43 protein-coding genes, 1 tRNA gene and 2 pseudogenes are annotated in these 42488 nt (G+C 67.4%); 24 read left to right on the plus strand and 22 right to left on the minus strand.

Annotation, left to right across the window (positions count from 1 at the left end; all coding sequences use genetic code 11):
• The coding region (locus A7D27_RS22285; protein ID WP_139134162.1) for a transposase at window positions 1–266 on the plus strand (266 nt) is incomplete at its 5' end.
• Window positions 267–1043: 777 nt separating this feature from the next.
• Here A7D27_RS22285 and A7D27_RS22295 read toward each other — a convergent pair.
• Both A7D27_RS22295 and A7D27_RS22300 read right to left on the minus strand, forming a co-directional pair.
• Window positions 1044–1604, minus strand: a complete 561-nt coding sequence (locus A7D27_RS22295; RefSeq protein WP_165666215.1) for a helix-turn-helix domain-containing protein — start codon at window positions 1602–1604, stop codon at window positions 1044–1046.
• A gap of 41 nt (window positions 1605–1645) precedes the next feature.
• Window positions 1646–1948 (minus strand): hypothetical protein, encoded by a 303-nt coding sequence (locus A7D27_RS22300; RefSeq protein ID WP_069566122.1) that lies wholly within the window; start codon window positions 1946–1948, stop codon window positions 1646–1648.
• A 109-nt stretch (window positions 1949–2057) separates the two neighbouring features.
• Here A7D27_RS22300 and A7D27_RS22305 point away from each other — a divergent pair, with 109 nt between their 5' ends.
• On the plus strand, window positions 2058–2630 hold the full coding sequence (locus A7D27_RS22305) for a hypothetical protein (protein WP_069566123.1): 573 nt from the start codon (window positions 2058–2060) through the stop codon (window positions 2628–2630).
• A gap of 3 nt (window positions 2631–2633) precedes the next feature.
• Here A7D27_RS22305 and A7D27_RS22310 read toward each other — a convergent pair whose 3' ends face one another.
• Window positions 2634–3707: a site-specific integrase gene (locus tag A7D27_RS22310; protein ID WP_069566124.1), complete on the minus strand. Its 1074-nt coding sequence runs from the start codon at window positions 3705–3707 to the stop codon at window positions 2634–2636.
• 111 nt (window positions 3708–3818) lie between these two features.
• Window positions 3819–3895: transfer RNA gene (locus A7D27_RS22315), tRNA-Arg, on the minus strand.
• 317 nt (window positions 3896–4212) lie between these two features.
• Here A7D27_RS22315 and gabD point away from each other — a divergent pair.
• The 3 genes from gabD (at window position 4213) to A7D27_RS22330 (ending at window position 8523) form a co-directional block, all read left to right on the plus strand.
• Window positions 4213–5664: an NADP-dependent succinate-semialdehyde dehydrogenase gene (gene gabD, locus A7D27_RS22320; protein ID WP_069563322.1), complete on the plus strand. Its 1452-nt coding sequence runs from the start codon at window positions 4213–4215 to the stop codon at window positions 5662–5664.
• Window positions 5665–5839: 175 nt separating this feature from the next.
• Window positions 5840–7120 carry a 4-aminobutyrate--2-oxoglutarate transaminase gene (gabT, locus tag A7D27_RS22325; RefSeq protein ID WP_069563343.1) on the plus strand — a complete coding sequence of 427 codons (1281 nt, stop codon included), beginning with the start codon at window positions 5840–5842 and terminating at the stop codon, window positions 7118–7120.
• A gap of 200 nt (window positions 7121–7320) precedes the next feature.
• A complete protein-coding gene (locus A7D27_RS22330) occupies window positions 7321–8523 on the plus strand; it encodes an HDOD domain-containing protein (protein ID WP_069563323.1) in 1203 nt (400 codons plus the stop codon).
• A 258-nt stretch (window positions 8524–8781) separates the two neighbouring features.
• Here A7D27_RS22330 and A7D27_RS22335 read toward each other — a convergent pair whose 3' ends face one another.
• From A7D27_RS22335 to A7D27_RS22350, 5 genes and pseudogenes are all read right to left on the minus strand, one after another.
• Window positions 8782–8946, minus strand: a complete 165-nt coding sequence (locus A7D27_RS22335) for a rubredoxin (RefSeq protein ID WP_044401971.1) — start codon at window positions 8944–8946, stop codon at window positions 8782–8784.
• A 117-nt stretch (window positions 8947–9063) separates the two neighbouring features.
• Window positions 9064–9463: pseudogene (locus A7D27_RS22340) on the minus strand (fatty acid desaturase); the annotation flags it as partial.
• A gap of 48 nt (window positions 9464–9511) precedes the next feature.
• Window positions 9512–9904 carry a CZB domain-containing protein gene (locus A7D27_RS28820; protein ID WP_371850586.1) on the minus strand — a complete coding sequence of 131 codons (393 nt, stop codon included), beginning with the start codon at window positions 9902–9904 and terminating at the stop codon, window positions 9512–9514.
• Window positions 9905–10198: pseudogene (locus A7D27_RS28825) on the minus strand (methyl-accepting chemotaxis protein); the annotation flags it as partial.
• 469 nt (window positions 10199–10667) lie between these two features.
• Window positions 10668–11363: a Crp/Fnr family transcriptional regulator gene (locus A7D27_RS22350; RefSeq protein ID WP_069566125.1), complete on the minus strand. Its 696-nt coding sequence runs from the start codon at window positions 11361–11363 to the stop codon at window positions 10668–10670.
• Window positions 11364–11452: 89 nt separating this feature from the next.
• On the opposite strand from A7D27_RS22350, the gene A7D27_RS22355 reads away from it, so the two are divergent.
• Window positions 11453–11977 (plus strand): DUF962 domain-containing protein, encoded by a 525-nt coding sequence (locus A7D27_RS22355; RefSeq protein ID WP_069566126.1) that lies wholly within the window; start codon window positions 11453–11455, stop codon window positions 11975–11977.
• Between the two features lie 367 nt (window positions 11978–12344).
• Here the strand turns inward: A7D27_RS22355 and A7D27_RS22360 are convergent, their stop codons facing one another.
• From A7D27_RS22360 to dibA, 7 genes are all read right to left on the minus strand, one after another.
• On the minus strand, window positions 12345–13085 hold the full coding sequence (locus A7D27_RS22360) for a hypothetical protein (protein ID WP_069566127.1): 741 nt from the start codon (window positions 13083–13085) through the stop codon (window positions 12345–12347).
• 431 nt (window positions 13086–13516) lie between these two features.
• Window positions 13517–14506 (minus strand): sulfate/molybdate ABC transporter ATP-binding protein, encoded by a 990-nt coding sequence (locus A7D27_RS22370; RefSeq protein ID WP_069566129.1) that lies wholly within the window; start codon window positions 14504–14506, stop codon window positions 13517–13519.
• 3 nt (window positions 14507–14509) lie between these two features.
• Window positions 14510–15379, minus strand: a complete 870-nt coding sequence (gene cysW, locus A7D27_RS22375; protein WP_069566130.1) for a sulfate ABC transporter permease subunit CysW — start codon at window positions 15377–15379, stop codon at window positions 14510–14512.
• 10 nt (window positions 15380–15389) lie between these two features.
• The gene (gene cysT / locus A7D27_RS22380) at window positions 15390–16208 is read right to left on the minus strand and encodes a sulfate ABC transporter permease subunit CysT (protein WP_069566131.1); all 819 of its coding nucleotides are present in this window, start codon (window positions 16206–16208) and stop codon (window positions 15390–15392) included.
• A gap of 137 nt (window positions 16209–16345) precedes the next feature.
• Window positions 16346–17356, minus strand: a complete 1011-nt coding sequence (locus A7D27_RS22385; RefSeq protein ID WP_069566132.1) for a sulfate ABC transporter substrate-binding protein — start codon at window positions 17354–17356, stop codon at window positions 16346–16348.
• 129 nt (window positions 17357–17485) lie between these two features.
• On the minus strand, window positions 17486–17665 hold the full coding sequence (oscA, locus tag A7D27_RS22390; protein WP_069563332.1) for a sulfur starvation response protein OscA: 180 nt from the start codon (window positions 17663–17665) through the stop codon (window positions 17486–17488).
• Window positions 17666–17800: 135 nt separating this feature from the next.
• Window positions 17801–19741, minus strand: coding sequence for a phosphodiesterase DibA (gene dibA / locus A7D27_RS22395; protein WP_069566133.1), 1941 nt, complete (start codon window positions 19739–19741; stop codon window positions 17801–17803).
• 183 nt (window positions 19742–19924) lie between these two features.
• Between dibA and desA the strand changes: the two genes are divergently transcribed.
• Complete coding sequence (desA, locus tag A7D27_RS22400; protein WP_069563334.1) at window positions 19925–21109, plus strand: delta-9 fatty acid desaturase DesA; 1185 nt, start codon at window positions 19925–19927, stop codon at window positions 21107–21109.
• A gap of 191 nt (window positions 21110–21300) precedes the next feature.
• On the opposite strand, the gene A7D27_RS22405 is transcribed toward desA, so the two are convergent.
• Together A7D27_RS22405 and A7D27_RS22410 are read right to left on the minus strand one after the other, a co-directional pair.
• Window positions 21301–21498 carry a hypothetical protein gene (locus A7D27_RS22405; RefSeq protein ID WP_069563335.1) on the minus strand — a complete coding sequence of 66 codons (198 nt, stop codon included), beginning with the start codon at window positions 21496–21498 and terminating at the stop codon, window positions 21301–21303.
• Window positions 21499–21594: 96 nt separating this feature from the next.
• Window positions 21595–22551 carry a LysR family transcriptional regulator gene (locus A7D27_RS22410; RefSeq protein WP_069566134.1) on the minus strand — a complete coding sequence of 319 codons (957 nt, stop codon included), beginning with the start codon at window positions 22549–22551 and terminating at the stop codon, window positions 21595–21597.
• A gap of 164 nt (window positions 22552–22715) precedes the next feature.
• Between A7D27_RS22410 and A7D27_RS22415 the strand changes: the two genes are divergently transcribed.
• From A7D27_RS22415 to A7D27_RS22425, 3 genes are all read left to right on the plus strand, one after another.
• Window positions 22716–23777 carry an HlyD family secretion protein gene (locus A7D27_RS22415; RefSeq protein WP_069566135.1) on the plus strand — a complete coding sequence of 354 codons (1062 nt, stop codon included), beginning with the start codon at window positions 22716–22718 and terminating at the stop codon, window positions 23775–23777.
• A gap of 8 nt (window positions 23778–23785) precedes the next feature.
• A complete protein-coding gene (locus A7D27_RS22420) occupies window positions 23786–24808 on the plus strand; it encodes a DUF2955 domain-containing protein (protein ID WP_069566136.1) in 1023 nt (340 codons plus the stop codon).
• Between the two features lie 74 nt (window positions 24809–24882).
• Window positions 24883–25851 carry a sensor domain-containing diguanylate cyclase gene (locus A7D27_RS22425; protein ID WP_069566137.1) on the plus strand — a complete coding sequence of 323 codons (969 nt, stop codon included), beginning with the start codon at window positions 24883–24885 and terminating at the stop codon, window positions 25849–25851.
• 241 nt (window positions 25852–26092) lie between these two features.
• On the opposite strand, the gene A7D27_RS22430 is transcribed toward A7D27_RS22425, so the two are convergent.
• A complete protein-coding gene (locus A7D27_RS22430) occupies window positions 26093–26641 on the minus strand; it encodes an RNA 2'-phosphotransferase (protein WP_069566138.1) in 549 nt (182 codons plus the stop codon).
• Between the two features lie 137 nt (window positions 26642–26778).
• Between A7D27_RS22430 and A7D27_RS22435 the strand changes: the two genes are divergently transcribed.
• From A7D27_RS22435 to A7D27_RS22445, 3 genes are all read left to right on the plus strand, one after another.
• Window positions 26779–27357: an RNA polymerase sigma factor gene (locus A7D27_RS22435; RefSeq protein ID WP_083265739.1), complete on the plus strand. Its 579-nt coding sequence runs from the start codon at window positions 26779–26781 to the stop codon at window positions 27355–27357.
• A complete protein-coding gene (locus A7D27_RS22440; RefSeq protein WP_069563341.1) occupies window positions 27357–28355 on the plus strand; it encodes a FecR family protein in 999 nt (332 codons plus the stop codon). The genes A7D27_RS22435 and A7D27_RS22440 overlap by 1 nt, the downstream gene beginning before the upstream one ends.
• A gap of 224 nt (window positions 28356–28579) precedes the next feature.
• Window positions 28580–30994, plus strand: a complete 2415-nt coding sequence (locus tag A7D27_RS22445; RefSeq protein WP_083265740.1) for a TonB-dependent receptor — start codon at window positions 28580–28582, stop codon at window positions 30992–30994.
• A 340-nt stretch (window positions 30995–31334) separates the two neighbouring features.
• On the opposite strand, the gene A7D27_RS22450 is transcribed toward A7D27_RS22445, so the two are convergent.
• Window positions 31335–31715, minus strand: a complete 381-nt coding sequence (locus A7D27_RS22450) for a hypothetical protein (RefSeq protein WP_069563508.1) — start codon at window positions 31713–31715, stop codon at window positions 31335–31337.
• Between the two features lie 314 nt (window positions 31716–32029).
• Here A7D27_RS22450 and mdcA point away from each other — a divergent pair, with 314 nt between their 5' ends.
• The 9 genes from mdcA to madM all read left to right on the plus strand — a co-directional run bounded on the left by mdcA (window position 32030) and on the right by madM (window position 39257).
• Window positions 32030–33694: a malonate decarboxylase subunit alpha gene (gene mdcA / locus A7D27_RS22455; protein ID WP_069566139.1), complete on the plus strand. Its 1665-nt coding sequence runs from the start codon at window positions 32030–32032 to the stop codon at window positions 33692–33694.
• Window positions 33694–34545, plus strand: coding sequence for a triphosphoribosyl-dephospho-CoA synthase (locus A7D27_RS22460; RefSeq protein WP_069566140.1), 852 nt, complete (start codon window positions 33694–33696; stop codon window positions 34543–34545). The genes mdcA and A7D27_RS22460 overlap by 1 nt, the downstream gene beginning before the upstream one ends.
• A 1-nt stretch (window position 34546) precedes the next feature.
• On the plus strand, window positions 34547–34846 hold the full coding sequence (locus tag A7D27_RS22465; protein WP_044407138.1) for a malonate decarboxylase subunit delta: 300 nt from the start codon (window positions 34547–34549) through the stop codon (window positions 34844–34846).
• Window positions 34839–35693 carry a biotin-independent malonate decarboxylase subunit beta gene (locus A7D27_RS22470; RefSeq protein WP_069566141.1) on the plus strand — a complete coding sequence of 285 codons (855 nt, stop codon included), beginning with the start codon at window positions 34839–34841 and terminating at the stop codon, window positions 35691–35693. Before A7D27_RS22465 ends, A7D27_RS22470 begins: the two co-directional genes overlap by 8 nt.
• Complete coding sequence (mdcE, locus tag A7D27_RS22475; protein WP_069566142.1) at window positions 35690–36475, plus strand: biotin-independent malonate decarboxylase subunit gamma; 786 nt, start codon at window positions 35690–35692, stop codon at window positions 36473–36475. Before A7D27_RS22470 ends, mdcE begins: the two co-directional genes overlap by 4 nt.
• Window positions 36476–36495: 20 nt before the next feature.
• A complete protein-coding gene (locus A7D27_RS22480; protein ID WP_069566143.1) occupies window positions 36496–37110 on the plus strand; it encodes a malonate decarboxylase holo-ACP synthase in 615 nt (204 codons plus the stop codon).
• On the plus strand, window positions 37107–38033 hold the full coding sequence (gene mdcH / locus A7D27_RS22485; protein WP_069566144.1) for a malonate decarboxylase subunit epsilon: 927 nt from the start codon (window positions 37107–37109) through the stop codon (window positions 38031–38033). Before A7D27_RS22480 ends, mdcH begins: the two co-directional genes overlap by 4 nt.
• Before the next feature lie 61 nt (window positions 38034–38094).
• The gene (gene madL / locus A7D27_RS22490) at window positions 38095–38487 is read left to right on the plus strand and encodes a malonate transporter subunit MadL (RefSeq protein WP_069566145.1); all 393 of its coding nucleotides are present in this window, start codon (window positions 38095–38097) and stop codon (window positions 38485–38487) included.
• Window positions 38488–38492: 5 nt separating this feature from the next.
• Complete coding sequence (madM, locus tag A7D27_RS22495) at window positions 38493–39257, plus strand: malonate transporter subunit MadM (RefSeq protein ID WP_069566146.1); 765 nt, start codon at window positions 38493–38495, stop codon at window positions 39255–39257.
• Window position 39258: 1 nt separating this feature from the next.
• Here the strand turns inward: madM and A7D27_RS22500 are convergent, their stop codons facing one another.
• A complete protein-coding gene (locus tag A7D27_RS22500; RefSeq protein WP_069563517.1) occupies window positions 39259–40170 on the minus strand; it encodes a LysR substrate-binding domain-containing protein in 912 nt (303 codons plus the stop codon).
• A gap of 180 nt (window positions 40171–40350) precedes the next feature.
• On the opposite strand from A7D27_RS22500, the gene A7D27_RS22505 reads away from it, so the two are divergent.
• Both A7D27_RS22505 and A7D27_RS22510 read left to right on the plus strand, forming a co-directional pair.
• Window positions 40351–40932 carry an alpha/beta hydrolase gene (locus A7D27_RS22505; RefSeq protein ID WP_069566147.1) on the plus strand — a complete coding sequence of 194 codons (582 nt, stop codon included), beginning with the start codon at window positions 40351–40353 and terminating at the stop codon, window positions 40930–40932.
• 74 nt (window positions 40933–41006) lie between these two features.
• Window positions 41007–41921, plus strand: coding sequence for a sigma 54-interacting transcriptional regulator (locus A7D27_RS22510; protein ID WP_069563519.1), 915 nt, complete (start codon window positions 41007–41009; stop codon window positions 41919–41921).
• Between the two features lie 55 nt (window positions 41922–41976).
• Here A7D27_RS22510 and A7D27_RS22515 read toward each other — a convergent pair whose 3' ends face one another.
• Window positions 41977–42342 (minus strand): nuclear transport factor 2 family protein, encoded by a 366-nt coding sequence (locus A7D27_RS22515; protein WP_069566148.1) that lies wholly within the window; start codon window positions 42340–42342, stop codon window positions 41977–41979.
• Window positions 42343–42488: the final 146 nt, after the last annotated feature.

Here is a 42488-nt window from a genome sequence, read left to right on the forward strand (position 1 = left end):
CTGCGGTGCGCCGGAGCACGTATAAGAAGCTGGGCAAGAACAATCCGCTCTACAAAGCCAGACGCAAGATTGAGAAAGCCAAAGCCCAGGTGCGTGCCAAGGTTGAACACCCGTTCCGGGTGATCAAGCGGCAGTTTGGTCATGTGAAAACGCGCTTCCGAGGCCTGGCGAAGAATACGGCTCAGTTGATGACTTTGTTTGCCCTGTCGAACCTATGGATGGCGCGCCGACATTTGCTGACTACCACAGGAGAGGTAAATCTGTAATGTTGGGAATAGCCGCTGCGAGGTGCTCGTGACGGCCCCAAACGGAGAGCTGAGCGGACAAACTGACCGGTTTTGATTAGTGGGTGCGTTCAAAATCGGCAGAGGTCGAAGTCGGCCGGAAATGTAGGACTACTTCAGACCATCCTTCGTGGAGCTACCTGCACCAGAATTGCGAACATGGATCGCACGAAAAACTGAACCAATCCCTGCATGCGTGAGCATGCCCGCAGACATACCAGCAGGAGCACTTTGCGGAACGCATTTAGGAATGAATCGAGGAACGCTTTGAGGACTTTCCGCTGCGTATTTTGGGGATGGATGTTAGTGTTCATCGTGCACCTCCCGAGGGATGTTCAGATGTGTCAGTACCGTGGAACCGATAGCAGCTTCGAAGAGATCTTGGAAAACAAGCGGCTGAGTCGTGAGCGCCTGCTCCAAATCCTCAGAGATGCACCACCCGAGGTCATCGAGGCGGATGCGGAGAGGCTCCGTGAGGCGATGCGAAAACCGGAAGGCACGCCTAAGCGGCGCCGATTGGGCCCTCCCGCATTCCATAAGCCCAGCAAGTAGATCTGCGTTCTGACGGCAAGGCTCTGCATTGGCGGCAGAAGGCAGAAATGCGCTCCGGCCGACCCTGGTTGGGCTCGTATGCATCTTTAAACTTCTCTTCTTGTTTGGGTGACTCTCAGGCACCTGTACAGGCGAGTTACCTGCCAGGTAGTCACCTGAATTGTCATCGGACATGACTCACTGGCATGTGACAGTCAGTCACATGAGCTACTCGCATTCAGGCCGATTCATGGCCTTCCCGATCGACAGGAGTGCGCGATGTAAAGTCGGGCTGCTTTGGGACAACTGCTGTAGCGCTTCCCGCCCCCCGACTTGGATGTCGATGTTGTTCTCGCACTGGATAACCTGCACCTTCCCGATGTGGATGGTGGCCCCCGCAAACTGCTGTGTGCGCAGCATCTCTTTGAGCCCTTTCACCAACTCTTGAATCTTGGCAGGCTGATACTCCAGCTTAACCACCGCCGTTTTCTCGCCTTGCGGATCAAAAACGGAAAGACGCTCCTGTAGGTGATAACCGTTGTGCTTCCGCACTCGAATCTTTTGAACGTAGCCATGTTCTTGTAGCGTTTTCAGCTCGCGCATTACCTGTCGAGCACTGATTCCCGCCTTCTTGGCGATTGTCTCGATGCCAGGTTCAGCCAAGCCAGTTTCGAGCCTGCAATGCGACTTGATCACGCAATACACGGCGAAGGCGTACGGGCCGAGCGTTCTCAAATCGTTGTCCACCATGGACTTAAAAACGTGGAACCAATGGGGGTCAAGCTTCATGTCTCCTGCCCCGGACGCTTCATCAGCATGTGCATCCCTAGTCATTTCCGCCCCTCCACCTGGGATTTCTTGGTCGGCCTTCCCATCGGCCGAGACGACTCTTTCGTGCTGCTTGCAATATCTGCGGCAGCGTTACTTTGAGGGCCGCGGCGCATCCACTGTCGCAAGTCCCCTAGCCGCCAGCGGAGGCGCGACAAGCCCGGCACAGGGTCAAGGCCTGGCAGCTTGCGTTGTCGAACGGTGAGGATGCTGAAGCCGGTCAGTGCAGCTACCTCGGTAACTCCGATCAGCACATCGTCGCCGAGCTTCTGGATTTTCTGGATGGTTTCGTAATCGACGCCCATGGTTTCTTTCGCCTGATTGCATTTCGATGCATTCAGTTTTCGCCAGAGAAAGCAGAGCCACCTAGGACAGCTTTTTGACATGAGCAGGTGTTAGCTAAAGAATCGGTGCATGAACGCCGAATCTGACCTCACCGATGACGAAGCAGCCGATCTCGTGATTCGGGAGATGCGCATGCATCTCGAAGAGGGGCGGAAAAACTTTGCTCTGCGTGCCCCACAGGACATGACGGTTTACTTGCTCAGCGGGGTGCTGAGGTTTTCGGGTCTGTCGATGGTGGCTCTAGAGCGCCTGATGTCCGAGCAGGAAATTTCTGGAATCCGCAGCTCCCATGACGGGAGAGTTCTTCGGCGCTATATGAGCGGTGAAACCCGCATGACCTGGCCGACATACCGGCGCCTGATTTTCTGGGCATTAGCCAATGGCAGAATCTGCGCGCAGGCTGCACAGGGCCTGCTATTTCGCACTTTCCAGCGAGAGGCCGCGCAGGTCACAGCACGTGAGATGCTTCGGAAGGTGAAGAGGGGTCAGTCTTTCGACTCGTGGTCCCGAGAGATGATGGTTGCGAAATTCTTCCAGACGTTCGAGCAGCAGCATCGCGAGCGTGTACTGGCCGCACAACGAAATATGGAGCGAAATAGCGAAGTCAGGGAATGCGCGCATTCCCTGGGGCTCGGGCTCTAGCAATCAAGCCAGCTTGGCGGCCAACTCTTCGGCCGTGATGTTGTAGTAGCGCTTCAGCATGTTGACCTCACGGTGCCCGGTCACGCTGGCAAGCTCGATGAGGTTCGGCAGCTTGGTCGCCAGACGGCAGGTGGCCTCATGTCGAAGGTCATGGAAGCGCAGATCAAGCAGGAAGTCTTCTTGAGGCGTTGTACACGTCTTTTCGCAGTCATCCAGATAACGCGCTCGCGCCCGCGCTAATCCGCGTACGAAAGCCTTCTTGAGGGCATCTGGGGTGGTTGGAAACACCCGGCCGCAAAGCGACCTTGGTAGATTGCGAAGGAGCTCGACTGCCTTCGGGGTAAGTGGCAGCGATCGCGGAAAGCCATTCTTTGTTGCAGGTAGGTGGGCCGTCCGCCGCTCCAGGCTTACGTGCTTCCAGCGCAACTCGAATAGCTCTCCTCGGCGCATGGCGGTCTCGAGAGCAAGCTGCACTATGGGGCGGATCCACGGGTTGTGCGAGCCGTCCGCATAGGTGCCATCATCACGACGCTCATGGTATTCGAGCGCACTCAGTAGATAGGCCTCTTCCTCGGGAGCCAGGCGGCGGGAACGTTCGTCGTTGTAGCTGGGTCGGCTGACCATCCGCACGGGGTTGTCAGCTAGATGGATGCCCCACTCACGCCGCGCAACCTCAAGCACGCATTGAAACAGCGCGAGCTCGCGTTTGACCGTGTTGCCCTTGCGAATCTTCAGGCGCTCGTCGCGGTAGCGAGCGAAGTCGGAAGAGGTGAGGGTGGCGACAATGCGGCCGGCCAACGAGTGCCGTTTGAGGGCCTCGAGGCGCTTGATTTCTGAGTAGGCGCCCTTGTGCTTGGGAGCAACCTCGGCGATGTAGCGATCGATGAGCTCGCTAAATAGCGTGCGCTCTGCTTCGACTCGGGAGACGAAGAGGCCACGGTCCATTTCGCTTTCGATCATGCGCGCCCAGGCTTGGGCATCGGCTTTGGTTTCGAAGGTCTTGCGCTGGGCTGGATAGCCCTTGCGGCGGATCTGTACTTCCCACTGATACTCGCCACGATTCCTGATTGTTGCCATTCCTACCATCCACGCCACATCAACTGTGGCAAATTTGTGGCAAAAACGACTTTCAGGCCTAGGACAGGTTTTCGTTAGGAGCACATCCCTTTGATCTCAAAGGGAAAAATATGGCGCATCCGGCGGGATTCGAACCCACGACCCCTGCCTTCGGAGGGCAGTACTCTATCCAGCTGAGCTACGGATGCTTGAGAGCGCGCAATCATACCTGCACGTGGCGCAGGAGTCCATTTTGCGTGAAATGTTCTGAATATTGAACGCAAGCCCTGCTCGTAATGGATTTTGCACAGCAAAACCTTGTGGGTACTCATTTTTTTGTCTGTTTTATCGAACGTAGTATTGCCCTTTGAACCCTCTGGCCCTAGCATTCGTTTGAGATTTCAAACGCCCCTTGCACTGCCAAGCCCGGCTGTTGCAATCGACTTCCTTTCCTGGCCAATCCTGGGGTTGGCCGAACAAAAACAACGGACCCCGGCTCCTTGTAACCGGTGCGAAGGAGACAGAGATGCAATTGAAAGATGCCACGCTGTTCCGCCAGAAAGCCTACATCGACGGGGCCTGGCTGGACGCTGACAGCGGCCAGACCATCAAGGTCAACAACCCGGCCACGGGTGAGATCCTGGGTACCGTTCCGAAGATGGGCGCTGCCGAAACCCGCCGTGCCATCGAAGCTGCCGAACGTGCTCTGCCGGCCTGGCGTGCCCTTACCGCCAAGGAGCGTGCGGCCAAGCTGCGTCGCTGGTTCGAACTGATCATGGCCAACCAGGACGACCTGGGCCGTCTGATGACCCTGGAGCAGGGCAAGCCGCTGGCCGAAGCCAAGGGCGAGATCGCCTACGCCGCCTCCTTCATCGAATGGTTCGCCGAAGAAGCCAAGCGCATCTACGGCGACGTCATCCCCGGCCACCAGCCGGACAAGCGCCTGATCGTCATCAAGCAGCCCATCGGCGTGACCGCGGCCATCACCCCGTGGAACTTCCCCGCTGCGATGATCACCCGCAAGGCCGGCCCGGCCCTGGCTGCCGGTTGCACCATGGTGCTCAAGCCCGCCTCCCAGACCCCGTACTCCGCTCTCGCCCTGGCCGAACTGGCCGAGCGCGCCGGCATTCCCAAAGGCGTGTTCAGCGTCGTCACCGGCAGCGCCGGTGAAGTGGGCAGCGAGCTGACCAGCAACCCCACCGTGCGCAAGCTGTCCTTCACCGGCTCCACCGAGATCGGTCGCCAGCTGATGGCTGAATGCGCCCAGGACATCAAGAAGGTGTCCCTGGAGCTGGGTGGCAACGCCCCCTTCATCGTCTTCGACGATGCCGACCTGGATGCCGCCGTCGAAGGTGCACTGATTTCCAAGTACCGCAACAACGGCCAGACCTGCGTCTGTGCCAACCGCCTGTACGTGCAGGACGGCGTGTATGACGCCTTCGTCGAGAAGCTCAAGGCTGCCGTGGCCAAGCTCAACATCGGCAACGGCCTGGAAGAGGGCATCACCACCGGCCCGCTGATCGACGAGAAGGCCGTGGCCAAGGTCCAGGAGCACATCCAGGACGCCGTCAGCAAAGGCGCCAAGGTCGTTTCCGGTGGCAAGCCCCATGCCCTGGGTGGCACCTTCTTCGAGCCGACCATCCTGGTCGACGTACCGAAGAATGCCGCCGTCGCCAAGGAAGAGACCTTCGGCCCGCTGGCCCCGCTGTTCCGCTTCAAGGACGAGGCCGAAGTCATCGCCATGTCCAACGACACCGAGTTCGGCCTGGCCTCCTACTTCTACGCCCGTGACCTGGGCCGCGTGTTCCGCGTGGCCGAGGCGCTGGAATACGGCATGGTGGGCATCAACACCGGCCTGATCTCCAACGAAGTGGCGCCGTTCGGCGGCATCAAGGCTTCCGGCCTGGGTCGCGAAGGCTCCAAGTACGGCATCGAAGACTACCTGGAAATCAAGTACCTCTGCCTCGGCGGGATCTGAACCTGATGCAAAGACGGGGCAAGGCGCGAAAGAGCGCGCGGCGCCCCAGCTCCACAACCTGAACCGACGAACCTCCGGCGGGCCTGCGCAGTCGATCATCGAATGCTGCGCAAGCGCCCACCGGAGGTATTCATCCTTGAGACTGCGCCGCCCGATGAGCGGCCGTGAGGAACCCATGAGCAAGACCAACGAATCCCTGCTGCAACGCCGTGCCGCCGCCGTTCCCCGTGGCGTGGGCCAGATCCACCCGGTCGTCGCCGAGCGCGCCGAGAACGCCACCGTCTGGGACGTGGAAGGCCGCGAGTACATCGACTTCGCCGGCGGCATCGCCGTACTGAACACCGGCCACCTGCACCCGAAGGTGATCGCCGCTGTCCAGGAGCAACTGACCAAGCTGTCCCACACCTGCTTCCAGGTGCTGGCCTACGAACCCTACATCGAGCTCTGCGAAGAGATCGCCAAGCGCGTACCGGGTGATTTCGCCAAGAAGACCCTGCTGGTCACCTCCGGCTCCGAAGCCGTCGAGAACGCCGTCAAGATCGCCCGCGCCGCCACCGGCCGTGCCGGCGTCATCGCCTTCACTGGCGCCTACCACGGCCGCACCATGATGACCCTGTCCCTGACCGGCAAGGTGGTCCCGTACTCCGCCGGCATGGGCCTGATGCCCGGTGGCGTGTTCCGTGCCCTGGCTCCGTGCGAACTGCACGGCGTGAGCGAAGACGACTCCATCGCCAGCATCGAGCGCATCTTCAAGAACGACGCCCAGCCCCAGGACATCGCCGCAATCATCATCGAGCCGGTCCAGGGCGAAGGTGGCTTCTACGTCAACTCCAAGGCCTTCATGCAGCGCCTGCGCGCCCTGTGCGACCAGCACGGCATCCTGCTGATCGCTGACGAAGTGCAGACCGGCGCCGGCCGTACCGGCACCTTTTTCGCCACCGAGCAACTGGGCATCACCCCGGACCTGACCACCTTCGCCAAATCCGTCGGCGGCGGCTTCCCCATCTCCGGCGTGTGCGGCAAGGCCGAGATCATGGACGCCATCGCTCCCGGCGGCCTGGGCGGCACCTACGCCGGCAGCCCGATCGCCTGCGCCGCGGCCCTGGCCGTGCTCAAGGTGTTCGACGAAGAGAAACTGCTGGAGCGCAGCCAGGCCGTGGGCGAACGCCTCAAGGCTGGCCTGCGTGAAATCCAGGCCAAGCACAAGGTCATCGGCGACGTCCGCGGCCTCGGCTCCATGGTCGCCATCGAGCTGTTCGAAGGCGGCGACGAGAGCAAGCCGGCTGCCGAGCTGGTCGGCAAGATCGTCGCCAAGGCGCGCGACAAGGGCCTGATCCTGCTGTCCTGTGGCACCTACTACAACGTGATCCGCTTCCTGATGCCGGTGACCATCCCCGATGCCCAGCTCGACAAGGGCCTGGCCATCGTCGCCGAGTGCTTCGACGAACTCGCCTGAGGCTCACCAGCCAGGCGCACTTGAGACCCGCTTCGGCGGGTCTTTTTTTGTCCCGGGTCAAGCAGATTTCAACCAGTCGGTCAATATGTCATCGGGCCACTACTCAGCCCTTCATCGGCGCTTTAGACTTGTCGCCTTCTTTTTTGCCAACTCCGTCGCACTCCCCCTACGGCTTGCCCGCTGCAGTCCCGAGGTAACCCATGACCGCCCACGCCAAGGTTCCGGAAGTTCTGATTGCCGAGGCAGACCCGTGGACGGCCGACCTGCTCGCCCAACTGGTGCTGGATGTCCGCGCCGACGCCAACCTCGTCCACGTCGCCGACGCGCCCACCGCCCTCGCACGTTGCAAGCGCCGCCTGCCCGATCTGGTGATCGCCGACGGTGAACTGCAGGGCGGCGGCGGCCTGGAGCTGCTGCGCCAGCTGCGTCGCCACCCGCGCACCCCCATGCTGCCGTTCGTGCTCATCAGCGCCCGGGTGGATGCCGGCAGCGTGCGTGCCGTGCTGCCCCTGGCGCCGTCCGCCTACCTGGGCAAGCCCTTCAATGCCGAGAGCCTGCGCCAGCGCCTGTCCAGCCTGCTGCCCGCCGGCGAAGGCCGCGAACCGGCCGCGCCGCTGCTGGTCGCCACCCTGGGGGAGTACCTCGACAGCGTGCGCGAGGAAGGGCAGGGCGCCCCCCTGCTCAGCGACGTGCGCGACGCCGTCAGCCGCTGCCTGCAGGCCAGCGACCTCGACCTGCGTGACCTCGACGAAGTCTTCTCCCGCGACCCGCAGATCACCGCCCGGCTGATCGCCGCCGCCAACAGCGCCGCCCAGCACCTGGGCACGCCCTGCCAGACCCTCACCCAAGCCCTGCAGCGCCTGGGCGTGACCCGTGTGCTCAACCTCGTGCTCGGCATGGCCCTGGAGCGCAACGCCCGGCTGCGCGACCCGCGCCTGGCCGAGCTGGCCGACATCGCCTGGCGCGAGGCCCAGCGCAGCGCCGAACTGGGCTACTGGATGGCCAGCGAACTCGACCTGGATGCCGAGCTCTGCTACACCGCCGGCCTGCTGCACAACATGGGCGAGCTGGCCCTGCTGCGCAGCCTGCAGGACTGGCAGGACGCCGGCGGCACCCTGGAGGACGACGCTCTGGAAACGGTGGTGCGCAAGCGTGCCGCCAGCTTCGGCTCCGCGCTGCGCATCCGCTGGCGCCTGCCCTTCGGCCTGCGCGAGCTGGTGGCGGCCTTCTACGGCCTGGGAAGCGGCGTGTTCTCCCGCGAGGCGCTGACCATGAACCTCTGCGCCGGCCTCCTGCGCCTGCCCGCCAACGCCGCCCCACGTGACCTTCTGGACGAGCGCTCCGCCCGCCTGCTGCGCCTCGACCCCTCGCTGCTGGATCGCCTGCCCGCCCGCCTCATGTAGGCTGAGGGCCTCCTTGGCTGCCGGGGTGAAGCTGGCCCCTTCCAGCACGGCCGCCGGCACCTGGGGTCATCAAGTCCTGCCAGATCGCGCGGAAGGCCGCATCCAGGTACGCCTCGAAGCGTTCCGGCTCGTGCAGTTGCGGCCGGTGGCGATGTGCATCAGGGGCAGCCGGGGCGTGCGGCTTGAACACCCCGGCACGCCGTAGCGCCGGGGGCGCTGACGACCTCGCCCGGTTCTTTTAGAAGCACCCTGGACGGGTCAGATTTCCTGCATGTCGAAGTCGGCCTTGCCCACGCCGCAATCCGGGCAGACCCAGTCCTCCGGCACATCACCCCAGGCCGTGCCGGCCGGGATGCCTTCCTCGGGCCAGCCCTTGGCTTCGTCGTAGATCAGGCCGCAGACCACGCAGATCCAGGTTTTCATGCCGTTACCTCTTGTCGTTCACGGGGGCAGGAAGCAGGTCGAGGGGCTCGGCCAGCGGGCAGCGATAGTACGTGCGGACGGGTCGCACGGCGGCCCATCCAAGGTTGGGGCGGACGTTCAGGCCGTGTGGGTCTGGAGCGGGCGTTCCTGTTCGCGGGCGCGCCAGCGGTTGGCGCGGGCGAAGGTGCCGAAGTCGTTGAAGCGCACCCCCATCCGGCGCATCACCCGGTGGGCCACCGACGCGGTCATCTGGCGGATGTAGAGGGCTCCTTCACCACGAAATGGTGGAGCGCATGGGGGCTGCCGAAGTTGAAGCACAACGCCTGCTGCGGCCGCAGCCATCAGGGATTGAGCACCTGGGTCTGCTGGATCACGTTTCCCGGCTCCACGTCGCCGTTGCAGTGCATGTTGGAGCTGACGAAGTGCAGGCAGTGGGGCCCACCAACACCACCACCGCGATATCCACAGCCTGCATCACCGCCAGGGTGGTGTCCGACCAGGCCACCGGCATGCCCAGCGAAAGTACACGCTGTGGACAAGGCATCGCCCAGACGCTGCACCTCAGTCAGCGCACCTGGTGGGCCAGTTCGCCCAGCAGGCGGTTCACCTCCTGGCTGCTGCCCTCCATGTCGTTCACCGCCTGCAGCAGGGCCCGGTGGTTGTTCTCAGGCAGTTCGTCCAGCGCGCTTCGCGCCGCCTGATGGACCCGTGCATGGGGCGCGGCGAGCGCCTGGAAGGCACGCAGCGAGCCGTACCGTGCCTGGATCGCCGAAGACTGGTACCACTGGCCCAGCCGGCAATGCTGGTGGTCGCTGAGGTTGGCGTGGTGTTCGCCCTTGAACAAGTGCTGGTAGACCCCCAGCTTGAACAGCAGGTGGTCCAGCTTCATCGCCTCGGTGAAGGCGCTGAGGGCGATGCCCTCGATGAAGCGGTTCATGTGTTCGCCCAACTGCACCATTTCATCCAGCGTCTGTGCCGAGTTGGACACGTTCTCCGACAGGCGCGTCGACTCGCTGGACAGGCTGCCGATGGCCTGGCTGGCGCGGCCGGTTTCCTGGTTGATGCTGTCCACCAACTGGCTGATTTCCTGGGTCGCCTGGCTGGTGCGCCCGGCGAGGGCGCGTACCTCGTCGGCCACCACGGCGAAGCCGCGACCCTGCTCACCGGCCCGTGCGGCCTCGATGGCGGCGTTAAGGGCCAGCAGGTTGGTCTGGTCGGAAATCGCCTTGATCAGGTCGACGATGCGGCTGATCTCCTCCACCCGCTGGCGTAGCAGGTTGACGCTCTCCACACTGCTCACGCCCTGTTCGGCCATGGAGGCCAGGGCGCCAGAGAAACCACCCAGCAGGCTGGAGGTTTCCTGGAACACCCCCTGGTGGCGCTGCAGCTTTTCCACCTCCACCTGCAGTTGTTCGGCCTGGGCAACCACACTGTCGCGGGTGTCCGACAGGGAGTCGGCGAACAGCCCCAGCTTGCCGTGCAGCTCGCCGTGGAGCTGGTGCTGTGCCAGCACGCTCTCCGCCTCCGTATGGCGGGCCTGGCCCTGGCGACGAAGGGCCTCCAGTTCCTCGCGTAGTTGCTGGTTCTCGCGGGTCAGCTGGTTGACCTGGCTTTCGAGTTCTTCACTGCGTTGACGCCATTTCCCACTGAACATAAGGACTCCGGGAACAGAGAGGACAGGTTCTCAGCTTATCGCCTCGCCGCAGTGACTCTTGAGCCGTTCAGCGCCCGCCGGCCGCGCGCTGGCGCAAGCCGTCCAGATCCAGCAGCTCGATACCGCCGTAGGTGAGGCGCACCAGGCCCAGGGCCTCCAGCTCCTTGAGGATCTGGTTGGTGGTCTGCCGGGAAATGGCCAGCATCTGCGCCAGTTGCTCCTGGGCCAGGTGGATCACCCGGCGCTGGCCGTCCGCCTCGCCGTAGCCCTCGGCGATCAGCAACAGGCGCCGGGTCAGGCGCTGGGGTGCAGGCAACAGGCTCATCTCTTCCAGGGCGATGAACGCCAGGCGCAGCTTCTGACTCATCAGCAAGGCCATGTCGCGCCAGCGGGCCGGATGCTGTTCCAACAGGCGCAGCAGCGCCGCCTGGGGCACGTTGAGCAGGTGGCTGGGGCCTTCTGCAAAGGCGTCGTGGGTACGCGGCTGGCCGTCGAACAGGCAGATCTCGCCGAACCAATGGGGCGGCTCCACCAGTGCCAGAAGCGCCTCCTTGCCGTTCTCCGTGCTGCCCCCCACGCGGATCGCTCCGCCCAGCACCGCGTACAGGCCGCAGGGGGGATCGCCGCGGCGGAACAGCCGCTGCCCCGCCGCCAGTTCCAGCGGGCGCGCGGCACCCAGCAGGGCCTCGCGGAAGGCCTCCGGCAGGCTGGCGAACCAGTGGCCGGCGAGCAGGCGTTGGTGACAGTCGGAACGTTCGGGCATGGCGGGCTGGGGTTTGTCGGCTAGTTGACAGAGGATAGGCCAGTGCAGGCGCCATTATCGACGCACTGCCCGAACCCGAGGAGACAACAATGAAAACCCTCATCGACCACCTGAGCCAGTACGCCGACTACCACCGTGACCGGCGCAACATCTTCAGCCACTTCATCGGCATTCCCATGATCGTGGTCGCCGTGGCCGTGCTGCTGTCCCGCCCGGGCCTGCCCGTCGCCGGCCTGTGGCTGTCGCCCGCCAGCGTCGTGGCCCTGACCGCCGTGCTGTTCTACTTCCGCCTCGATGCGCGTTTCGGCGTGGTGATGGCCGCGCTGCTCGGCCTCAGCCTCTGGGCCGGTCAGCACCTGGCGGTGCAGTCCACCGCCGTGTGGCTGGGCGCCGGGCTGGGGCTGTTCTTCATCGGTTGGGTCATCCAGTTCATCGGCCACTACTACGAGGGCCGCAAGCCCGCCTTCGTCGACGACCTGATGGGGCTGGTGGTGGGCCCGCTGTTCGTGGTGGCGGAACTGGGCTTCATGCTCGGCCTGCGCAAGGAGGTGGAGCGCGCCATCGAGGAACGCTCCGGCCCCACCTGCATCCGCGAGAAAAAGGCCACCGCCTGAGCCGCTCTGTGGATAACCCGCCAGGGTGGACCACGCTTCATCGGTCCACCAACGGCGCCATCCGCCAGGCCAGTGGTGGACGTAAAAAGCGACGTCCACCCTACGGCCGGCCCACCCCCGTGCCCTTGCGGAAGCGGACTCATCCGCGATTGGGCACAGGCCCGACTGTGGATAACCCGCGCCGTGGCTTTCGTAGGGTGGACCACGCTTCACCGGTCCACCAACGGCGCCACCCGCCAGGCCAGTGGTGGACGTAAAAAGCGACGTCCACCCTACGCCCGGCCCACCCCTATGCCCCTGCGGAAGCGGACTCATCCGCGATTGGGCACAGGCCCAACTGTGGATAACCCGCGCTGCCCCCCGATCCTCATCCGCCTGTCGCCAGCAACTGGGTGCTCATGGAGCGCGCATGGCGGTCCACCATCATCGGTGCGTAGGGGCGACCGGAGGCGCTGACCAGGGTGTTGCTCTGGCTGTTCATGTCAGCCAGCGCGGCCTTGAGGAAGCCCCACCGGGTCTTCAGCTTGCCCACCACCGGGTCCGCCTTGTCCAGGGGCTGGAGCTGGGCGTCGATGGCCGGCAGCAGGGTGCGCTCGTCCTGGCCGATGTAGGTATCGCCGTTCTCCCGGGCGATCTCGAAGGTGCCGATGTAGGCGCGGCTGAGGTACTGCACCGCGAGGTACTCGACCTTGGCCGGCAACTCGCCCTGGGGGGTGTTGCCGGGGGTGGCGCGAGCGGCGATCAGCAGGTCGCGCAGGGACTTGGCCAGCTCCTGAGGGAAGCGCCAGGGCACGTCCTCCTCGCTGTGGCCGTAGGAAACACCCTGCTGCAGCTGGGTAACAAGGGCGCGGTACTTCTGCCCAAGCCCGTCGCTGGGCTGCGGCACCGCCTGGAAGGCGGCATCCAGAGCCTTGAGGTCAGCCTCGAAGCGGGCCTTGTGGGTCTCCTGGAAACCTTCGCCCCGGTACAGCAGCAGGCTGCTGGTGGCGCGGCAGGCGTGGACCTGGATCTGATCGATGGGGGCCAGCTCGGCGGCCAGGGCCATCCCTGCACCGGCAAGGCCCAGCAGCAGTCCGATGAAAGCGCGTGATAGAGCGTGTGAAAGCATCCCGGCGTGCTCCTTTTCTTGTTGTTGTGAGCAGACGAAGGACGGGCCCATGGAGCCCGCCCGGTGCGCGCACAGCCTACTGCGACGCGGGATGGACGGAATTACCCGAAAGAGTGATTTGGAGCCGGCGGGGCATTCATTCCGACGGTCGAACCAGTTGGCGCAGGCGCAGGCGCTCGGCGCTCTCCGGGTCGGCGGGGAAGTGGCAGGTCTTCGTCATCGCCCAGGCACTGGCGTCGGTGCCGTTCGCCGAGTTGCAATACCTGGGGCTGAAGCGCTCGGCCGAGGCGGTCTGTGGATAACCCCCTCGGCAGCCCGTTGCGCGCGGTTTATCGCGAATGAATTTGCTTCCACGAAAGGGCGGGGGCCTGCACCCACGGTCTCGCGCCCATGAGCACGCCCCTCCGCGGAGGGGCGTGTTCGACACCGGCTCAGAGCGAGGACGCGGCCTGCCAGGCCTTGGGCTTGAAGAACAGCGTCTCGCCGCGGGCCAGGCCCGCCAGGCTGTCGTGGTCCTTGACCACTTCGGCCTCGATCAGTTCGTCCTGGCCGTCCACCTTCAGGGTGACGCGGGTGATGGCGCCCAGCGGGCGGATGTCGCGTACTTCGGCCGCGCGGTGTTCGTCCACCGCCTGGCGCGACAGGGACACCTCGTGGGGGCGGAACAGCACGTGCTCGTCACTGCCGAGATGGAGGCGGTTGGAGTCGCCGAGGAAGTGGTAGACGAAATCGCTCGCCGGGTTCTCATAGACCTCGCCCGGCGCGCCGATCTGCTCGATCACACCCTTGTTCATCACCACGATGCGGTCGGCCACTTCCATGGCTTCTTCCTGGTCGTGGGTGACGAACACGGAGGTCAGGTTGATCTCCTCGTGCAGGCGCGCCAGCCAGCGGCGCAGCTCCTTGCGCACCTTGGCGTCGAGGGCACCGAAGGGTTCATCCAGCAGCAGGATCTTCGGCTTCACTGCCAGGGCACGGGCCAGGGCGATGCGTTGGCGCTGGCCGCCGGAGAGTTGCTCCGGGTAGCGGTCGGCGAGCCAGTCCAACTGCACCATGTTCAGCAGCTCGTGGACCTTCTCGGCGATCTCCGGCTCGCTGGGGCGTTCGCCCTTGGGTTTCATGCGCAGGCCGAAGGCGACGTTGTCGAACACGCTCATGTGGCGGAACAGGGCGTAGTGCTGGAACACGAAGCCGACGTTGCGATCACGCACGTCGTGCTGGGAGACGTCCTCGCCGTGGAACACGATGTTGCCGGCGTCCGGGGTCTCCAGGCCGGCGATGATGCGCAGCAGGGTGGTCTTGCCGCAGCCGGACGGGCCGAGCAGGGCGACCAGCTCGCCGCTGTGGATGTCCAGGTTGATGGCGTTCAGCGCGCGGAAGGCGTTGAAGTTCTTGCTGACGTTACGGATTTCGATGGACATGGGTTACTCCTCCGCGTCGGCGTGACGCAGGCGGGACAGACGGGCTTCGCTCCACTGCTTCAGCAGCAGGATGAACAGCGCCAGGACCAGCAGCAGGCTGGCGACGCTGAACGCGGCGACGTGGTTGTACTCGTTGTAGAGAATCTCGACGTGCAGGGGCAGGGTGTTGGTGACGCCGCGGATGTGGCCGGACACCACCGACACCGCGCCGAACTCGCCCATGGCGCGGGCGGTGCACAGCACCACGCCGTAGATCAGGCCCCATTTGATGTTGGGCAGGGTCACATGCCAGAACATCTGCCAGCCGTTGGCGCCCAGCAGGCGCGCGGCTTCCTCTTCCTGGGTGCCCTGTTCCTGCATCAGCGGGATCAGCTCGCGGGCGACGAAGGGCACGGTGACGAAGACGGTGGCCAGGACGATGCCGGGCAGGGCGAAGACGATCTGGATGTCATGCTCGCTCAGCCATTCGCCGAAGTAGCCCTGGGCGCCGAACAGCAGGATGTAGATCAGGCCGGCGATCACCGGGGAGACCGAGAAGGGCAGGTCGATCAGGGTGACCAGGATGCTCTTGCCACGGAACTCGAACTTGCTCACGCACCAGGCGGCGGCCACGCCGAACACCAGGTTCAGCGGCACGGAGATGCCCACGGCGATCAGCGTCAGCTTCAGGGCGGAGAGGGCGTCCGGTTCGAGGATGGCTTCGAAGAAGGTGCCGAAGCCCTGCTTCATCGCCTCGCTCAGCACGATGTACAGCGGCAGCAGCAGGAACAGCGCGAACACCAGCCAGGCGGCGGCGATCAGCGCGCGACGACCCCAGACGTTGCCACGGCGGGCAGCGTTGGCGGAGGTGGCGGTCAGGGTAGCGGAACTCATGGCGGCCTCCTCAGGGGGTTTCGATGCGGCGCTGCAGCAGGTTGATCAGCAGCAGCAGGATGAAGGAGACCACCAGCATCAGCACGCCGATGGCGGTGGCGCCGGCGTAGTCGTACTGGTCAAGCTTGACCATGATCAGCAGCGGCAGGATCTCGGTCTTCATCGGCATGTTGCCGGCGATGAAGATCACCGAGCCGTACTCGCCCACGCCCCGGGCGAAGGCCAGGGCGAAACCGGTCAGCCAGGCCGGCAGCAGCGCCGGCAGGAGGACGTGGCGGAACACCTGCAGCGGCCTCGCACCCAGGCAGGCGGCGGCTTCTTCCACCTCGCGGGGGATGTCGGCCAGCACCGGCTGCACCGTGCGCACCACGAAGGGCAGGGTGACGAAGGTCAGCGCCAGGGTGATGCCCAGCGGGGTGTAAGCGATCTTGAAGCCCAGGTCGGTGGCGAACTGGCCGACCAGGCCGGCCGGCGCATACAGCGCGGTGAGGGCGATGCCGGCGACGGCGGTGGGCAGGGCGAAGGGCAGGTCGATCATCGCGTCGATGATCTTGCGCCCGGGGAAGTCGTAGCGCACCAGCACCCAGGCCAGCAGGGTGCCGATCAGGCCGTTGATCACGGCGGCGGCCAGCGCGGCGCCGAAGCTCAGCTTCAAGGCGGCCAGCACCCGGGGTGAACTGACGATGCCCCAGAACTGGGTCCAGCTCAGGTCGAAGGTCCGAAGGAACATGGCACCCAGCGGGATCAGCACCAGCAGGCTGAGGTACACCAGCGTGTAGCCCAGCGTCAGCCCGAAGCCGGGTATGACGGGGGAGATACGTCGAGACATCATCTGTCCTTTTTCTGCGTTGGAACGCTCAAGCCCGATGCCGGCCGTCGCTGGCCCGGGCACGGCAAAGGGAAGCTCGCGCTTCCCCTTGTCCGGGCGGAACTGGAACCCGCCCTTGTTTCTGCTTCAGCGGCGCGTCATTGCGCCTGGTAGATCTGGTCGAAGATGCCGCCGTCGTTGAAGAACTTCGGTTGCGCTTCCTTCCAGCCGTTGAAGTCCTTGTCCACGGTGACCAGCTCCAGTTTCGGGAACTGGTTGGCGAACTCGGCAGCGACCTTCGCGTTGCGCGGGCGGTAGAAGTTCTGCGCGGCGATGCGCTGGCCTTCCTCGCTGTACAGGTACTGCAGGTAGGCTTCGGCGACCTTGCGGGTGCCCTTCTTGTCGACGTTCTTGTCGACCACGGAAACCGGTGGCTCGGCGAGGATCGACAGGCTGGGCGCGATGATCTCGAAGTTCTCGCCACCCTGCTCCTTGAGGGCCAGGAAGGCTTCGTTCTCCCAGGCCAGCAACACGTCGCCGATGTTGTTGTTGACAAAGGTGATGGTCGAACCGCGGGCGCCAGTGTCGAGAACCGGCACGTGCTTGTACAGGGCCTGCACGTATTCCTGGGCCTTGGCGTCACTGCCGTACTGCTTCTTGGCCCAGGCCCATGCGGCCAGGAAGTTCCAGCGGGCGCCACCGGAGGTCTTCGGGTTCGGAGTGATGACTTCCACGCCTTCTTTGGTCAGGTCGCCCCAGTCCTTGATGCCCTTGGGGTTGCCCTTGCGCACCAGGAACACAATGGTCGAGGTGTAGGGGGTGCTGTTGTCCGGCAGGCGCGCCTGCCAGTTCTCGGGGATCAGCTTGCCCAGCCTCTGAAGCTCGTCGATGTCGCCGGCCAGCGCCAGGGTCACCACGTCGGCCTTGAGGCCGTCGATCACCGCACGTGCCTGCTTGCCCGAGCCACCGTGGGATTGCTGGATCTTCACGTCTTCGCCACCCTGGGCTTTCCAGTGCTTGGCGAAGGCAGCGTTGTAGGCCTGGTACAGCTCACGGGTCGGGTCGTAGGAGACGTTGAGCAGTTCGGTCGCGGCGGCCACAGGGCCGACCACCAGGGTGGAAAGCAGGGCACCGGCCAGGCTGGCCAGGGCGAAACGGCGGATGGACATGGAGGCTCCTCAGAATTCGGTCGTGTCGGCGAGGGTGTTGTCATTGGGCACGGCCGAGCGGCAGCGTGCGGGTGGCCCGCCGAAGCGATCGGCGCGGCAGCCCTCCGGATGTCCAGTCGGGCGCGTGTCTCAACCGTGCTTGGCCGGTTGCTGCAGGCGGAATTTTTCCTTGCGTTCGATCTGGACCACCTGCCCGTTGTGGACGGTGATCTCGACGGCACCGAACCGCAGGCCGTTCAGTGCATTCTGGATTTCGCGCAGGATGCTGGCCTCGTCCTGCCCGTCGATGCTACGGAGGGTTGCGCTCATGATCGTGCTCCTTGATAAGAGGCCCCGCGTCGATGAACAGGGTTGTTCGCGCGGCGTGGGCGCATTTAAGCAAGGCGTGAATATTCTTAAAAATACTATTTAAGAATTTTTATATAACCTTCTTGCAGGTTGGCGTCAGATCAGAGGAATCTGCTCCGGGTGCTCCTGCGGGTGAGTCACCTGGTACCACTCCGCCTCCAGCTCCGCCGCGGGGCGCGGGCGGTTGAACAGGTAGCCCTGGCCCTGGTCGCAGCCCAGACCCAGCAGCGTCTCGATCTGCTCCTGGCGCTCGATGCCTTCGGCCAGTACCTGCAGGCCCAGGCTGTGGCCGAGGGCAGTCACCGCGCGGGCGATGGCCATGTCGTCCTGGTCCTGGGGCAGGTTGCGCACGAAGCTCTGGTCGATCTTCAGTTTCTGCACCGGCAGGCGCTTGAGGCGCTGCAGGGAGGAATAGCCCGTACCGAAGTCATCGATGGCCAGGCGCACGCCCAGGGCGCAGAGGCGCTGGAGCAGCTCCAGGGCGGTGTCCGGATCTTCCATCACCGCGCTTTCGGTGATTTCCAGCTCCAGGCGTGCCGGTTCCAGGCCGGTTTCCCTGAGCACGCGGGCGACACGGGTGTCCAGCTCACCGCGGTTGAACAGGCGGCAGGATACGTTCACCGACATGAACGACAGGGTCAGGCCGCGCTCGCTCCAGCTCTGCATCTGACGGCAGGCGCGCTCCAGCACCCAGGCATCGATGGCGCCCACCAGGCCGCTTTCCTCCGCCACCGGGAGGAACTCGCCAGGCGGCACCAGCCCGCGTTGCGGGTGCTCCCAGCGCACCAGGGCTTCGGCCCCCAGCAGGCGGCCGGTGGTCAGGGCGTGGATCGGCTGGTAGTAGACCCGCAGCTCGTCCTGCTCCAGAGCCTGACGCAGGGCGCTGACCAGCTCCACCCGCTGGCGGGCCTGCTCGGTGAGGTCGTGGCTGTAGAAGGCGAAGGTCTCGCGGCCCGCGCTCTTGGCCTTGAACAGGGCCGAATCGGCGTTGCGCAGCACCTGCTCGACATTGGCGGCATCGTCGGGAAAGCGGGTGATGCCCAGGCTGGCGCTCATGAACAGGGCGCGGCCCCCGGATTCGAAGGGCGCCTCCAGGCGCTGCTGGATGCGCCCGGCGAGGTCGGCTGCCTGCTCGGCGCTGCACCGTTCGGCCAGCAGGCCGAACTCGTCGCCCCCCAATCGGGCCAGGGTCATGCCGCCCTCGGCCAGCGGGCCCAGGCGCTCGCCCACGGCCTTGAGCAACTGGTCGCCGACGTTATGGCCAAGGCTTTCGTTGATGTGTTTGAAGTGGTCCAGGTCCAGCAGCACCACGATCCCCTCGCGGCCTTCCCGGCGGGCCCGCTCCAGGGCGTGCTCCACGCGCTCGGTGAACAGCAGACGGTTGGGCAGGCCGGTCAGCGGGTCGTGGTGGGCGAGGAAGTCCAGCTCGTTCTGCGAGCGCTTGATGGCGCTGATGTCGGAGAACACCGCCACGTAGTGGGTCAGTGCCCCGTCCTCGTCGTGGATGGCGCGGATGTTCTGCCACAGCGGGTAGGTCTCGCCGTTGCGCCGGCGGTTCCAGATCTCCCCGCTCCACTCGTTGCGGTTGGCCAGGGCACTCCACATCGACTGGTAGAACGCGCCATCGTGCCGGCCGGACTTGAAGAGCATCGGCGTGCGGCCGATCACCTCCTCCTCGCTGTAGCCGGTGATGCGGGCGAAGGCCCGGTTGACGTGGACGATGCGCTGCTCCGCATCGGTGACCAGCACCCCTTCCTGGGTGCTGTCGAACACCGCCGCCGCCTGGCGCAGACTGGCGTCCTGCTCCCGGCGCGCCTGCAGGTAGGCCCTCAGGCGGCGCAGGTACAGGCAGATCAGCAGATAGAGGAAAGCGCTGCTGAGCAGCACGAAGAACAGGCCCTTCGCCGATTGCAGCAGGTCGCGCTGGGCATCGCCGAGCGGTAGCTGGCGCAGCAGGCGATCACTGAAGATGACCCACAGGCAGGACAGCAGGAAATAGGGCAGCACCACGCGCATGGCGCTGAATCGGGCTCTCATGGGGTGGTCGGGGCCGTGTCGGATTTGTGATCGGTTGCGCATTATAGATGAACGCGCATTCATCTCTTTCTTATCTAAAGAACAGGATGGTTTTCTCACGAAGCTTGGGGATAATGGGGCCGTTTGTCCGACAAATCATCGCGGGCAGATCTCGTTCCTTCTTCCCCCGAGGTTATGCACCCCATGTGGTACAACGGTTTTCTCGACCTGTCGGCCTGGCAGCTCGTGGCAGTCACCCTGGTGATGACCCACATCACCATCGTCAGCGTCACGGTCTACCTGCATCGCTACTCCGCCCATCGTTCCCTCGAACTCCATCCGGCCCTCAAGCACTTCTTCCGGTTCTGGCTGTGGCTGACCACCGCCATGAACACCCGTGAATGGACGGCCATCCACCGCAAGCACCACGCCAAGTGCGAAACCGCGGACGATCCCCACAGCCCCGTGCACAAGGGCCTTGCCACCGTGTTGCGGCGCGGTGCGGAACTCTACCGTGAAGAGGCCCGCAACGAGGAGACCCTGCGCATCTACGGCAAGAACTGCCCCGATGACTGGCTCGAACGCAACGTCTACTCGCGCTACCCCATCGGCGGCGTGACCCTGATGGCGATCATCGACCTGGCGCTGTTCGGCGTCGCCGGCATGACCGTCTGGGCCGTACAGATGATGTGGATCCCCGTCTGGGCCGCCGGCGTCATCAATGGCCTCGGCCACGCCATCGGCTACCGCAACTTCGAATGCCGCGACGCCGCTACCAACCTGGTGCCCTGGGGCATCCTCATCGGCGGCGAAGAGCTGCACAACAACCACCACACCTACCCCAACTCCGCCAAGCTCTCGGTGAAGAAGTGGGAGTTCGACCTGGGCTGGGCCTGGATCAAGCTGTTCAGCCTGTTCGGCCTGGCCAAGGTGCAGCGCGTGGCGCCCATCGCCCACCAGGTCGCCGGCAAGGGCAACCTGGACATGGACACCGCCATGGCCATCCTCAACAACCGCTTCCAGATCATGGCCCAATACCGCCGCCTGGTGATCGCCCCGCTGGTGAAGCAGGAGCTGGCCAAGGCCGACGAGTCGGTCCGCCACCTGTTCCGCCGCGCCAAGCGCCTGCTTTCCCGCGAGACCAGCCTGCTGGACGACGGCCACCACGCCCGCATCGCCGCCATGCTGGAGCAGAGCCAGGCCCTGCGCACCATCTACGAGAAGCGCCTGGCCCTGCAGCACATCTGGGCCAAGACCAGCGCCAACGGTCACGAGATGCTCGAAGCCATCAAGCAGTGGGTACACGAGGCCGAGGCCAGCGGCATCCAGTCCCTGCGGGACTTCGCCGAGCAGCTCAAGACCTACTCGCTGCGCCCGGCGACTGCCTGAGGTCCAGCGGGTTACGGAAAGGCCGGCACATGCCGGCCTTTTTCATGCCCGCGCATCACGCCACCCAGCCGTCCACCCAACGAGCGCGCAAAAAAAACCGCCCGGGGAGGGGCGGCTGGAACAGGACACCGGGCGGGTTAGGAGCGGATACCCGGTGTCAGGAGGTCAGGGAAGGAAGGAAACGCGGTCACTCAACTGTCCTGGGCGGTGTCGGCTGGTTGCTCGGCGCCTTGCCGGGCGACGGCGTGCTCATGAGCGGCCTCGATGGCGCGCTGCTGATACTGCGCATTTCGCGCAACAAAGGCAGAGGACTCTTCAGCGAAGGAGAACTGGGCGAAGGACAGGGCGAAAGCGGCGAAGCTGGCAGTAACAAGGAGATTGCGCTGCATGGCGTGATCCTCGGCGGGATGCATCTGGGAACGGGGGCCATCTTAGGCGTCGGCCCCACCCCGAAAAACCGCCAGGCAGGTGAATCACAATTGCTTCTAGCGCAACAATGAGCTCGGTCGCGCCCAGTGCCGAGGGTCGTCCAGCACCGCGTCGTCCTGGGCGAACAGCGGCGGCAGTTCGGCCTTGAGGAAGTCCACCCAGGTGCGGATCTTCGCGTCGATGAAATGCCGCGACGGGTAGATCGCATAGATGTTGCGCTCGCGCAGGCGGTGTTCCGGCAGCAGCCGCAGCAGGCTGCCTTCGCGTAACGGCTGGCAGGCGACGAAGGAGGGCAGCAGGCAGAAGCCCATGCCGGCCTGGGCCGCCCGCGCCAGGGACTCGGCCACGTTCACCTGGAAGGCCTCCGCCGGCAGCACGTCGTATTCGCCGTGCTCGTCGCTCAGGGTCCAGTTGTCCTGGTAGAGCGGGTCCAGCAGGCGCAGGTAGCGGTGCCGGCGCAGGTCCGCCGGACCAGTGGGCACGCCGTGGCGGGCCAGGTAGTCGGGCGAGGCGCAGAGCACGCTGTACATCTGCCCCAGGGACTGGGCGATGCGCTGGGAGTCCGGCAGCTCGCGGGCGAAGGTCAGCACCACGTCCTGGCCGTCCTCGATGGGGGCGGGGTTGCGCTGCGACAGCGTCAACTCCACCACCACCTCCGGGTACAGCGCGCTGTAGCGGGCCACCAGCCCGGTGACGTGCTGCAGGCCGAGGCCGGTCATGGTGTGCACCCGCAGGCGGCCGCTGGGCTTGAGGTGCGCCCCGCGCGCCTCGGCGGCGGCCTGGTCCACCTCGTCGAGGATCGAGCGGCAGCGCTGCAGGTAACGCTCGCCCACTTCCGTCAGCCCCAGGCGCCGCGTGGTGCGGTGCAGCAACCGGGCCTGCAGCTGCTGCTCCAGCTCCGACACCAGGCGCGACACCTGGGCGGTGGACAGGTCCAGGGCCTGGGCGGCGGCGGTGAAGCTGCCGGTCTCGATGACGCGAACGAACACACGCATGCTGTTCAGGGTGTCCATTGTTACTCCTCGCGCAAGGCTGCTTCTCTGGGGGCGCTGATTATCAGGGAAAAGCGGCCCAATATACTGCCGTGCCGAACTGTTTCCCATTTCGCTGGTGTGCCGCCTTCCGGCCCGTTCCGTGGCCTTGCGGCCTGTTCGTCCAGCGCCGCCAGAGGTAATCCATGACCCCCGATCAACGCTTCGCGCGCCGGGTCCGCACCGCCATCGTCGCCTTCGTCCTGCTGTTCGCCTACTTCCTTGCCGCCGACCTGTGGATGCCCGTCACGCCCCAGGCCCAACTGACCCGCCCGGTGGTGCGCCTGGCGCCCCGCGTCGGCGGCCAGGTGCTGGACGTGGCGGTGGTCAACAACCGCCATGTGGAGGCCGGCCAGGTGCTGTTCCGCCTCGACCCCGAGCCCTATCGCCTCGCCGTGGCTGCCGCCGAGCTGGCCGTGGAGGCGGCCGCGCGGGACAACGCCGAGCTGGATGCCGGCCTGGCCGCCGCCCGGGCCTCGCTGCATGCCGCCGAGGTGACCGCCCGCGAGCTGGAGCGCGAGACCGACCGCCTTGCACGCCTGGTGCAGACCCAGCACGTCTCCCGCCAGCTCTACGAACAGACCGAGTCGCGCCGCAGCGCCGCCCGCGCCGACGTCCTCGCCGCCCAGGCACACGTCCGCGAGCAGGAGGCTCGCCGGGGCACCGCAGGCGCCGACAACCTGCGCCTGCGCCAGGCCCGCAACCAGCTGGAGCAGGCCCGCCTGCAACTGGCCTACACCGAGGTCCGCGCCGAGCGCGCCGGGGTGGTCAGCAACCTGCAGCTCTCGCCGGGCGCCTACGTCGCCGCCGGCACCCCGGTGGCGGCCCTGGTGGCCGACGAGGTGGACATCAGCGCCGACTTCCGCGAAAAGGCCCTGCGCTACGTCGGCCCGGGCGATGCCGCCGCCGTGGTCTTCGACGCCTGGCCGGGGCACATCTTCCCGGCCCGGGTCAGCGCCATCGACGCCGGCGTGCGCGAGGGCCAGCTCGATGCCAACGGCGACCTGGCGGCTCCCGCCAGCTCCGACCGCTGGGTCCGCGACGCCCAGCGCCAGCGCCTGCACGTGGTGCTGGAGCAGGCGCCCGAGGCGCCCCTGCCCAGCGGCGCCAAGGCCACGGTGCAGCTCTACCCCCACGCCTCGCCGCTGGCCAGCGCCCTGGGCCGCGCGCAGATCCGCCTCATCGCCTGGCTCCACTACATCTACTGAGTCCGACAATGAAGCGCGCCCTCGACGAAAACGGCCTGCGCCAGTGCCTGCGCCTGGCCTGCGGCGGCACCCTCGGGCTGTTCGTCTGCAAGCTGATGAACTGGGACAACGGCTCGTTCTTCTGCGTCTACCCCATGCTGCTGCTCGGCCTGCTGCCCACCCTCAACGCCCACCTGATCCGCCAGTTCCTCGCCCAGGCGGTGCTGGTGAGCCTGGAGACGCTGGTCATCTACGGCCTGTTCGGCGACCGCCCGCTGCTCATCGTGCCCCTGGTATTCCTCGCCTTCCTCTGGCGCTTCGCCCTCATGGCGCGCGGCCCGCTGTTCCTGTTCGGCGCCCTGGGCTGCGTGTTCCTCTCCATGCAACTGCACTTCGCCAGCTACCCAGACACCCACCTCTACGACCTGGTGGCCAGCAACCTGGTGGCCGCCGGCCTCACGGTGCTGATCGCCTGGCTGATGTTCTACCTCTTCCCCGACGCCGAGCCGCGCGCGCCCCGCGTCCTCCCGGAGAAGGACCTGCCCAGCCGGCGCCACGAGGCCGTGCTCGGCGCCAGCCTCGCCACGCTGTCCTTCATGCTCTTCCAGGCCCTCGACCTCAGGGACTCGCTGTCGGCCCAGATCGCCTCGATCCTGGTGCTGTTTCCGATGCACTGGCACGGCATCCGCTTCGCCGGGCGTATCCGCGCCCTCGGAACCCTGCTCGGCTGCGTCATCGCCCTCAGCCTGCAACTGCTGCTCTACGACCACTACGACGTACTACCGCTCGTCACCTCGCTGTACTGGATCGCCGCGTTTTTCTGTGCCCGGGTGCACGTATTGGAGGGTGCACAGGGGGTTGGCTTCGGCGCGCTGACAACTTTGGCCATCGTTTTCGGTCAATACCTGACGCCGAGTCACGACATGATGTTCAGCCTGGCCTATCGGCTCAGTTCGGTTTGCGTAGCGGTCTTCGTCACCCTCCTTGCGGTGTTCGTCCTGCACCGGCTCCTCAACCGTTTTGCCGCCACCCGCCATCAGAGCCATGTGTGATTCGGCCTTGCACCGCCTGCCCGGGATGGGCGGGTTCAACCCGATCGAGGACGCGAAGGAAGGCTATGGGACGGATGGAAAACCTGGACGAAATACCCAGCGAGGCGGAAAAGCTCACCCTGGCGCTGCTGCACAGCCGGGGTGAGGTGGAGCGCCTGCGCGAACGCGAGGCGCTGTTCAACGTGCTGCTGGGCAGCGTCAACGCCGTCCTCTGGGCACTGGACTGGGAGGCGCAGAAGATCGTCTACGTCAGCCCCCACTACGAGCGCCTGTTCGGCCGCCCGGCCGAGCTGCTGATGGTGGACGTCAACGAATGGCGCAACTGCATCTACCCCGACGACGTCGAGTACGCCGCCAGCAGCCTCGCCCAGGTGCTGGAAAAGGGCGCCATCGAGGCCCGCGAGTACCGCATCTTCCGCGGCGACGGCCAGGTGCGCTGGCTCAGTGACAAGTGCTTCGTCAGCCGCCAGGGCCAGGCCGGGCAGACCACCCTGGTGGTGGGCATCGCCGAAGACATCACCGAGAAGAAGACCCTGGAGGCCGAACTGCAGCGCCTGGCCACCACCGACGTGCTGACCGGCACCAGCAACCGCCGGCACTTCTTCGAAAGCGCCCAGCGCGAGCTGGACGTCGCCGAGCGTTACCAACGGCCCCTGGCCTTCCTGCTGCTGGACATCGATGACTTCAAGCAGGTCAACGACACCTTCGGCCACCAGGTGGGCGACGTGGTGCTGCAGCGCATCGCACGGTGCGGCGCGGGTGCCTTGCGGCGGGTCGACCACTTCGGCCGCATCGGCGGCGAGGAATTCGCCGCCGTGTTCCCCGGCTGCGACCCGGCCCAGGCCCTGCAAGTGGCCGAGCGCCTGGAGCGCGAAGTGCAGCGGCTGTCGTTCAGCGCCAACGGCAAGGTGTTCAACGTCACCCTCAGCCAGGGCCTCACCACCCTGCGCCCCGGCGACACCCTCGAACAGCTCTACACCCGCGCCGACGAGGCCATGTACACCGCCAAGCGCAACGGCAAGAACCAGATCGTGCAGGTGTAGCCGATTGCCCTCGTAGGGTGGACGTCGCATTTCACGTCCACCAGCGGAGCCTCGGGTGAGCACCGTCGGTGGACCGGTGAAGCGGGGTCCACCCTACCCCCGCCCCTACGGCTGGAACGGCGACTCGCTGAGGATCACCCCCGTCTCGTCCACATAGCGCTGCCTGCTGCGTAGTGCGGACGTCGCTCTTCACGTCCACCAGCGGAGTCACGGGCGAGCACCGACGAAACGTGCTCTCCCTTCACTCCTCCACCTCAAAGAGCGCAGGCGGCACGGCATCGGTCAGCCACACGCCGTTGTCCGCCCGGTAGAAGCGATGCCCGGCCTGGTGCATGCGTGCGGCGGCGATGCGCAGCAGCACCGGTCGGCCGTAGCGGGTGCCGACGGCGATGGCGGTGTCGCGCTGGTCCGAGAGGTGCACATGGTGGCGATTGCCGGGGCGCAGGCCCTCGGCGCGGATGGCGTCCATGAAGCGCGAGGCGGTGCCGTGGAAAAGGTGCTCCGGCGGCACCTGCTCGACGTAGTCGATGGCCACGCCGGCAGCGGTGTGGCCCTGGGCGGCGCGGATGCGCTGACCGTCGTCGGAGAGGCTGAAGCGCTTCTTGTCGTTGCTCACCACCACCTCCAGCACCTGCTCGCGGTCGATGGCCTGGCCAGCGGCGCGGGCGAGGCGGATGAGGGTGTCGAGGTCGGCCCAGCCTTCGCGGTCCAGGGTCAGGCCGATGGCACCGGGCTGGTGGCGCAGGAGGTAGCTGAGGTACTTGCTGAGGGTAGTGAGGCGTTTGTCCATTCGGGGTGGGGTCGTGTCGTCCATGGGGCGGCCAGTTTAAGGGTTGTCACCGGTCGGCGGCAGGGGAAGCGTCCCTAGTCAGGTCTATTTGATAAGCATTATCATCTCGCTCCCTTCCTGGCCCCGCCGGCTTCTCCATGCCCGACCAGCCCCTCCCGCCGACCCTTGCCGAGGCCGAGCGCGCGAAAGCCGCGCCGCGCGAGGTGCTGCTGCGCACCTTCCTCGCCGAGCGTTCGCGCATGGAGGCGCTGGTGAATCGCCGGGTGCGCTGCCGGGCCACGGCGGCGGACCTGGTGCAGGAGCTGTTCCTGCGCTTCTGGCGGCGGGCCGACGCCCAGGTGGAGGACCTCGCCACCTACCTGCTGCGCAGCGCGCGCAACATGGCCATCGACCACCTGCGCAGCGAAGGTTCGCGCTCGCGCACCGAAGCCGGCCTGCTGGCCGAGCAGCACCTGCCGGAGCCCGCCGACCCGGAGGCGGCCCTGGCCGCCGGCCACGACCTGCGCCACGTACAGGCAGCCCTGCGTGCGCTGCCCGAACGCACCCGGCACATCTTCCTGCTCAACCGCATCCACGGCCGCACCTACGGCGAGATCGCCCAGGCCATGGGGCTGTCCCAGAGCGCGGTGGAAAAACATATGATGCGCGCCTTGGAGGCCTGCAAGGCCAGCCTGACGGAGCCCGCCGCCAGCCCATCGCCCGGGAGCGCGACCTGATGAAGCCCGATCCACAACGGCCGCCAGCGGCCAGCCCTCGCCAGAGCGCCGTCGAGCAGGCGGCCTGGCTGTGGGCGGGGCGCATGCAGGACGATCCCGATGCCGGCCAGCGCGAAGCCTTCGAGCGCTGGCTCTACGCCGATGTTCGCCATCTCGATGCCTACGCCCAGGCCGAGGCGCTCTGGCGCCGCACCTGGCCGGCCGCCGCGCTGCTGGCAGAGGAGGAGGCGGACCAGTTGCGCCAGTACCTGGCGCCGCGTCCCGTGCCCTCGCACCGGCGCACCCGCTGGGGCGGCGTGCTGGCCATGGCCGCCAGTCTGGTGCTGATGGTGTGGGCCGGTGGCTGGCACCCGCTGGACCGCCTGCAGGACCTGGGCGCCGACTACGTGTCCGCGCCGGGCGAAGTACGCACCCTCACCCTGGCCGACGGCTCCCGGGTGGTGCTGGATGCCGACAGCGCCCTCAGCGTCGACTACCGCGCCGACGAGCGCCATGTGGTGCTGCACCGGGGCGGTGCCTACTTCCAGGTCACCCATGGCGAGCCGCCCTTCGTGGTGGAGGCGGCCGGTGGCGAAGCCCGCGTGCTGGGCACCCGCTTTGGCGTGCGCCTGCAGCTCGGCGGCGCACGGGTCACCGTGGAGCAGGGGCGGGTGGGCGTCCGTGCCCGGGCGGATGCCCCGCAGCAGGTGCTCACCGCCAACCAGCAGGTGCGTTACCTCGACGGCCGCGGGGGCGAGGTCTACCCGGTGGATGCCGAGGCCCAACTGGCCTGGCGCCAGGGCCGGCTGACCTTCTACAAGACGCCGCTGGCCGACGTGCTCGACGAGCTGGGCCGCTACTACCCGGGCCGCATCCTGCTGCTGGACACCGACCTCGCCGGGCAACGGGTCAGCGGCAGCTTCCCCAACAACGACCCCCGCGCCGTGGTGGATGCCCTGGGCGCCGTGCTCGGCTTCCAGCGCCACGAAGTGCTGGGCCGGGTGATGGTCCTGCGCTGAGCTGTCAGCCACGTTCCGCCGCCCTTCCTTCTCGCGTCTCCCCCGCCTGGCGGTCACGGCAACGCCGTGGCCTGTGGAAAACCGCCTGCGTCGTTCCGACGTCGCCTGCCGCCTGTGGAAAAAACTTCAGGGCAGGGGTGAGGTGTTCCCGCTCGGCATCCGTGTAGGGGTGATGGAATGCGATTTATTCGCAACTAAAAGCCACAGCCAGGGGTACGCCTTACATGAATCACAGCTCATCGCGGTTGCAGCGCGGCGCCTTCAAGCGCCTCGGACTGGTCTCGGCACTGCTCGCCCTGGGGAGCATCCCCTGGGCGCCCCAGGCCCTGGCCGAGGCCCCGGCGGCGCTGGCGCAGGAGCAGGTCTTCGCCCTCGAGGCGCAACCCCTGGCCCCGGCCCTGGCCGCCTTCACCCGCAGCACCGGGCTGGCGGTGGTCTACACCCAGGCCCTGCCGGAAGGGCGCAATGCACCCAGCGTGAAGGGCCGGATGAGCGCCGAGCAGGCCCTGGCGCGTCTGCTGGCCGGCAGCGGTTTCAGCTTCACCGAGGCAGCGCCGGGGACCCTGACGCTGGTGCCGGTGGCCAGCTCCGACGCCCTCGACCTGGGCGCGGTGAACGTCGACGGCACCCGCCAGGCGGAAAGCGCCGCCAGCTACCAGCCACCGCCCACCACCCGCCTGGCCCGCAGCGACACCCCGCTGCTGGACATCCCCCAGGCGGTGGCCGTGGTCCCGGCCCAGGTGCTGGTGGACCAGCAGCCACAGAACCTCGACGACGCCCTGGCCAACGTCAGCGGCATCACCCAGGCCAACACCCTCGGCAGCACCCTGGACGCGGTGATGAAACGCGGCTTCGGCGACAACCGCGACGGCTCGATCCTGCGCGACGGCATGCGCACCATCCAGGGCCGTAACCTCACCGCCAGCGCCGAGCGCGTGGAAGTGCTCAAGGGCCCGTCCTCGATGCTCTACGGCATCCTCGACCCGGGCGGCGTGATCAACGTCATCAGCAAGAAACCGCAGCTGCAGGCCTACCGCGCCATCACCGCGCGCGCCTCCACCTACGGCGACGGCAAGGACGGCAGCGGCGGCACCCTCGACGTCACCGGCCCCCTGGGGGATTCCGGCCTGGCCTACCGGGTTATCGCCGACTACGACGACGCCGACTACTGGCGCAACTTCGGCCACAGCCGCGACAAGACCTTCGCCCCCTCCATCGCCTGGTACGGCGAAGACACCACGGTGAACCTCAGCTTCGAGCACCGCGAGTACAGCACCCCCTTTGACCGCGGCACCGTCTTCATCAACGGCAAGCCCCTGGCGGTGCCCGCCGAGCGCCGCCTGGACGAGCCCTACAACGTCACCGAGGGCCGCTCGGACCTGATGATCCTCGACCTCGAACACCAACTGAACGAGGCCTGGAAGGCCCACTTCGCCTACAGCTACAACCGCGACACCTACGACGACTACCAGGCGCGGGTACAGAGCCGGAACGCCAACGGCACCCTCAGGCGCCGCCTGGACGGCACCCGGGGCGCGGTGAGCACCGAGCACTTCGCCACCTTCGACCTGGACGGCCAGGTGCAACTGGGCGGCATGCAGCACGACCTGCTGATGGGTGTGGACCACGAGTACCGCAAGTTCTTCCGCGAGGACCTGATCCGCCAGACCACCAGCCTCGGCTTCAACCCCTGGAGCCCGGTATACGGGCAGGTGCCGGTGCCCACCACGGTGGCCGCCGGCGACAGCGACCAGACCGACCGCGTGGTCAGCCAGTCCGCCTTCTTCCAGGACTCGGTGCACCTCAACGAGCAGTGGATCTTCATCGCCGGCGCCCGCTACCAGCTCTACGACCAGCTCGCCGGCCGGGGCCGCCCGTTCACCAAGAACACCGACATCGACGGCCAGCTCTGGGTGCCCAGGGTCGGCCTGGTCTACAAGATGACCGACGAGCTGTCCCTCTACGGCGGTTACACCGAATCGTTCAAGCCCAACTCCACCATTGCGCCCTTGACCGGCACCGGATCGGTGAACGAAATGGCGCCGGAGGAAGGCAAAAGCTGGGAGATCGGCGCCAAGTTGGACATGCCGGGACGTATCACCGGCACCCTGGCGCTGTTCGACATCGTCAAGGAGAACGTCGCGGTGACCGAACTCGATGGCTCCAACCGCGCGGTTGGCGAAGTCCGCTCACGGGGCATCGAGCTGGATGTGACCGGTCAGGTCACCGACAACCTCAGCCTGATCGGCACCTTTGCGTGGCTGGATGCGGAGCTGACCAAGGACCCGCTCTACAAGGGCAATGAACTGCAGAACGTCGCCCGGCGTACCGCCTCGCTCTCGGCAGTCTACGACTTCGGTCCGCTGTTCGACGGCGACCGCCTGCGCGCCGGCCTGGGCGGTCGCTATGTGGGTTCCCGTGAGGGTGATGTCGCCAACAGCTTCGAACTGCCCCACTACACCGTCGCCGACGCCTTCGCCAGCTACGAAACGCCCCTGGGCAACGACAAGCGCCTCAAGCTCCAGCTCAACGTGAAGAACCTCTTCGACAAGACCTACTACAGCTCCTCGGTGAACCAGTGGAACGTCTCCATCGGCGACCCGCGCCTGGTGCAGCTTTCCAGCACCCTGGCGTTCTGAGTACCGGTCCACCCTGCGTCCGGCATTGCGCGAGATCGCGGTGCTGGGCTTTCGCGGATGAATCCGCTCACACAAGGTAGCCTCGCCGGCACATCACCCGTAGCCCGGACTTCAGTCCGGGGAATGGCACGCGCGCCCATACCTGCCAGGGGTTCCCGGGCTGAAGCCCGGGCTACCCGTACAGCCGGCGCCCCTGATGCGCAGGCCATCGCGGATGAACCCGCCCCCCCAGTCCCGTAGGGTGGACGTCGCTTTTCACGTCCACCATCGGAGCCCCGGTCGGCACCGCGTGGTGGACCGATGGAGCGTGGTCCACCCTACATCCGGTATCGGGAAGCCGCTACGAGGCCAGCGCCTCCAGCACGGACAAGGGCACCCAGCCCGTGCGCAGGGACGGCAGGTGTTCGCACCAAACCCAGCCATTAAGCTGCCGGCCCCCTTGAAGCATGTCGCCGCACTCCACGTCCAGCTCGCGCGCCGTGTAGTCCTCCCGGGCTCGGCCGTGCTGGATGCCGTCCACCACGTCCCCCCACTCGATCACCTGGGCCGGCACCCAGCCGCCGGGTTGCGAGGGGGTTCCGGGCAGGGTGCAGAAATACCAGTGCTCCCAGCCTTCCTGGCCGTCGTAGCACTCGCCGATCACCAGGGGCTCGCCGGCCGTGAATGCCAGCGGTTCGGGAAACTCGCTTCGATGGGCGGTGTGGGCGATAAAGCGCGTCATACGGGAGTCTCCTCCGTTGTGGACAGGGGATGCTCGGGGGCGGGTTGGCTTCTGTCAAAGATCGGCCGGGTGCTCCGCTTCCTCCCGGCGCAGCGCGCAGGGGGCGTCGCCTTTCACGTCCACCATCGGAGCCCCGGTCGGCACTGCGTGGTGGACCGATGGAGCGTGGTCCACCCTACATCTGGCGACGCTCCGAGCAGATATCGCGATGGATCGTTAACCTCACCGTAACGATCCGCCGCCGGGCTTGATTGATGACCCATCGGCCGCGCTCCTAAGGTGCGCTCCACGACAGCGGAACCCGTGGAGCCACCATGACAACAACACCCACCTCCCCGCCGCAGTGGTCGCGTCGGCGCGCGGAAAAGCAGCGCCGCCTCGACCGCGTGCGCCACCTCGCCGACGGCGCGGTGCTGCCCGGCGAGCGCATCGTCGAGGCCCTCGAAGCCCTGATCGCCCCCGGCGACCGGGTGGTACTCGAAGGCAACAACCAGAAGCAGGCGGACTTCCTCTCCCGCGCCCTGGCCAAGGTCGACCCCGGCCGCCTGCACGACCTGCACATGATCATGCCCAGCGTCAGCCGCGCCGAGCACCTGGACCTGTTCGAGCGCGGCATCGCCCGCACGCTGGACTTCTCTTTCGCCGGCCCGCAGAGCCTGCGCATCGGCCAACTGATGGAAGACGGCCTGCTGGAAGTCGGCGCCATCCACACCTACATCGAGCTGTACTCGCGGCTGGTGGTGGACCTGATCCCCAACGTCACCCTGGTGGCCGGCTTCATGGCCGACCGCGAGGGCAACCTCTACACCGGCCCCAGCACCGAGGACACCCCGGCCCTGGTGGAGCCCACGGCCTTCTCCGACGGCATCGTCATCGCCCAGGTCAACCAGCTGGTGGACGACGTGCGCGACCTGCCGCGCGTGGACATCCCCGCTTCCTGGGTGGACTTCGTGGTGGTGGCCGACAAGCCCTTCTACATCGAGCCGCTGTTCACCCGCGACCCGCGCCACATCAAGCCGGTGCACGTGCTGATGGCGATGATGGCGATCCGCGGCATCTACGAGAAACACAACGTCCAGTCCCTCAACCACGGCATCGGCTTCAACACCGCCGCCATCGAGCTGATCCTGCCCACCTACGGCGAATCCCTCGGGCTGAAAGGCAAGATCTGCCGCAACTGGACGCTCAACCCGCACCCGACGCTGATCCCCGCCATCGAGACCGGCTGGGTGGAAAGCGTGCACTGCTTCGGCACCGAGCTGGGCATGGAGGGCTACATCGCCCAGCGCCCGGACGTGTTCTTCACCGGCCGCGACGGCTCCCTGCGTTCCAACCGCATGCTGTGCCAACTGGCCGGGCAATACGCGGTGGACCTGTTCATCGGCGCCACCCTGCAGGTGGACGGCGACGGCCATTCCTCCACCGTCACCCGCGGCCGCCTGGCGGGCTTCGGCGGTGCGCCGAACATGGGCCACGACCCGCGCGGCCGGCGCCATTCCACCCCCGCCTGGCTGGACATGCGCGCCGAACCCGAGGCCCTGCTGGCGCGCGGCAAGAAGCTGGTGGTGCAGATGGTCGAGACCTTCCAGGAAGGTGGCAAACCCACCTTCGTCGAGACCCTCGACGCCGTCGACGTGGCCCGGAAGACCGGCATGCCCCTGGCGCCGATCATGATCTACGGCGACGACGTCACCCACCTGCTCACCGAGGAAGGCATCGCCTACCTGTACAAGGCGCGCTCCGATGAGGAACGCCGCGCCATGATCGCCGCCGTCGCCGGGGTCACCGCCATCGGCCTGCGCCACGACCCCAGGGACACCGAGCGCATGCGCCGCGAAGGGCTGATCGCCCTGCCCGAGGACCTCGGCATCCGCCGCACCGACGCCAGCCGCGAACTGCTCGCCGCCAAGAGCATCGCCGAGCTGGTGGAGTGGTCCGGCGGCCTCTACAACCCGCCCGCCCGCTTCAGGAGTTGGTGATGAGCGCACTCACGTTACGCGACGCCGACCTGCCCCTGGCCGACTGGCTGGCGGACCGGGCGGTGGACGCCCTGATCGACGAGGCCGACCTCACGCCCAAGCCGGGCCTGGTGGACCGGCGCGGCAGCGGCGCCCACACCGACCTGCACCTGGGCCTGATGCACGCCTCGGCGCTGTCGCTCTGGCCCTGTTTCCGGCAGATGGCCGAGGCTGCCCTGCAGCACGGCGAGGTCGGCGTGCCCCTGCGCGAAGCCATGGGCCGCATCGGCCGCGAAGGCGAGGCGGCGATGCTCGCCACCACCGCTGGGGTCAACACCCACCGGGGGGCCATCTGGGCCCTCGGCCTGCTGGTGGCGGCCTGGGCGCTGGAGCCCGACAGCCGCGACGCCCGCGCCATCGCCCTGCGGGCCGCCCGCATCGCCCTGATCGACGACCCCGCCGCCCCCGCACCGCGCAGCCACGGGGCCGAGGTGTGCCGTCGCTACGGTGTGCGCGGTGCGCGGGAAGAAGCACAACTGGGCTTCCCCGCCGCCCTCGACCACGGCCTGCCACAGCTGCAGCGCAGCCGCGCGGCCGGAGTCGGCGAGCAGAACGCCCGGCTCGATGCGCTGCTGGCGATCATGGCCGAGCTGTCTGACACCTGCGTGCTCTGGCGCGCCGGCCCGGAGGGGCTGCAGGCCACCCGCGACGGTGCCCGCGCGGTGCTCGCCGCCGGGGGCGCCGCCAGCCTCGCCGGGCGCCGTCAGCTGCGCGCACTGGAGGCGCGCCTGCTGGCCCTCAACGTATCCCCGGGCGGAGCCGCCGACCTGCTGGCCGCCTGCCTGTTCCTCGATCAAGCCGGGAGCCTGTGACATGGAAACCCTGACCTTCGAATTCCCCGCCGGGCAACCCGCTCGCGGCCGCGCCCTGGTGGGCTGCGTCGGCTCCGGCGACCTGGAAGTGCTGCTGGAGCCCGGCCGTGCCGGCACCCTGGCGATCCAGGTGATCACCTCGGTGAACGGCAGCGGCCCGCGCTGGACGCAGCTGTTCCAGCGCCTCTTCGCCGGCCAGCAGTTGCCGGCCCTGAACATCGACATCCACGACTTCGGCGCCACGCCGGGGGTGGTGCGCCTGCGCCTGGAGCAGGCCCTGGAGGAGGTGGCCCATGACTGATACCGCCCGCCTGCTGGCGGCCCGCAGCTTCGTCGAACTGGGCGCTCGCCAGCGTGCCCGCGCACTGCTGGACGCCGGCACGTTCCGCGAACTGCTCGGTCCCTTTGATCGCGTCATGTCGCCCTGGCTGGTGCAGCAGGGCATCGTGCCCCAGGCCGACGACGGCGTGGTGGTGGCCAAGGGCAGCCTCGACGGCCGCCCCCTGGTGATCGCCGCCATCGAGGGCGCCTTCCAGGGCGGCAGCCTGGGCGAAGTGGGTGGCGCGAAGATCGCCGGCGCCCTGGAACTGGCGGTGGAAGACAACCGCCAGGGCATCCCCACCGCCGCCGTGCTGCTGCTGGAAACCGGCGGCGTGCGCCTGCAGGAAGCCAACCTGGGCCTGGCCGCCATCGCCGAGATCCAGGCCGCCATCGTCGCCCTTCGCCAGCACCAGCCGGTGGTGGGCGTGATCGCCGGGGCCGTGGGCTGCTTCGGCGGCATGTCCATCGCCGCCGGCCTGTGCAGCCACCTGCTGGTGACCCGCGAGGCGCGCCTGGGCCTCAACGGCCCCCAGGTGATCGAGCAGGAAGCCGGCATCGAGGAGTACGACGCCCGTGACCGGCCCTTCATCTGGAGCCTCACCGGTGGCGAACAGCGCCACGCCTGCGGGTTGGCCGACGCCTACGTGGCCGATGACGTGGTCGCCCTGCGCGAGGCCCTGACCGGCCTGCTGGCGGCTGGTGAACCCGCTGCCCCGCGCTGCCGCCGCCCCGACGAATTCCTCGCCCGCCTGGCCCGGCTGGGGGAGGACTGTGACCAACTGGACGCCGCCCAGGTGCGCGCCCTCTACCAGGGAGAGCTGCAATGAGCCGAGGATTGAACTGGCTGCACGGCCTGGCCGGCGGCACCCCGCTGGCGGGCTTCCCCGCTTCGGTGCAGGTGATCGACGGCGAGGTGGGCAGCCGCGCCGCGCGCTTCATCGCCGTGGTGCCCGACCCGCGCAACCCCTTCCCCCGCGCCCGCAACGGCGAGGTGGGCCTGCTGGAAGGCTGGGGCCTGGCCAAGGCCGTGGATGACGCCATCCGGGCCGATGCCGGGCGTGCCGACAAGCGCGTGCTGGTGGCGGTGGTGGACGTGCCCAGCCAGGCCTACGGCCGCCGCGAAGAGGCCCTGGGCATCCACCAGGCCCTGGCCGGCGCGGTGGACGCCTACGCCCGTGCCCGCCTCGCCGGGCACCCGGTGATCGGCCTGCTGGTGGGCAAGGCCATGTCCGGCGCCTTTCTCGCCCACGGCTACCAGGCCCAGCGGCTGATCGCCCTGGACGACGCCGGGGTGATGGTCCACGCCATGGGCAAGGCCGCTGCCGCGCGCATCACCCTGCGCAGCGTCGACGAGCTGGAAGCCCTGGCGGCCAAGGTGCCGCCCATGGCCTATGACCTGGACAACTACGCCTCCCTCGGCCTGCTGTGGGAGCGCCTGGCTGTGGATAACCCCGACAGCCCCGGCGCCGCCGACCTCGACCGGGTGCGCGACTGCCTGGTGCGCGCCGTGGTGGACATCGGCACCGGCACCGGCCTGTCCAACCGCCTCGGCGCCGAGAACCGCGCCGCGTCCTCGGCGGTGCGCGCCCAGTTGCGGGCGCAGTGGTAAGGCCCGGCCGGGAGCCCGCCATGGACCGCCTCCAGCCACACGACCTGCTCTGGGGCCTGGCCCCGGACCACCTGCCCGCCGAGGCCCCGGCCTGGGCACGGCAGGTGCTGGCCGCCGGGCAACCGGTGGTGGTGCGCCGTGGGTGCTGTCCGGCGGGCCAGGTGGCCGTGGGGGTGCGTGGCGCCACCCGGGCCGAGCGTTTCGCCGCCTGCATGCCGGTCGCCGCCGTGCAGCGACGCCTCGCCCCGGAGCACCTGCGCCTGCGCGCGCCGGGGGAACTGCCGGCCCTGCGGGCCCTGGCCCAGGTGACGCCTTTGCTGGACGCCCTCGGCCTGCCCTGGGGGCCCACTGGCGGGGTGGGCTACCAGCTCGCCACCGGACGCGACGTGCTGCACGCAGAGAGTGACCTCGACCTGCTGCTGCGCACCACCGAGCCCCTGCCGCGCGCCTGGGCGCAGGAGCTGCTGGTGCTGTTCGAAGACCTGCCCTGCCGCGTCGACCTGCAACTGCAGACCCCCCAGGGCGGCGTGGCCCTGCGCGAGTGGGGCGGCAGCGCCCGCCGCGTGCTGCTCAAGTGCGACGCTGGCGCGCGGCTTGTGGATAACCCCTGGCAGCCCCTGGAGGACGTGGCATGAGCAGCCTGTTCGCCTTTCCCGGCCAGGGCGCCCAGCAGCCCGGCATGCTCCAGGCCCTGCCGGCAGCGCCGGAAGTGCGTGCCTGCCTGGACGAGGCCGCCGAGGTGCTGGGGGAGGACCTGGCCCGGCTCGACAGCGCCGAGGCTTTGCGTTCCACCGGTGCGGTGCAGCTCTGCCTGCTCATCGCCGGGGTCGCCAGCGCCCGCCTGCTGCTGGCGCGCAGCCCGGCGCCGGACTACGTCGCCGGGCTGTCCATCGGCGCCTACCCGGCGGCGGTGGTGGCCGGCGCCCTGGACTTCGCCGATGCCCTGCGCCTGGTGGCCCTGCGTGGCGAGCTGATGCAGCGGGCTTATCCACAGGGCTTCGGCATGACCGCCCTGCAGGGGCTGGACCTGACCACGGTGGAAGGGCTGCTGGCCGAGGCCGAGGGCCCGGTGTTCCTCGGCAACCTCAACGCCGACAACCAGATCGTCATCGCCGGCAGTGACGCCGCCATGGCCACCGTCGCCGAGCGGGCCCGCGCCCTCGGGGCCGGCCTGGCGAAGCGCCTGGCGATGAGCGTGCCGTCCCACTGCCCGCTGCTGGAAGCGCCGGCCCGTGAGCTGGCGGCGGCCTTTGCCGAGGTGCCGCTGCGGCGCCCGGCGATCCGCTACCTCAGTGGCACCACCGCGCGGCCGATCCACGACCCGGAGCGCCTGCGCGACGACCTCGCCTTCAACATGTGCCGCGTGGTCGACTGGCACGGCACCCTGCGCACCGCCTATGAGCGCGGCGTGCGCCTGTTCATCGAGCTGCCCCCCGGCGCCGTGCTCAGCGGCCTGGCGCGGCGGGTGTTCGAAAAAGGGACGGTGATCGCCTTCCAGGGCGCCCGCCTGGATACGCTGGACGCCCTGTTGCGCCAGGAGGTGGAGCACTCCCGATAAGCGCCGTGCAATTCGAAGGATAAAAACAAGCCACTTCGACCCGAACACGAGGACAACAACAATGATCATCTACGGTGTGGCCTTCCTGGCCCTGTGTACCCTGCTCGGCCTGTTCATCGGCGAACTCCTGGGCAAGCTCCTGGGCGTTCCCGCCAACGTCGGCGGTGTCGGCATCGCCATGCTGCTGCTCATCTTCGTCGGCAGCGCCCTGCACAAGCGCGGCCTGATGGGCGCCAAGAGCGAGCAGGGGGTGGAATTCTGGAGCGCCATCTACATCCCCATCGTGGTCGCCATGGCCGCCCAGCAGAACGTGCTCGGCGCGCTGTCCGGCGGGCCCATGGCGATCCTCGCCGGCATCGCGGCGGTGGTCCTCGGCTTCGCCATGGTCCCGGTGCTGGACCGTCTCGGGCAAAAGAAGCCCGACGCTGATGCCTTGAAGCCCGCGCAACGGTGACCGCCATGTACGAATCCATGCTGAAAGTGATCAACGGCTACGGGCTGATCAGCGGCTTCGCCGTCATCGGCGTGACCATGTGGCTGTCCTACTGGCTCTCCGACAGGCTGACGCGGGGTCGCCTGCACGGCTCGGCCATCGCCATCTTCCTCGGCCTGGCGCTGTCCTATGTGGGCGGGGTGATGACCGGCGGGCAGAAGGGCCTGGTGGACGTGCCGCTGCTGTCCGGCATCGGCCTGCTGGGCGGCGCCATGCTGCGGGACTTCGCCATCGTCGCCACGGCCTTCGGGGTGAACATTGAGGAACTCAAGCGCGCCGGTGTGTCCGGGGTGGTGGCGCTGTTCTTCGGCATCGGCACCTCCTTCGTCGCCGGGGTCGGTGTGGCGCTGGCCTTCGGCTACACCGACGCGGTGAGCCTGACCACCATCGGCGCGGGGGCGGTGACCTACATCGTCGGCCCGGTGACCGGCGCGGCCATCGGCGCCAGCTCCGAGGTGATGGCGCTGTCCATCGCAGCCGGCCTGGTGAAGGCCATCCTGGTGATGGTGGCGACGCCCTTCGTCGCGCCCTTCATCGGCCTCAACAACCCGCGCACGGCGGTGATCTTCGGTGGCCTGATGGGCACCTCCAGCGGCGTGGCCGGGGGCCTGGCGGCCACCGATCCGAAGCTGGTGCCCTACGGTTGCCTGACCGCCGCCTTCTACACCGCGCTGGGCTGCCTGCTGGGCCCATCGCTGCTGTTCTTCATGATGCGCGGCCTGGCCGGCTGAGCTACTGCCGCAGGCTGTACATGCGGCACTCGGCCAGCAGCGCGAGCAGGTTGGGGTCGCGCTCGCGGGCCTTGAGGAAGACCACGCCGATGTGCTGCTGCAGGCGGTAGCGCGCCTGCAGCGGGATGAGCTTCACGCGGTTCTCGTACACCGCCGCGATGCGCCCGGGCAGCAGGGCGTAGCCGACCCCGGAGCTGACCATGCTGAGCAGGGTGAAGATGTCGTTCACCTGCATCGCCACCTTCGGCTCGAAGCCCGCCTGCTGGAACACCCGCGCGCCGTCGCGGTGGGTGGCGAAGCCCTGGGTGAGGGTGATGAAGGTGGAGTCGGCCAGGTCCGCCAGGTCCACCTCCGGTTGCTCGGCGAAGGGCGAGTCGGTGGGCACGGCGAGGAAGATGTCGTCGGAGAACAGCGGCAGCTGCTCGCAGTCCGGGTCGCTGACGCTGTCGTCGAGGGACACCAGCATGGCGTCCAGCTCCAGGTTCTTCAGGCGGTAGAGCAGGTCGGCGTTGGAGCCCAGGGTGAGGTCGATGTTCAGCTCGCTGCGGCGGATCTTCAGGCCCATCACCAGCTGCGGCACTGTCTTCACCGTCAGCGAATAGAGCGCACCGAGCTTGAAGCGCTCGGCGGAAAAGCCCGCCGCCTCGCGGGTCAGGCGCACCATGTCGAGCACGTCCTGCACCAGCTTCTGGGCCTTCTCCTCCAGCACGTAGGCGCTTTCCAGCGGTGTCAGGTTGCGCCCCTCGTGCTTGAACAGCGGGCAGCGCAGGGCGCTCTCCAGGGAGTGGATGGCGCGGTGCACGCTGACGTTGCTGGTGCCCAGCGCCGCCGCCGCGCGGGACAGGTTTCCCGCGCGCATGAAGGCGAGGAAGGTCTCCAGTTTCTTCAGGGTCAGTTCGTCGTCGATCTGCATGGCGCCGTGTTCCGGTGCTGGGGAGCGAGGGGCTCATCCTACTCGCTCGGGCCTGGCGGACGAGGATGACCTGCAGCTATAGGCTAATAATGCATAAGCAAATAAATTCTTATTCCTTAACAGGTATATGGCGAGCCCCTAGACTGCCCTTCATCGAACGTCTCGCAAGGAGGGCTCGCCATGCGCAGCCAGGCCATTCGCTACTTGATCCTGCCAGGGTGGCAGGGCTCCCCCGACGACCATTGGCAGAGCCACTGGGAGCGCACGCTGCCCAACGCGCAGCGGGTGGAGCAGGCCGACTGGGACCAACCCGACCGTGTGGCCTGGGTGGCGGCGCTGGAGCGGGCCATCGATGCCGAGCGCACCCCGGTGATCCTCGTCGCCCACAGCCTGGGCTGCGTCACCGTGGCCCACTGGGCGGCCCAGGCCGGCCCGGACGTGCTGCGTCGGGTGCGCGGTGCGCTGCTGGTCGCCCCGGCGGATGTGGAGCGCCCCGGCTGCCCGGACGCGCTCACCGGCTTCGCGCCGATCCCCCGCACGGCCCTGCCGTTCCCCACGCTGCTGGTGGGCTCCGACAACGACCACGCGGCCAGCCCGCAGCGGGCCCTGCAACTGGCCCGTGACTGGGGCGCCGAGCCGGCCCTCCTCGCCGGCGCCGGGCACATCAACGTGAAGTCCGGTCACCAGCGCTGGGAGCAGGGCTTCGCCTACCTCTACCGCCTGCAGGGGCGCATCGAGCAACTGGCCCGCCTGCGCGCCTGAGCCGGGCGCGCCTCCATTCATCGCGTGACGTCCGGGACCCGCCAGCGCGCAGGCCCCGGCGGGAGATTTCGTCCATGAGCCAGCCAGCCAATGGCCAACCCCTGCTGACCTTCGCCGACGCCGACCGCAGCCCGCTGAGCATCCGTGCCCGTGCGCTGGTGTTCGTCGACGCCCGTTCGCGGCGCCTGCGGGAGGAAATCGAACACCTGGCACCGGCCGCCGTGCCGGTGCTGATCCAGGGCGAGACCGGCACCGGCAAGGAACTGCTGGCGCGGCAGATCCACCGCGCCAGCGAGCGGCCGGGGCTGTTCGTGGCGGTCAACTGCGGCGCCATCAGCAAGGCCTACGCCGAGGCCGAACTGTTCGGCCACGCCCCCGGCGCCCATGCCGGCTCGGCCAGCAGCCGCGCCGGCTGGTTCGGCTCGGCCAATGGCGGGACGCTCTACCTGGACGAGATCGGCGACCTGCCGCTGCCGCTCCAGGCGCGCCTGCTGGCGGCCCTGGAAAGCCGCGAGGTGACCCGCGTCGGCGCCCAGCAGCCGACCCCGGTGGACGTGCGCCTGGTGGCCGCCACCAGCATCGACCTGGCCCAGGCGGTGCGTGCCGGCAAGTTCGACGAGCGGCTCTACCCGTACCTCAACGAAGGGCGCGTGGAACTGCCGCCGCTGCGCGAACGCCCCGACGACATCCTGCCGCTGGCCGAGTACTTCCTCGGCATCTACGCCCAGCGCCTCGACCTGCCGCTGCCGCTGATCGGCGCCCAGGCCCAGGCGGCGCTGGAGAGCTACCCCTGGCCGGGCAACACCCGCGAGCTGGAGAACAGCATCCACTTCGCCCTGCTGGTGAGCGACGGTGAGGAGATCCTGCCGCACCACCTCAACCTGCCGCCCGCACCGAGTCATGCACAGCTCGCCCAGCAGCTTCGTCAATTGGCGGCCAACGATGTGGACAAGCTGCGGCAGTTGTTCGCCGAGGTGCTGGCGGGGTAGGCGTCGAGGGGGCCAGGGGTGGGTCGACGAAATGTGACCCACCCGGAGACAGGCCCTAGCCGTGCAGGTGGAACAGCTTGTGCACGATGCGCCAGCGGCCGTCGATCTTCAGCAGCGAGAGGTAATCGGTGAAGTCCAGGCCGGCGTAGACGTCGGTGACCTTGGCCAGGGCGGTGTCGCCGGTGAGGTCCAGGGACTCCAGCCGCCACACCGGCGCTTCGCCCTCGGCCACCACCGGCCCCTTGGCCTGCAGGCCGGTGATGAAGGCTTCCGGCGAGAGCCACTGCAGGTCCGGGCCGAAGTGCCCGACGATGCGGCTGTCGGGGTGGAAGGCGCTGCGCAACCGCGTCGCGTCCGCCCGCACCATGCCTTCTACGTAATCCCGTACCACTGCCTCGATGGCCTGGCGTTCCGCTTCCATGTCCGTGCTCCTGTCGCGTGGGAAAGGCCAGAGCCTAGCCCGCCCGGGCCGATCCCGCAGCTCCCGGTGTTCCGTACCGCGAACCCTCCCATCGCTCCGATACACCGCGCGGCTCGGGGTTGGGCGGTGGATCGGTGAAGCGCGAT

This window comes from Pseudomonas sp. 1D4 (assembly GCF_001728925.1).
In the GTDB taxonomy this organism is placed as follows: domain Bacteria; phylum Pseudomonadota; class Gammaproteobacteria; order Pseudomonadales; family Pseudomonadaceae; genus Metapseudomonas; species Metapseudomonas otitidis.

What these genes read in the sequence shown, in the direction of transcription:
- A7D27_RS22360 (WP_069566127.1), bottom strand. Translation starts at nt 13,085, where the DNA reads ATGCTTTCACACGCTCTATCACGCGCTTTCATCGGACTGCTGCTGGGC.
- A7D27_RS22515 (WP_069566148.1), bottom strand. Translation starts at nt 42,342, where the DNA reads ATGGAAGCGGAACGCCAGGCCATCGAGGCAGTGGTACGGGATTACGTA.
- madM (WP_069566146.1), top strand. Translation starts at nt 38,493, where the DNA reads ATGTACGAATCCATGCTGAAAGTGATCAACGGCTACGGGCTGATCAGC.
- A7D27_RS28820 (WP_371850586.1), bottom strand. Translation starts at nt 9,904, where the DNA reads ATGGTGCAGTTGGGCGAACACATGAACCGCTTCATCGAGGGCATCGCC.
- A7D27_RS22510 (WP_069563519.1), top strand. Translation starts at nt 41,007, where the DNA reads ATGAGCCAGCCAGCCAATGGCCAACCCCTGCTGACCTTCGCCGACGCC.
- oscA (WP_069563332.1), bottom strand. Translation starts at nt 17,665, where the DNA reads ATGAGCGCAACCCTCCGTAGCATCGACGGGCAGGACGAGGCCAGCATC.
- A7D27_RS22465 (WP_044407138.1), top strand. Translation starts at nt 34,547, where the DNA reads ATGGAAACCCTGACCTTCGAATTCCCCGCCGGGCAACCCGCTCGCGGC.
- A7D27_RS22435 (WP_083265739.1), top strand. Translation starts at nt 26,779, where the DNA reads ATGCCCGACCAGCCCCTCCCGCCGACCCTTGCCGAGGCCGAGCGCGCG.
- gabD (WP_069563322.1), top strand. Translation starts at nt 4,213, where the DNA reads ATGCAATTGAAAGATGCCACGCTGTTCCGCCAGAAAGCCTACATCGAC.
- A7D27_RS22300 (WP_069566122.1), bottom strand. Translation starts at nt 1,948, where the DNA reads ATGGGCGTCGATTACGAAACCATCCAGAAAATCCAGAAGCTCGGCGAC.
- A7D27_RS22450 (WP_069563508.1), bottom strand. Translation starts at nt 31,715, where the DNA reads ATGACGCGCTTTATCGCCCACACCGCCCATCGAAGCGAGTTTCCCGAA.
- cysT (WP_069566131.1), bottom strand. Translation starts at nt 16,208, where the DNA reads ATGTCTCGACGTATCTCCCCCGTCATACCCGGCTTCGGGCTGACGCTG.
- A7D27_RS22335 (WP_044401971.1), bottom strand. Translation starts at nt 8,946, where the DNA reads ATGAAAACCTGGATCTGCGTGGTCTGCGGCCTGATCTACGACGAAGCC.
- A7D27_RS22500 (WP_069563517.1), bottom strand. Translation starts at nt 40,170, where the DNA reads ATGCAGATCGACGACGAACTGACCCTGAAGAAACTGGAGACCTTCCTC.
- A7D27_RS22410 (WP_069566134.1), bottom strand. Translation starts at nt 22,551, where the DNA reads ATGGACACCCTGAACAGCATGCGTGTGTTCGTTCGCGTCATCGAGACC.
- mdcA (WP_069566139.1), top strand. Translation starts at nt 32,030, where the DNA reads ATGACAACAACACCCACCTCCCCGCCGCAGTGGTCGCGTCGGCGCGCG.
- A7D27_RS22295 (WP_165666215.1), bottom strand. Translation starts at nt 1,604, where the DNA reads ATGAAGCTTGACCCCCATTGGTTCCACGTTTTTAAGTCCATGGTGGAC.
- A7D27_RS22430 (WP_069566138.1), bottom strand. Translation starts at nt 26,641, where the DNA reads ATGGACAAACGCCTCACTACCCTCAGCAAGTACCTCAGCTACCTCCTG.
- A7D27_RS22445 (WP_083265740.1), top strand. Translation starts at nt 28,580, where the DNA reads ATGAATCACAGCTCATCGCGGTTGCAGCGCGGCGCCTTCAAGCGCCTC.
- A7D27_RS22415 (WP_069566135.1), top strand. Translation starts at nt 22,716, where the DNA reads ATGACCCCCGATCAACGCTTCGCGCGCCGGGTCCGCACCGCCATCGTC.
- A7D27_RS22405 (WP_069563335.1), bottom strand. Translation starts at nt 21,498, where the DNA reads ATGCAGCGCAATCTCCTTGTTACTGCCAGCTTCGCCGCTTTCGCCCTG.
- A7D27_RS22310 (WP_069566124.1), bottom strand. Translation starts at nt 3,707, where the DNA reads ATGGCAACAATCAGGAATCGTGGCGAGTATCAGTGGGAAGTACAGATC.
- A7D27_RS22505 (WP_069566147.1), top strand. Translation starts at nt 40,351, where the DNA reads ATGCGCAGCCAGGCCATTCGCTACTTGATCCTGCCAGGGTGGCAGGGC.
- A7D27_RS22420 (WP_069566136.1), top strand. Translation starts at nt 23,786, where the DNA reads ATGAAGCGCGCCCTCGACGAAAACGGCCTGCGCCAGTGCCTGCGCCTG.
- A7D27_RS22330 (WP_069563323.1), top strand. Translation starts at nt 7,321, where the DNA reads ATGACCGCCCACGCCAAGGTTCCGGAAGTTCTGATTGCCGAGGCAGAC.
- mdcH (WP_069566144.1), top strand. Translation starts at nt 37,107, where the DNA reads ATGAGCAGCCTGTTCGCCTTTCCCGGCCAGGGCGCCCAGCAGCCCGGC.
- madL (WP_069566145.1), top strand. Translation starts at nt 38,095, where the DNA reads ATGATCATCTACGGTGTGGCCTTCCTGGCCCTGTGTACCCTGCTCGGC.
- desA (WP_069563334.1), top strand. Translation starts at nt 19,925, where the DNA reads ATGTGGTACAACGGTTTTCTCGACCTGTCGGCCTGGCAGCTCGTGGCA.
- A7D27_RS22480 (WP_069566143.1), top strand. Translation starts at nt 36,496, where the DNA reads ATGGACCGCCTCCAGCCACACGACCTGCTCTGGGGCCTGGCCCCGGAC.
- A7D27_RS22370 (WP_069566129.1), bottom strand. Translation starts at nt 14,506, where the DNA reads ATGTCCATCGAAATCCGTAACGTCAGCAAGAACTTCAACGCCTTCCGC.
- A7D27_RS22470 (WP_069566141.1), top strand. Translation starts at nt 34,839, where the DNA reads ATGACTGATACCGCCCGCCTGCTGGCGGCCCGCAGCTTCGTCGAACTG.
- A7D27_RS22425 (WP_069566137.1), top strand. Translation starts at nt 24,883, where the DNA reads ATGGAAAACCTGGACGAAATACCCAGCGAGGCGGAAAAGCTCACCCTG.
- A7D27_RS22350 (WP_069566125.1), bottom strand. Translation starts at nt 11,363, where the DNA reads ATGCCCGAACGTTCCGACTGTCACCAACGCCTGCTCGCCGGCCACTGG.
- A7D27_RS22305 (WP_069566123.1), top strand. Translation starts at nt 2,058, where the DNA reads ATGAACGCCGAATCTGACCTCACCGATGACGAAGCAGCCGATCTCGTG.
- A7D27_RS22385 (WP_069566132.1), bottom strand. Translation starts at nt 17,356, where the DNA reads ATGTCCATCCGCCGTTTCGCCCTGGCCAGCCTGGCCGGTGCCCTGCTT.
- A7D27_RS22440 (WP_069563341.1), top strand. Translation starts at nt 27,357, where the DNA reads ATGAAGCCCGATCCACAACGGCCGCCAGCGGCCAGCCCTCGCCAGAGC.
- dibA (WP_069566133.1), bottom strand. Translation starts at nt 19,741, where the DNA reads ATGAGAGCCCGATTCAGCGCCATGCGCGTGGTGCTGCCCTATTTCCTG.
- A7D27_RS22355 (WP_069566126.1), top strand. Translation starts at nt 11,453, where the DNA reads ATGAAAACCCTCATCGACCACCTGAGCCAGTACGCCGACTACCACCGT.
- A7D27_RS22460 (WP_069566140.1), top strand. Translation starts at nt 33,694, where the DNA reads ATGAGCGCACTCACGTTACGCGACGCCGACCTGCCCCTGGCCGACTGG.
- gabT (WP_069563343.1), top strand. Translation starts at nt 5,840, where the DNA reads ATGAGCAAGACCAACGAATCCCTGCTGCAACGCCGTGCCGCCGCCGTT.
- cysW (WP_069566130.1), bottom strand. Translation starts at nt 15,379, where the DNA reads ATGAGTTCCGCTACCCTGACCGCCACCTCCGCCAACGCTGCCCGCCGT.
- mdcE (WP_069566142.1), top strand. Translation starts at nt 35,690, where the DNA reads ATGAGCCGAGGATTGAACTGGCTGCACGGCCTGGCCGGCGGCACCCCG.